At 36.8% G+C, this 57421-nt stretch carries 65 protein-coding genes and 2 other annotated features (1 of these 67 only partly in view); of the genes, 41 read left to right on the top strand and 24 right to left on the bottom strand.

The annotated features are described in order from the left end of the window. Together MHB40_RS23600 and MHB40_RS23595 are read right to left on the bottom strand one after the other, a co-directional pair. Positions 1 to 851, bottom strand: partial view of a HAMP domain-containing sensor histidine kinase gene (locus MHB40_RS23600; RefSeq protein WP_342533548.1) — the 5' portion only. 244 nt of this gene lie to the left of the window's left edge; 851 of the gene's 1095 nt are visible here — the first part of the coding sequence; its start codon is at positions 849 to 851; its stop codon lies off the left edge, out of view. After that, positions 842 to 1564, bottom strand: coding sequence for a response regulator transcription factor (locus tag MHB40_RS23595; protein ID WP_342533547.1), 723 nt, complete (start codon positions 1562 to 1564; stop codon positions 842 to 844). The genes MHB40_RS23600 and MHB40_RS23595 overlap by 10 nt, the downstream gene beginning before the upstream one ends. 156 nt (positions 1565 to 1720) lie before the next feature. Here MHB40_RS23595 and MHB40_RS23590 point away from each other — a divergent pair, with 156 nt between their 5' ends. The 3 genes from MHB40_RS23590 to MHB40_RS23580 are packed head-to-tail and all read left to right on the top strand — an operon-like array spanning position 1721 to position 4216. Then, positions 1721 to 2641, top strand: coding sequence for an ABC transporter ATP-binding protein (locus MHB40_RS23590; RefSeq protein ID WP_342533546.1), 921 nt, complete (start codon positions 1721 to 1723; stop codon positions 2639 to 2641). Next, on the top strand, positions 2634 to 3332 hold the full coding sequence (locus MHB40_RS23585; protein ID WP_342533545.1) for an ABC transporter permease: 699 nt from the start codon (positions 2634 to 2636) through the stop codon (positions 3330 to 3332). Before MHB40_RS23590 ends, MHB40_RS23585 begins: the two co-directional genes overlap by 8 nt. A gap of 14 nt (positions 3333 to 3346) precedes the next feature. Next, positions 3347 to 4216, top strand: coding sequence for a DUF4097 family beta strand repeat-containing protein (locus MHB40_RS23580; RefSeq protein WP_342533544.1), 870 nt, complete (start codon positions 3347 to 3349; stop codon positions 4214 to 4216). Between the two features lie 57 nt (positions 4217 to 4273). Here the strand turns inward: MHB40_RS23580 and MHB40_RS23575 are convergent, their stop codons facing one another. The 4 genes from MHB40_RS23575 to MHB40_RS23560 are packed head-to-tail and all read right to left on the bottom strand — an operon-like array spanning position 4274 to position 8605. Then, on the bottom strand, positions 4274 to 5728 hold the full coding sequence (locus MHB40_RS23575) for an MFS transporter (protein ID WP_342533543.1): 1455 nt from the start codon (positions 5726 to 5728) through the stop codon (positions 4274 to 4276). A gap of 46 nt (positions 5729 to 5774) precedes the next feature. Beyond that, positions 5775 to 6551, bottom strand: coding sequence for an ABC transporter ATP-binding protein (locus tag MHB40_RS23570; RefSeq protein WP_342533542.1), 777 nt, complete (start codon positions 6549 to 6551; stop codon positions 5775 to 5777). A 1-nt stretch (position 6552) separates the two neighbouring features. Beyond that, positions 6553 to 7611: an iron ABC transporter permease gene (locus tag MHB40_RS23565; protein WP_342533541.1), complete on the bottom strand. Its 1059-nt coding sequence runs from the start codon at positions 7609 to 7611 to the stop codon at positions 6553 to 6555. Continuing rightward, positions 7598 to 8605, bottom strand: coding sequence for an ABC transporter substrate-binding protein (locus MHB40_RS23560; protein ID WP_342533540.1), 1008 nt, complete (start codon positions 8603 to 8605; stop codon positions 7598 to 7600). The genes MHB40_RS23565 and MHB40_RS23560 overlap by 14 nt, the downstream gene beginning before the upstream one ends. A 130-nt stretch (positions 8606 to 8735) precedes the next feature. Here MHB40_RS23560 and MHB40_RS23555 point away from each other — a divergent pair, with 130 nt between their 5' ends. After that, positions 8736 to 9383 carry a TetR/AcrR family transcriptional regulator gene (locus MHB40_RS23555; protein WP_036128686.1) on the top strand — a complete coding sequence of 216 codons (648 nt, stop codon included), beginning with the start codon at positions 8736 to 8738 and terminating at the stop codon, positions 9381 to 9383. 239 nt (positions 9384 to 9622) lie between these two features. Further along, positions 9623 to 10270, top strand: coding sequence for a phosphoribulokinase (locus tag MHB40_RS23550; protein WP_342533539.1), 648 nt, complete (start codon positions 9623 to 9625; stop codon positions 10268 to 10270). 427 nt (positions 10271 to 10697) lie between these two features. Here MHB40_RS23550 and MHB40_RS23545 read toward each other — a convergent pair whose 3' ends face one another. From MHB40_RS23545 to MHB40_RS23530, 4 genes are all read right to left on the bottom strand, one after another. Next, positions 10698 to 11345, bottom strand: coding sequence for an SIMPL domain-containing protein (locus tag MHB40_RS23545; protein ID WP_342533538.1), 648 nt, complete (start codon positions 11343 to 11345; stop codon positions 10698 to 10700). Between the two features lie 47 nt (positions 11346 to 11392). Beyond that, complete coding sequence (locus tag MHB40_RS23540) at positions 11393 to 12019, bottom strand: DUF2238 domain-containing protein (RefSeq protein ID WP_205446025.1); 627 nt, start codon at positions 12017 to 12019, stop codon at positions 11393 to 11395. Between the two features lie 108 nt (positions 12020 to 12127). After that, entirely contained in the window at positions 12128 to 12430 is a 303-nt protein-coding gene (locus MHB40_RS23535; RefSeq protein ID WP_205446024.1) for a DUF1805 domain-containing protein, read from the bottom strand. A 200-nt stretch (positions 12431 to 12630) separates the two neighbouring features. Next, entirely contained in the window at positions 12631 to 12762 is a 132-nt protein-coding gene (locus tag MHB40_RS23530; RefSeq protein WP_342534820.1) for a hypothetical protein, read from the bottom strand. A gap of 261 nt (positions 12763 to 13023) precedes the next feature. On the opposite strand from MHB40_RS23530, the gene MHB40_RS23525 reads away from it, so the two are divergent. Then, entirely contained in the window at positions 13024 to 13758 is a 735-nt protein-coding gene (locus tag MHB40_RS23525; RefSeq protein ID WP_205446023.1) for a polysaccharide deacetylase family protein, read from the top strand. 65 nt (positions 13759 to 13823) lie between these two features. Here the strand turns inward: MHB40_RS23525 and MHB40_RS23520 are convergent, their stop codons facing one another. Then, entirely contained in the window at positions 13824 to 14084 is a 261-nt protein-coding gene (locus tag MHB40_RS23520) for a hypothetical protein (protein WP_205446022.1), read from the bottom strand. 105 nt (positions 14085 to 14189) lie between these two features. Between MHB40_RS23520 and MHB40_RS23515 the strand changes: the two genes are divergently transcribed. Beyond that, positions 14190 to 14984, top strand: coding sequence for a DUF2268 domain-containing putative Zn-dependent protease (locus MHB40_RS23515; RefSeq protein ID WP_342533537.1), 795 nt, complete (start codon positions 14190 to 14192; stop codon positions 14982 to 14984). Positions 14985 to 15002: 18 nt separating this feature from the next. Then, entirely contained in the window at positions 15003 to 15512 is a 510-nt protein-coding gene (locus MHB40_RS23510) for a DNA-deoxyinosine glycosylase (protein ID WP_342533536.1), read from the top strand. A gap of 14 nt (positions 15513 to 15526) precedes the next feature. Here the strand turns inward: MHB40_RS23510 and MHB40_RS23505 are convergent, their stop codons facing one another. From MHB40_RS23505 to MHB40_RS23495, 3 genes are all read right to left on the bottom strand, one after another. Beyond that, positions 15527 to 16327, bottom strand: coding sequence for a cytochrome c oxidase assembly protein (locus MHB40_RS23505; RefSeq protein ID WP_342533535.1), 801 nt, complete (start codon positions 16325 to 16327; stop codon positions 15527 to 15529). Positions 16328 to 16340: 13 nt separating this feature from the next. Beyond that, entirely contained in the window at positions 16341 to 16823 is a 483-nt protein-coding gene (locus MHB40_RS23500) for a DUF2243 domain-containing protein (RefSeq protein WP_342533534.1), read from the bottom strand. Positions 16824 to 16928: 105 nt separating this feature from the next. Then, a complete protein-coding gene (locus tag MHB40_RS23495; RefSeq protein ID WP_342533533.1) occupies positions 16929 to 17786 on the bottom strand; it encodes an endo alpha-1,4 polygalactosaminidase in 858 nt (285 codons plus the stop codon). 132 nt (positions 17787 to 17918) lie between these two features. On the opposite strand from MHB40_RS23495, the gene MHB40_RS23490 reads away from it, so the two are divergent. The 3 genes from MHB40_RS23490 to MHB40_RS23480 all read left to right on the top strand — a co-directional run bounded on the left by MHB40_RS23490 (position 17919) and on the right by MHB40_RS23480 (position 21060). Next, on the top strand, positions 17919 to 18281 hold the full coding sequence (locus tag MHB40_RS23490) for a hypothetical protein (protein ID WP_131520959.1): 363 nt from the start codon (positions 17919 to 17921) through the stop codon (positions 18279 to 18281). Positions 18282 to 18601: 320 nt separating this feature from the next. Beyond that, positions 18602 to 20233 carry an ABC-F type ribosomal protection protein gene (gene abc-f / locus MHB40_RS23485; RefSeq protein WP_342533532.1) on the top strand — a complete coding sequence of 544 codons (1632 nt, stop codon included), beginning with the start codon at positions 18602 to 18604 and terminating at the stop codon, positions 20231 to 20233. Between the two features lie 59 nt (positions 20234 to 20292). Then, entirely contained in the window at positions 20293 to 21060 is a 768-nt protein-coding gene (locus MHB40_RS23480) for a hypothetical protein (protein ID WP_342441896.1), read from the top strand. 44 nt (positions 21061 to 21104) lie between these two features. Here MHB40_RS23480 and MHB40_RS23475 read toward each other — a convergent pair whose 3' ends face one another. Then, on the bottom strand, positions 21105 to 21590 hold the full coding sequence (locus MHB40_RS23475) for an SRPBCC family protein (protein ID WP_342441895.1): 486 nt from the start codon (positions 21588 to 21590) through the stop codon (positions 21105 to 21107). 135 nt (positions 21591 to 21725) lie between these two features. Between MHB40_RS23475 and MHB40_RS23470 the strand changes: the two genes are divergently transcribed. Beyond that, positions 21726 to 22091: a nuclear transport factor 2 family protein gene (locus MHB40_RS23470; protein WP_342441894.1), complete on the top strand. Its 366-nt coding sequence runs from the start codon at positions 21726 to 21728 to the stop codon at positions 22089 to 22091. On the opposite strand, the gene MHB40_RS23465 is transcribed toward MHB40_RS23470, so the two are convergent. Then, positions 22088 to 22882 carry a sulfite exporter TauE/SafE family protein gene (locus MHB40_RS23465; protein WP_342441893.1) on the bottom strand — a complete coding sequence of 265 codons (795 nt, stop codon included), beginning with the start codon at positions 22880 to 22882 and terminating at the stop codon, positions 22088 to 22090. The two genes, MHB40_RS23470 and MHB40_RS23465, sit on opposite strands and share 4 nt — an antisense overlap. Before the next feature lie 110 nt (positions 22883 to 22992). On the opposite strand from MHB40_RS23465, the gene MHB40_RS23460 reads away from it, so the two are divergent. The 16 genes from MHB40_RS23460 (at position 22993) to MHB40_RS23385 (ending at position 36257) form a co-directional block, all read left to right on the top strand. Then, complete coding sequence (locus tag MHB40_RS23460; RefSeq protein WP_342441892.1) at positions 22993 to 23802, top strand: alpha/beta hydrolase; 810 nt, start codon at positions 22993 to 22995, stop codon at positions 23800 to 23802. A 15-nt stretch (positions 23803 to 23817) separates the two neighbouring features. After that, complete coding sequence (locus tag MHB40_RS23455) at positions 23818 to 24387, top strand: nucleotidyltransferase family protein (protein WP_342441891.1); 570 nt, start codon at positions 23818 to 23820, stop codon at positions 24385 to 24387. Between the two features lie 21 nt (positions 24388 to 24408). After that, on the top strand, positions 24409 to 24873 hold the full coding sequence (locus MHB40_RS23450) for a DinB family protein (protein WP_342441890.1): 465 nt from the start codon (positions 24409 to 24411) through the stop codon (positions 24871 to 24873). 10 nt (positions 24874 to 24883) lie between these two features. Continuing rightward, the gene (locus MHB40_RS23445; protein ID WP_205446009.1) at positions 24884 to 25714 is read left to right on the top strand and encodes an AraC family transcriptional regulator; all 831 of its coding nucleotides are present in this window, start codon (positions 24884 to 24886) and stop codon (positions 25712 to 25714) included. Between the two features lie 203 nt (positions 25715 to 25917). Next, positions 25918 to 26901, top strand: coding sequence for an ABC transporter substrate-binding protein (locus MHB40_RS23440; protein ID WP_205446008.1), 984 nt, complete (start codon positions 25918 to 25920; stop codon positions 26899 to 26901). A gap of 160 nt (positions 26902 to 27061) precedes the next feature. Further along, complete coding sequence (locus MHB40_RS23435; protein ID WP_205446007.1) at positions 27062 to 28069, top strand: iron ABC transporter permease; 1008 nt, start codon at positions 27062 to 27064, stop codon at positions 28067 to 28069. A gap of 28 nt (positions 28070 to 28097) precedes the next feature. Then, entirely contained in the window at positions 28098 to 29093 is a 996-nt protein-coding gene (locus MHB40_RS23430; protein ID WP_342443784.1) for an iron ABC transporter permease, read from the top strand. Between the two features lie 29 nt (positions 29094 to 29122). Beyond that, entirely contained in the window at positions 29123 to 29905 is a 783-nt protein-coding gene (locus tag MHB40_RS23425) for an ABC transporter ATP-binding protein (RefSeq protein WP_342443783.1), read from the top strand. Next, positions 29902 to 30672: an alpha/beta hydrolase-fold protein gene (locus tag MHB40_RS23420; protein WP_342441889.1), complete on the top strand. Its 771-nt coding sequence runs from the start codon at positions 29902 to 29904 to the stop codon at positions 30670 to 30672. The genes MHB40_RS23425 and MHB40_RS23420 overlap by 4 nt, the downstream gene beginning before the upstream one ends. 120 nt (positions 30673 to 30792) lie before the next feature. Beyond that, positions 30793 to 32358, top strand: a complete 1566-nt coding sequence (locus MHB40_RS23415; protein WP_342441888.1) for a BCCT family transporter — start codon at positions 30793 to 30795, stop codon at positions 32356 to 32358. Positions 32359 to 32444: 86 nt separating this feature from the next. Next, complete coding sequence (locus MHB40_RS23410) at positions 32445 to 32918, top strand: GNAT family N-acetyltransferase (RefSeq protein ID WP_342441887.1); 474 nt, start codon at positions 32445 to 32447, stop codon at positions 32916 to 32918. Between the two features lie 11 nt (positions 32919 to 32929). Then, positions 32930 to 33577, top strand: a complete 648-nt coding sequence (locus tag MHB40_RS23405) for a hypothetical protein (protein ID WP_342441886.1) — start codon at positions 32930 to 32932, stop codon at positions 33575 to 33577. Positions 33578 to 33649: 72 nt separating this feature from the next. Then, entirely contained in the window at positions 33650 to 34129 is a 480-nt protein-coding gene (locus MHB40_RS23400) for a hypothetical protein (protein WP_342533531.1), read from the top strand. A 119-nt stretch (positions 34130 to 34248) separates the two neighbouring features. After that, positions 34249 to 34779: a sigma-70 family RNA polymerase sigma factor gene (locus tag MHB40_RS23395; RefSeq protein WP_342441884.1), complete on the top strand. Its 531-nt coding sequence runs from the start codon at positions 34249 to 34251 to the stop codon at positions 34777 to 34779. Beyond that, positions 34769 to 35713 (top strand): hypothetical protein, encoded by a 945-nt coding sequence (locus tag MHB40_RS23390; RefSeq protein ID WP_342441883.1) that lies wholly within the window; start codon positions 34769 to 34771, stop codon positions 35711 to 35713. The genes MHB40_RS23395 and MHB40_RS23390 overlap by 11 nt, the downstream gene beginning before the upstream one ends. A 28-nt stretch (positions 35714 to 35741) precedes the next feature. Further along, positions 35742 to 36257: a YfiT family bacillithiol transferase gene (locus MHB40_RS23385; RefSeq protein WP_342441882.1), complete on the top strand. Its 516-nt coding sequence runs from the start codon at positions 35742 to 35744 to the stop codon at positions 36255 to 36257. 110 nt (positions 36258 to 36367) lie between these two features. On the opposite strand, the gene MHB40_RS23380 is transcribed toward MHB40_RS23385, so the two are convergent. Together MHB40_RS23380 and MHB40_RS23375 are read right to left on the bottom strand one after the other, a co-directional pair. Continuing rightward, complete coding sequence (locus MHB40_RS23380; protein ID WP_342441881.1) at positions 36368 to 36991, bottom strand: exosporium glycoprotein BclB-related protein; 624 nt, start codon at positions 36989 to 36991, stop codon at positions 36368 to 36370. A 170-nt stretch (positions 36992 to 37161) separates the two neighbouring features. Then, positions 37162 to 38346, bottom strand: coding sequence for a hypothetical protein (locus MHB40_RS23375; protein ID WP_342441880.1), 1185 nt, complete (start codon positions 38344 to 38346; stop codon positions 37162 to 37164). A gap of 236 nt (positions 38347 to 38582) precedes the next feature. On the opposite strand from MHB40_RS23375, the gene MHB40_RS23370 reads away from it, so the two are divergent. The 4 genes from MHB40_RS23370 (at position 38583) to MHB40_RS23355 (ending at position 40899) form a co-directional block, all read left to right on the top strand. After that, a complete protein-coding gene (locus MHB40_RS23370; protein WP_342441879.1) occupies positions 38583 to 39221 on the top strand; it encodes a hypothetical protein in 639 nt (212 codons plus the stop codon). An 85-nt stretch (positions 39222 to 39306) separates the two neighbouring features. Beyond that, positions 39307 to 39879: a hypothetical protein gene (locus MHB40_RS23365; protein ID WP_342441878.1), complete on the top strand. Its 573-nt coding sequence runs from the start codon at positions 39307 to 39309 to the stop codon at positions 39877 to 39879. Further along, complete coding sequence (locus MHB40_RS23360) at positions 39872 to 40153, top strand: hypothetical protein (RefSeq protein WP_342441877.1); 282 nt, start codon at positions 39872 to 39874, stop codon at positions 40151 to 40153. Before MHB40_RS23365 ends, MHB40_RS23360 begins: the two co-directional genes overlap by 8 nt. 8 nt (positions 40154 to 40161) lie before the next feature. Next, on the top strand, positions 40162 to 40899 hold the full coding sequence (locus MHB40_RS23355; protein ID WP_342533530.1) for a hypothetical protein: 738 nt from the start codon (positions 40162 to 40164) through the stop codon (positions 40897 to 40899). A gap of 572 nt (positions 40900 to 41471) precedes the next feature. On the opposite strand, the gene rpmG is transcribed toward MHB40_RS23355, so the two are convergent. Beyond that, positions 41472 to 41621 (bottom strand): 50S ribosomal protein L33, encoded by a 150-nt coding sequence (rpmG, locus tag MHB40_RS23350; protein ID WP_004231780.1) that lies wholly within the window; start codon positions 41619 to 41621, stop codon positions 41472 to 41474. A gap of 169 nt (positions 41622 to 41790) precedes the next feature. Here rpmG and MHB40_RS23345 point away from each other — a divergent pair, with 169 nt between their 5' ends. Beyond that, positions 41791 to 42984: a GTP-binding protein gene (locus MHB40_RS23345; protein ID WP_342441875.1), complete on the top strand. Its 1194-nt coding sequence runs from the start codon at positions 41791 to 41793 to the stop codon at positions 42982 to 42984. Positions 42985 to 43004: 20 nt separating this feature from the next. Here MHB40_RS23345 and MHB40_RS23340 read toward each other — a convergent pair whose 3' ends face one another. Next, entirely contained in the window at positions 43005 to 43547 is a 543-nt protein-coding gene (locus MHB40_RS23340) for an isoprenylcysteine carboxyl methyltransferase family protein (protein ID WP_205445995.1), read from the bottom strand. Between the two features lies 1 nt (position 43548). Next, on the bottom strand, positions 43549 to 44631 hold the full coding sequence (locus MHB40_RS23335; RefSeq protein ID WP_342441874.1) for a 3-oxoacyl-[acyl-carrier-protein] synthase III C-terminal domain-containing protein: 1083 nt from the start codon (positions 44629 to 44631) through the stop codon (positions 43549 to 43551). 404 nt (positions 44632 to 45035) lie between these two features. Between MHB40_RS23335 and rsgA the strand changes: the two genes are divergently transcribed. The 4 genes from rsgA to metG all read left to right on the top strand — a co-directional run bounded on the left by rsgA (position 45036) and on the right by metG (position 49254). Continuing rightward, on the top strand, positions 45036 to 46106 hold the full coding sequence (rsgA, locus tag MHB40_RS23330; protein ID WP_342441873.1) for a ribosome small subunit-dependent GTPase A: 1071 nt from the start codon (positions 45036 to 45038) through the stop codon (positions 46104 to 46106). Between the two features lie 17 nt (positions 46107 to 46123). Continuing rightward, complete coding sequence (gene fosM / locus MHB40_RS23325) at positions 46124 to 46549, top strand: FosM family fosfomycin resistance protein (protein WP_205445992.1); 426 nt, start codon at positions 46124 to 46126, stop codon at positions 46547 to 46549. A gap of 15 nt (positions 46550 to 46564) precedes the next feature. After that, a complete protein-coding gene (locus MHB40_RS23320; RefSeq protein ID WP_342441872.1) occupies positions 46565 to 47212 on the top strand; it encodes an HAD hydrolase-like protein in 648 nt (215 codons plus the stop codon). An 89-nt stretch (positions 47213 to 47301) separates the two neighbouring features. Further along, positions 47302 to 47563: a binding site (T-box leader), on the top strand. Between the two features lie 56 nt (positions 47564 to 47619). Continuing rightward, positions 47620 to 49254, top strand: coding sequence for a methionine--tRNA ligase (gene metG / locus MHB40_RS23315; protein ID WP_342441871.1), 1635 nt, complete (start codon positions 47620 to 47622; stop codon positions 49252 to 49254). Positions 49255 to 49304: 50 nt separating this feature from the next. On the opposite strand, the gene MHB40_RS23310 is transcribed toward metG, so the two are convergent. Further along, positions 49305 to 50876, bottom strand: a complete 1572-nt coding sequence (locus tag MHB40_RS23310) for a 2-isopropylmalate synthase (RefSeq protein ID WP_342441870.1) — start codon at positions 50874 to 50876, stop codon at positions 49305 to 49307. Between the two features lie 91 nt (positions 50877 to 50967). After that, positions 50968 to 51206, bottom strand: a binding site (T-box leader). Between the two features lie 196 nt (positions 51207 to 51402). Between MHB40_RS23310 and MHB40_RS23305 the strand changes: the two genes are divergently transcribed. Continuing rightward, the gene (locus MHB40_RS23305) at positions 51403 to 52176 is read left to right on the top strand and encodes an HAD-IIB family hydrolase (RefSeq protein WP_342441869.1); all 774 of its coding nucleotides are present in this window, start codon (positions 51403 to 51405) and stop codon (positions 52174 to 52176) included. Between the two features lie 59 nt (positions 52177 to 52235). Here the strand turns inward: MHB40_RS23305 and MHB40_RS23300 are convergent, their stop codons facing one another. Further along, on the bottom strand, positions 52236 to 53930 hold the full coding sequence (locus MHB40_RS23300) for a methyl-accepting chemotaxis protein (protein ID WP_342441868.1): 1695 nt from the start codon (positions 53928 to 53930) through the stop codon (positions 52236 to 52238). Positions 53931 to 54241: 311 nt separating this feature from the next. Here MHB40_RS23300 and MHB40_RS23295 point away from each other — a divergent pair, with 311 nt between their 5' ends. The 3 genes from MHB40_RS23295 to MHB40_RS23285 all read left to right on the top strand — a co-directional run bounded on the left by MHB40_RS23295 (position 54242) and on the right by MHB40_RS23285 (position 56695). Then, positions 54242 to 54736, top strand: a complete 495-nt coding sequence (locus MHB40_RS23295) for a DUF1648 domain-containing protein (RefSeq protein ID WP_342533529.1) — start codon at positions 54242 to 54244, stop codon at positions 54734 to 54736. Between the two features lie 254 nt (positions 54737 to 54990). Beyond that, the gene (locus MHB40_RS23290; protein ID WP_342441866.1) at positions 54991 to 55581 is read left to right on the top strand and encodes an RNA polymerase sigma factor; all 591 of its coding nucleotides are present in this window, start codon (positions 54991 to 54993) and stop codon (positions 55579 to 55581) included. Beyond that, complete coding sequence (locus MHB40_RS23285) at positions 55553 to 56695, top strand: DUF4179 domain-containing protein (protein ID WP_342441865.1); 1143 nt, start codon at positions 55553 to 55555, stop codon at positions 56693 to 56695. Before MHB40_RS23290 ends, MHB40_RS23285 begins: the two co-directional genes overlap by 29 nt. Before the next feature lie 54 nt (positions 56696 to 56749). On the opposite strand, the gene MHB40_RS23280 is transcribed toward MHB40_RS23285, so the two are convergent. Continuing rightward, positions 56750 to 56977: a hypothetical protein gene (locus tag MHB40_RS23280; protein ID WP_342533528.1), complete on the bottom strand. Its 228-nt coding sequence runs from the start codon at positions 56975 to 56977 to the stop codon at positions 56750 to 56752. Between the last annotated feature and the right edge of the window lie 444 nt (positions 56978 to 57421).

The following is a 57421-nucleotide window of genomic DNA, read 5'->3' as shown; positions in this document are numbered from 1 at the left end:
ATCTTTGTATAAACATCGGTGTTCGGCGGATTGTGGATAATCGAGTTCATTAAAATGTTTTGCAAGATCCGCTGCATATATTTTGTATCAAAATCAACGTTTATGAAAGCTTTATCTGTTTGGAAATGTAATTTATATCCATCTGCTTGTGGGTAATTGCTTATATTAGCAACAATTCTTTTTGTAAATTCCACAATATCCTGATTTATTTTGTGGATAGGCAATGTTCCGTCTGTACTATTTAGCTGAATAACGAGGCTTAAATCTTGAATTAGTTCTTCCATATGACTCCCTTTATCAGCAATCTCCTGAATAAAAGAATGGGCTTCTTCTTTAGACCATTCATATTGTTCATTTAATAATAGAGTTGAATAGCCTGTAATATAAGTTAACGGTGTTTTCAAGTCATGAGAGATGCCAGCAATCCACTCTTGTTTCGCTTGTTCAACTTGCGCTCTTTCTATTTCAGCAGCCTTGAGCTTTGTTGATAAAGATTGTAGGTATTGTAGCACTTCTTGATAGAGCATAAAGCGCATACGGAGTTTGCCTTTACGGTTATAGACCTTAGAAAATCCATTTGGTTGTGTGTAGCTTTCCTGTGAAAGCTGCTGAATCCAGTTCATTATAAAACCAAGTGGACCTCCAAAATACCATCCAAATACAGCAATGCATATGAGTGTACTAAAACCAAAAATCCATAGTACCAATAAATTCTCATAATCCTCACTAACAGATTTCTTAAAGAGAGGAAGAATGCATTCAAGACTAATCAAAATGCAAAGACCACTAAAAAGTATCCACAAAATTATCCCCAATGCGAGATGCAATGTAAACCGAGTATTTATTCGCATAATAATTCCTCTTTGGGTGGGATAAATTTATAACCGATCCCCCGTAGGTTAACGATAATTTTAGGCTTACGCGTGTCGTCCCCAAGTTTTTTCCGTAACTTCGATATATGGATTGTAACGGTTTTCTCTTCGCCATAAACATCATGTCCCCAGACAAATTCGTAGAGCTGAGAAGTTGTAAAAATACGATTTGGGTTTTTACAGAAGAAATGCAGAAGCTCCAGCTCTTTAGCGGTACATTCCACATATTGATTGTTAACCGTTAACGTCGCAGATTGTGGATTGTAGGAAAAATAGCCGAAATCGAACTTAGCGCTTGGTTGCTGCTGAGAAGCTTCATACATTTTTTGACGTCGAAGAATGACCTTTATCCTTGCGATAACCTCTAACGGATTAAAGGGTTTTGTTATATAATCATCGCCGCCAATGCCTAATCCAGTCAATTTATCGAAATCTGTGGAGCGTGCGCTCACAAAAATAATCGGTGTGTTTGTATGCTTACGTATTTCTGTACAAAGTTCAAAGCCACTAATATCGGGTAGCATGATATCCAGTAGAATAACATCGTAATGATGATCTTTTACAAGCTGTAGAGTTCCTTTACCCGTTGAGGAAGTATCAATATTTGTAAAGTGTTCTTTTCGAAGTGTAATATCTAATAATTTCAAAATGCCAATTTCATCGTCCACGATTAAGACATTTGCTGCTTCCATTTTTATCCCTCTTTTCTTTTTCATCATAACAGCTTCTAGTTTTGATATCCTCTTTCTTTTAAAATATTACTGGCTTTTTCCGTTGTGTTTACTTTGTTTTTACTTTCCTTTATTAAGCTTAGAGTAACGAAAACAAAATGGCGAGGAGCTAAAACTGTGGAATCTGTTATAGAAATTAATCAATTAAGCAAAAGCTTTAAAGGAGTAGGGATTGTCTTTGGCGTCAATATGAACATTCAACAGGGAGAGATTTATGGTTTTTTGGGTCCTAATGGAGCAGGGAAAACGACAATCATGAAGATGATTTTAAATTTAATAAAACCGACCTCGGGTGAAATTAAAGTCTTTAATCAACCAATTACGAAGACATCCTATCAATATTTAAGCAAAATAGGCAGCATTATTGAGTATCCCGAATTCTATGAAAGGCTGACAGCAAAGGAGAACCTAGAACTGCATTGCAAATATATGGGCATTCACGAAAAGGAGGCAGCTGAGGAAGCACTCAATATAGTTGGTCTTCAAGGTGTCGAAAATAAAAAAATTAATGAATTTTCCTTAGGGATGAAGCAACGATTAGGGATCGCGCGTGCCATTGTTACCAAGCCAGAGATTTTGATTTTAGATGAGCCCATTAATGGTCTAGACCCAATTGGCATTAAAGAGGTGCGTGAACTGTTAGTGCTACTTAAAGAAGAGTATGGCATCACCATCTTAATATCGAGTCATATTGTTTCAGAGATTGAATCAATAGCAGATACAATCGGTATTCTTCAGCATGGGAAATTACTAAAAGAAGTAAGAATGGACGATATTCGAAAGGAAACCATGGAATATCTAGAAGTTACGGTGGGTGATTTAAAGAAAACTACGAATGTCTTAGAGAATTTAAAGATTCGAAACTATGAAATTGTTAGTCAGCAGAGAGTACGCATTTTTGATCAAAATAATTCATCATCTCAAATAAATAAGGAGCTTATTGCTCATGGCATTGTGGTTCATAGTATTGAAAAGCAGCAACAGCATTTAGAAGAGTATTTTATAAAATTGATTAATGGGGGAGCTCAACATGCTTAAACTACTAAGACTCGAATGGAAAAAGAATCGAATGGCTGGCTATTTTAAGGGTTTAATCATTTGCATAATTGGTATTTTTGTAGCTGTGACATTAATGGCAATGGGTCCTGAAGGAGATAAGGTATTTCTAAATTACACGGACTTTATGTCCTTAACGAACATTTTAATTCGAATTGTTTTTATTATCTTTTCAAGTGTCATTCTTTCCCGATTAGTTATAGATGAATATAAAAATAAAACCATACAATTATTATTTTCATATCCGTTGAAAAGGAAAAAAATTATAGTATCTAAGTTACTACTAGTTTTCAGCTTTTGTTTTATGAGCATCATAAGTGCCACAATCATCATCAATTTACTAATTTATTTTTTAAATCCAACATTGGGTCTATTTGGAGAGCCTACTGACATACAAGAAATGATTGCTACCATTCCTTCGACTCTAATGGTTGCTTTTATGACAGCTGGTGTAAGCTTAATACCTTTGTACTTTGGTATGCGAAAAAAATCAACCGCTTCTACCATTACGTCAGCTGTATTAATTGGATTTGTCATTAACGCAACAGTTTCTGATGGCTCTACCTCTTCCAGTTTATTTCAAATTATGGCAGTGCCCATTATTTTATGTTTACTAGGATTTTTTATAGGTTATTTATCATACCGCAAAGTTGATAAAGTGGATTTAACGTGAAATGAGGAGATTAGATGAAAACAACGACGATGGTACTGCTGTTGTTTATTGCAATTGGAGGAATCTTAGTTGTCTTGAAACTAAGTGGAGAACAAAGCTTTGAAAGTCAAAAATCGTTTGATGTACAGCAAATTCAACTATTAGAAATAGACAATGAGTCATGGAATATTGTATTAGAAGATACAGATGAAGAGGAATTAGTTATTGATATTAGTGGAAAAAAACAAAAGAAGCAAAGTGATCCTGTAGAAATAAAAGAGGATGGTACAAAAATTAGTGTTCTTCAGCATGATAGAGAGGAAGGTATTTTTAAGAATGTAAGCTTGGGAGAGAAAGGGACCGTACACATTGCCATTCTAACGAACAAAGTGCCTACTATTCGAGTAAAGAATAGCTATGGAGATGTAAACATTAATCATTTAACAACAAAGGATATTACAATCTCCAGTGATTCTGGTTATAAGGTCATTAAAGAACTATCAGCTGATAAAGGTGAATTTACATCCAAAGATGGTGAATTAAAGATGACAGATAGTAACATAAGTGAATTAACAATAGCTTCTACGAATGGTGATTGCTATATTACTAGCGTTTCGAGTCCAAAAATGAAAATTTCCTCGACGAGCGGTGAAGTAATATTAAAAGAAATGAATGAGGAAAAATCTTTATTTGTAGAAACAAAATCAGGGGATATTTTAGTTTCATATCGTACTGCTCCGCAATCATTAATGCTGATAGCAAATAGTGAATCATCAGATATCACAGTTAAATTAAAGGGATTAAAGATAGAAAAAAATACTAAGGACTCAATAGAGGGGAGAATGGGGGAAGCAGAAAATAGGGTAGAGTTAAAAAATAAGGCAGGAATAATGAATGTGCAATAATAGAAATGTATGACAAGCTCGAAATAATTCAGAGTTTGTCATACAAAATAGTATATTTTAATGTTGCTTTATTTTTATTTTTAAAATCATTTTATGATAAAGCGACAAAATTATATAGGCTATCATAGAAAACAGTCCAATGACAATTAAACTTACAGTGAAAGCATGAATATAATTTAAGAAAGAAGCGCTCTCTAAACTTGTTCCTAAATAATAAGAAAATACTATACTAATACCTGCGACTGCTAAGGAATTTGCTAAATACATAAAGGTTGTAAATAGACCAGCAGCAACCCCCATATGAATCTTTGGAATGTTACCCAATATGGCATTTGCTAAAGGTGTTGTAGCAAGACCAAGTCCAAGACCATAGACGAATAAAAGGATTATTGCATCCGTTCTGAGTAAATTATATTGCTTCATCCATAAGAAAAGGACAAGTAAAAAAGTACACATACTCATACATAATGCACCCATTTTTAAAACAATAAAACCATATTTATTAATAATTTTTGAAGAAACAATGGACGTTAAAAAAAATCCAATTCCTATTGGTAGAAAAACTAAGCTCGTTTCTCCTGTATCATACGTTAGACCATATTGTAAAAAGTAACTAAGGATAAAGAAAAAGGCAAACATACTTAAGTAAATAGATAGCACAGAACAAATGCCAAATACAAAAGGGCGATGCTTAAATAAACTTAGGTCTACGAGAGGTGACTGTTGAAGTTTTTGCTTAAATCGCTCAAGATAAATGAACAAAATAAGTACAACAAATGAAAGCAGTAGACAGCTAAAAATCCAAGTTTGCCATCCCTGTTGTTGGACTTCGGATAAAGGATAAATAAGTAGAAATATACTAACCATTAATAAAATTGAACCCATCCAATCAATATGATTGGATTTCTTATCCGTTGACTCCGGTATAAAAGGGAGCAAAAGGAGTACTGGCATGCCAATTGGAACATTGAAAAAAAATACAGTTCGCCAACCGCCGTTAAATAGATTCCAATGAACTAATAATCCTCCTAATATTAAGCCAAAGGTAAAGGCTACTCCAATGACAGCACCATACAAGCCGAAAGCTAAATTTTTTTCTCTAGGCGGAAAAATTTCCTGGATTGTTGATAAAACTTGAGGCTGAATAAGGGCTGCGGCTAAGCCTTGAACAAATCGAATCCCAACTAATAGCAATGGGCTTGAAAGAATTCCCCCTAGGAAAGCAGTAAGGGTAAAGAACAATACGCCAATCCATAATATTTTTTTTCTACCGTAAATATCACCTAGTTTGCCTCCAATTATTAAAGCAGTTGCAAGGCCAACCGAATAGCCTGAAAATAGTAATTGAGCGTGAGAAAATGATATATGCAAGTCGTTTTGAATTGCAGGTAATGCAATTTGTATCATGTAAGTATTTAAGGAGATTAATAATGTTGGAAGTAATATCACAGCTAATGCCAACCATCTATATGAATAGAACGTGCTTGATTTTTCTGATGGAATTGGATTCATAGATACTCCCTCCTTTTAATTGATTGGTTGTCAGTCAAAAATAACTTTAGTGATTTGGTAAAGCTGGATGATACGCGACGACTATATTTTTCGTATCATTATTTTGATAGATACTACAGTCAACCTCATAAACTTCTTTTACTAATGCAGGTGTTAGTAGCTTTTCGGGCTTGCCATGTGTTAGTATTCGACCATTTTTTAATACATATAGATATTCGCAATACATAGCAGCAATAGATAGATCATGTAATGCGGCCAGTGTACCAATTTGTAATGATTGCACTAGTGATAAAATTTGAATTTGATATTTAATGTCTAGGTGATTTGTAGGTTCATCCAAAATTAAAAACTTTGGTTCTTGAGCTAAGGCACGTGCGAGAATGACACGTTGTTTTTCACCACCAGAAAGATAAGAAAAATGTTTTAAAGCATAATGCTCTAAGTTTACTTTTCGTAATATGTTATCCACAAGTTCAATATCATTTTTTGTATCTGATTCCAACATTTTTTTATGTGGTGTTCTACCCATCATCACCATATCACGTACAGTAAAGTCAAAATTAGAGTTGTTAAATTGCCCAACGACCCCCATTTTTTTCGCGATTTCTTTTGGAGAGGATTTAACAATATCTATATCATCTAAAAAAATCTTGCCACTAGTGGGTTTTATGACTTTATAAATGTTTTTTAATAGGGTGGATTTTCCACAACCATTCGGTCCAATAATGCCAACAAATTGTCCCTCTTTCACCTTTAGCGAAATACTTTTGATTATTTCAACATCAGATACTGTGAATGAAACGTTTTCCACATCTAATTCCATATTAGTTACCCCCAAAACCATATTTCTTTTTTATTAACATGTGCATAAATACTGGGGCACCTAATAATGAGGTCACGATGCCAATTGGTAATTCACTGTTAGGAATGATTGACCTTGCTAATAAATCTGTCCATATTAAAAAGATGGCCCCTACTAAAATAACAATAGGTAGTAGTTGGTGATGATTCGAACCTGTAAAGATGCGTACAATATGTGGGATAATAAGCCCAACAAAGCCAATGATTCCACAAGTTGAAACTATAATGCCTGTCAAAGCAGCAGAAATAACTAAAAATACTTTTCGATAAGTATTTATATTAATACCTAGTGTCATAGCAGCATCATCTCCCATAAGCATTGCATTCATAATCCGCCATTGAGAGAGGAAAAATACAGCTATAATAATAATAATAGTAGCAATTAAAGGCAGGTCATCCCAATCAGCAGTGGCCAAACTTCCCATTGTCCAAAATGATACTGAACGTACACCTTCCGCATCCTTCGCAAAATATATAAATAGATTAGATAGAGCTGTAAATAGTGCATTGACAACAGTTCCGGCTAGAATAAGTTTAATAACAGACATTTTTTCTCCAATGCTTGATAGCAGCAAGACTAGAAAAGTTGCCAATAAAGCACCTAGGAATGCCCAAATCATTAAATTTGATTCTCCAAAAAGGCTGAACTGATATCCTAATATGATAGAGAATGTTGCACCTAGTGAAGCACCTGAAGAGATACCAAGTAAATAAGGATCTGCAAGTGGATTCTGAATGGTTGCTTGCATCACACTACCACAAAGTGCCAAACCACTCCCAACGAATAGTGCTAATAAAACTCTAGGAAAACGAATTTGCCAAATGATTTCGAGTGTCATGTTAGAAATAGTTGTATCTATATGACCTATATTTATTCCTGTAATTTGATATAAAACAATTTTGCAAGAATCAAGAAAGGGTATACTGACTTGTCCTATGGAAACAGAAGCAATTATTGAAAGGAAAACTAGCACTATCAAAAATAGAAGTAGGGTAAAAAAAGAAAATTTACTTTTGAGCATTTTTTATCACCCCAGGGTGGATAAATTCAGCTACTTCTTCATATAATTCAGCAATCTCAATGCCACCATTTATAGCCCCTGTATATTCTACGGCCATAACTTCATTATTTTGAATGGCTTTTACAGTTCGAAGCTTTTTATCATTCATTAAATTATTTTTTGTCTTTTCTTGATTAGGCTCTTGGAATTCTGTGATGATAATTTTATCTGGATTTGCTGCAATAATTGCCTCTGTTGAAAGTTCAATATAGTCTTCTTTCGAAAGTTCTAAATATGTAGCTCCAGCACCTTCAATCATCTCGTCAATCATGGCCCATTTTGGTGAGAAGTAGAAATACTTTCCTCTAGCTCCACTTATCAATAGAACAGTAGGCTTTTCCTTAGAATCTTTAACTTTAGAAGTAATGGCATCTATGCGTGTTTGTTGTTCAGTCAAATATTTATTTGTTTTATCTTCTATATTAAAAACCTTCCCGAATGTTTGAATTTCCTCAAAGTAAATATCTATACTACGTCCTATTGTAAAGTTGGTAGAAGAAACAACAGGAAGTCCACGGTTGTTCCAAGATGGGATACTTCCAATTAATTCCTCACGAAATGCAGAAGCAATAGAGTAGATTAAATCAGGTTCTAAAGCCATGATAGCCTCTTTAGATGGCCACATTTCACTAACTAAAGGTAGTTTTTCAATCCCATTTTTGTAGTTTGAATTTGTTAAATCACTATATGCAAATCCAACGACTTTTTCTTGCTGTCCAAACTTAACTATTAACTCTGCGACAGCTGAACCGATGACCATCACTTTATCTGGAGCATTGGGGATAGTCTGAGAGATTTTCTGTCCTTCATATGTGTAAGTATCTAGTGTTACTGGATAGTTTCCACTAATAGTTGTATTGTCTTTTTTCTCAGAAATAGTTTCCTGTGATTGTGCACAACCTAGAATCAGCAATAGAAGTGTGAAACTTAATAGAGAAAGGGTCTTTTTTAACATTTAAATCCTCCTAAAAATTAGTATTTGACTGACAGTCACTCAATAATGTTTCACAATATTTCTTCTCACTCTGATAATTTGACTAGTTATTAGTCAAATGCTTAAATGAAAAAAGGGGGTAGTTCAGAAAATGATTAGAGTAACAAAAAGTGCATCAGAACGACGAAATGAGATTTTAGATACTGCAGAGTCTCTTTTTAGTGAAAAAGGTTATGAAAAAACCTCAACTACTGATATAACCAAAAAGATGGGAGTAGCACAGGGAACGCTGTACTATTACTTTAAATCCAAAGAAGCATTGGCAAATGCATTAATTGATAGGCAACTTAAAGGAATAAAGCAAGAATTTACAGAAGTCATCTATAATGAGACACTTACGGCGTATGAGAAAATTGCATGGATTTTTGTTTATGAGCTCGATGATCCAACAGGCCATGTCGAAATCTTTAAATATTTACAACATGATAGTAATGCTACTCTGCGTCAAATATTACATGTACAAACAATTTGTCAGTTTACGCCACTCCTAACAGATTTAAATATACAAGGCAATAAAGAGGGGCTCTTTCACATTGAAAATCCAACGCTAGTAGCAGAATTTTTTCTATCGACAATCCATCATTGGGTAGATTCATCGTTATTTAAATGGAATAAAGATGAGCGTATTGCTAGAATTAAAGCCATTCAATCTACATTCGAGCATTTATTCGGAGTCCCTCATGGAAAATTTGATTTATCCCTCCTAAGACAAACTGTGAAAGTTAAATTTAATTATTGAGTGAAAGCATCTTAAATGATAATCAATATCAATTAAGATGCTTTTATTATAATTATTGACTGACAACCTGTCAAATTGTTTTTATTAGATCGAATCTACAGATGATATGGAGTTAACGCATAAAAATTTGGAAATGGAAACTTCTAAGTATAGTAACTGTTTGTTATTATTTTTAAAGTACAGCAAGTATGATGCAAATTTTCTATCATACTTTTTTAATTAGGGAGGACAACAATACGATGGAGAAAATTTTCCAAGAAATATTAGAATTGATCAAATTTGCGGATAAAAGGATTATAATCGGTATTTCAGGTCATGGGGCTGCTGGAAAAACAACGTTTGCTCAAAAGCTTATACATGCTTTAGATCAAGATGAAGTGAATTATATGAATACTGATCCGTATATTGTGGATTCGGATATTCGCAAACAAACAATGCTTGATTATACATATCAAAATGAGCATCATCGTTTTAAAATGACGGCTTGTCATCCCGCTGCTCATCATCTGCCATCATTGGAGCGAGATGTTCAGATGATAAGAGCAGGACTCGATTTAATGACAATCGATACCCATTATATGAAAAGCACATTAATTTCTTCAAAAAAACAGATCACGATAGTAGAAGGAATGTGTGTAGCATTTATAGATCCGGAGTTATTCGATATAAAGATTTATTTTTATACGGATGGGGCTACAGAGCTTAAGAGAAGATCGGGTCGTGATGTGCTTGAAAGAGGGACAGATATAAATTATTTAAAACAATCACATGATGAGCGACGTATTCAATATGAATTATTTATGCATCCATATTGCCAATATTTTGATATGGTTATTAAAACACAGGATGATGAAATCTTTATTGAAAAAAATATACTTGTAAAATAAAAAAGAGCCTTCTGCTATTTGACTAGTGGAAGGCTCCATGTTGTTGCAAAAAGAGGTTGTCAACGGCAGAAAAAGCAACTTTGCAAGGTGAGAGGTGGATTTCCGTTCCGCCAGCGTCCTTTCCAGGGGGCGTCCGATGAGCCGCTTCACTCACTAGCGTTCGCTCCAGGGTCTCCTCTGTGACGCTAAATCCCCTTGGAGTGACGCTGGCTCCACTCCAATCAACCATTCTGCAAAATGTCTTTACTTTTTTCATACTAGCATAGCAATCAAATAGTCCAATATTTGTATTCTTAGGGAGATGGGATTTTTATTTTCAATGTGGAAAAGTGATGCGTGACAACACCCTCCATAAAGAGTAGTGAACACCTTTACTTTATTTGAAAACCTTTGCTAAGAAGTCGGTTGAAGTGGAAGGCTCCTAACTTTAGTATTGAAATTTTACACGAACAGTAGCATCAATAGCGATTTGTCCCTGTTCTATAGGCGTAACTCCCGAGGAAACAGCCATAGAGCGATAAAGTATCGGTGTGTTAGCCTGCTCTTCCACAATTTCTATAGGAAGTGGTTGCAAAGGCAGGTGCATCGTTTCTGCAATTGTTTTCGCCTTCAATTGAGCATTCTGTAGCGCTAAACTTAATGCTTGCTGATAATAAGCATCGGTATGGTCCATTTTGAACTGAATGTTGGCAATTCGATTGGCCCCATTTTCTACAGCTGTATCAATGATTAAGCCCAAATTATTGGTATTCGCTACGTTGACGGAAATCGCATTGACTACTTCATAGCCATTAAAAATTTGTTTGCCATCTTCAAAATTATATAGTGGTGTGATCCTATAACTAGCAGTTTGAATTTGATCTCTTGGAATACCAAGTGCAATGAGTGATTGTATAACTTGATTCATAATCGTCGCATTTTCCTGTTGCGGACCTTGCACATTGTTGCCCTGTGTTTGGACTTCAATTTGTATTTGTGTAGAGCTAGGAGTAGCCATTACCTGTCCATTCCCGGTTACAGTCATAGTACGTGATGGATGATGATGTGCTTGTTGATTGACCTGTGCATAGTACATCTAATACCACCTTTCATAGGTTATATAATCATGCTATGCAAAAATATTTATGACTTGTTTAGTTTCTTTAAAAATTTGTCATGGAGCTTTGTGAATAAAAGTAAAGTTAAAATAGTTCCGAGCAAGGCCAAAAACATGTCCCATTGTGCATCCCATCGATCTCCTTGCATTCCTAAAAAATCCTTTGCTCCTTTACTACCCTTCGAGATTCTTGTACTTAACCATTCAATAATTTCATAAAAAGCAGCAATTGCGAGCAGAATACTGATTGTAATACCTGTAAGCCAAGCTCCTTTTACAAGTGGTGTTTTCCTGATTAGTATTTCCCTTATTACGATGGCTAGTAAACCTTTTAAAAAATGGCCAAAGCGATCATAGTGATTACGTTGTAAATGAAATTCTTCTTTTATCCAATTAAAAAGAGGGACTTCCGAATAGGTATAATGCCCACCTATAAAAGTAAGGATCGACAATAGAGCAATGATGATATAAGAAAATGTGGTGAAACGGAACTTATGATAGATACAAACAACGACTGTTATTGCCACAATTCCTGGACTAACTTCAGCTAGCCAATCTAAATAGGAGGATGGTTTTATAACAGACCAGATGAAAACAATTAAAACGATAATAAGTAAAATGACGTGTATTTTAAAATGTTGCCTCGTAGTCATAACAACAACTCCCTTTGTTCCACAGTATGGGAGATGGGGAATTTGCTTATTCAATATCGGTTTGTGGACAAAAAGAAAAGCGTCTAGTTGACGCTTTTTTCTAGCCAATTAGATCATTTTTAAAAGCGCCTCTACGCCAGTCATTCCTTCAGTAATACCAAGCTGCTCTGCTTCATATGTTACGGATTCTAATGGAGCTGTTAATAGCTCATCAATCGTTTTTACGCCTACTGCACGACCAGCAATAATTCTACGATCAACTAAGCGACTATTTAATAGGCCTACATCTAAAGCGCCACACATAATGTAGCCTGTATCATTAGAAATGGTTAGTAATGTTGTTTTAGGTAATTGAACAACCACTGCTGTGAAGAAATGCCCTTTAATCATAATAGGTTCAATTGTCACCATTGAAATCACTCCTTTTCTCTATATAAATATGGTGATAACTAGCAAGGTGTTCGACATTTTTATGAAAAAAATCATTACTAACCATGTTGCTAGATGTATAAGGATGAAAGTGAATAGGATGGATGATTAGTGGAAGCATGGGAGGCACTTTATTTATAACAAAAAAGGAATCTACTCTGATGAATAGATTCCGTTATTCTTTATCTTGTATAAGAAAGCAAAGCTGTTTGCTTAAAATTGTTTAATGCATTTGTTGCCTCACTTTTAGAACTATACTCAAACATGCGATAAGTATTTTCTTCAAATACTGTAATAACCCACATATATGTCATCCCTTTCGTTGTGTTACATAACATTTTATTTTTTATAAAACTGTTATATATCAATATTGATTTTATTTTACATCAATAAAGAAAAAAATAAAGTACTATTCAATGATTTTCACATAATGTTCAAAATTATAAATAACGCTTAAAATTTTCTTGAAATAATTAAAAGGAGAAAACAGACAGTCCTGCACAAGTATATTTCATTGCAATTCGTAAATAGTAAGTTGACGGAGTTCTGTGATTACGGACTTGGGAGGTGATGCTATGACACGTATTTATGTATTCATTTTTATGGTTTTCTTTTTAATCATCTCGGGATTTTTAGTGCAGGAAGGATACGCAGATAAAGGTCGTCCTTATTATGAGGAGACAGGTGAAGTTGTTTGGGATATCAATACAGAGGATAAAATTGTTGCACTCACCTTTGATGATGGTCCACATCCTAAATACACAGCGGCTGTGCTTGATTTATTAGCAAAATATGATGCAAAAGCCACCTTTTTTATTATTGGAAAAAATGCAGAAAAATATCCAGAGCTTGTTTTACGTTCTTATACAGAAGGCCATGAATTAGCAAATCATACGTATACACATCCATTTAAAATTTCCATCAAAAAATTGCATGAGGAGCTTCAACAGACAAATGACACGATTTATAGTATTACTGGTTTTTCCCCAGTTTTATTCCGTCCCGTTGGTGGAAATTACACGGATGCTATGATTAATGCTGCTGTTAAGGACGGCTACAAGGTTGTGATGTGGTCTTGGCATCAGGATACGCAAGATTGGAAAGAGCCGGGTGTAAAGAAGATTGTGCAAAAGGTGATGAAGGGGACAAAGCCTGGAGATGTTATTTTATTTCATGATGGTGGTGGAAACCGTACACAAACAATTAAAGCACTAGAAGAAATAATCCCTGCATTAAAAAAACAAGGCTACACATTTGTTACAATATCCGAGTTGATTGAAAGCAAACAGCAACAAGAGCAAGTTCAATAATGAAAAATGAGCCATCTCAACAAGGTTTGAAATGGCTTCTTTTTCATTTAAATAAAAGGTTTGGGTTAGAAGAAAATAATTGGAGCTAGCGCAATACCTAAAATTGTTCCTAAAGCAATTCCATAGCCAAAACCTTCTCCTCCATACCCTCCAAATCCCCAAAATCCTAAACCGTAACCACTATATCTTCTATCAGGTAGAATCCATACCTGTCTTCTATCTACCCTTGTGATTTCTCCAACATGTACTTTACCAGATGAATCCGAGATTCGAACACGTTTACCATGATATTTACAGCAAAGACTATAAGCATCAGTTGGATTCACACATATCCCCCCTTTCGATGTCATTACAAGCTAATATATGCGATTTAATGCATTTATCACTAGCCGATTGTCTATTCAAGACATATGCTGTGAAGAGGTGATGATATGGCTGTTGTGTCAACAGATAAGTGGTTAAATGAATTTATAAGTGCCAGAAAATCCACTGGAAAGGATGAGCTAACAAGCTTACAATGCTCGATTCTTTGTGATCGTTTAGTCAATCTATTTCGAGATGGGCTTCCCGAAGAAATTCACTATACATTACAGCAACAGGGGCTTTTTTTACCGCATGAGGAAGTCGATGTTGAAAAATTAAAGAAGCACAATGTGTGGGACTGCGTACAGCAGGAGTTTCTATACTTACAGAGGAAATGGAATGGACCATCAATACCTATTTATATTTTTCCGATTACTCAGCAGCAAACGATGACCAATAAAAATGGTGTCGCTTATCCTCATTCGCTTTTTTTATTTGTTGGTGATTTAGAAAAGCAGGAACTTCAAGCTTTACTAGCTCATGAATATAACCATGTTTGCCGTATACACATATTAAGAAAAACTTTAGAGGATATGACTTTATTGGATTCTCTTATTTTAGAAGGATTAGCAGAAGATGTGGTGAAGGAATTATACGGAGAAAAGTGGATAGCTCCTTGGATACAATCCTACTCAGATAAAGAACTTTTAGCTTTATGGGAGACTCATTTTTTACCGAATTTACAACTTCAAGGAATCGAACAACATGGCCCATTTCTATACGGGGGGGACCTCCCACCTTGGATAGGCTACTGTATAGGCTACAAAATTGTGCAGTCATATAAAATAAATCATTCATACCACCATCCTTTGTTCATTTCAAGCCAAGATTTACTTGTTGGTTCGAATTTTCCGCTACAATAGAGAAAAGGAGTGATTGTTGTGTCCAATGAATTAAAAAATGTATTATTACCAATCGTAGATTCAGCAACAAAGGTGTTAATTGTTGGATCGATGCCAGGAAAACAATCGTTAGAGAAACAGCAATATTATGGCAATCCACGCAATCACTTTTGGCCCATTATTGGTGAGTTATTAGAGACAGCGATTCCAGATGATTATACAGAGAGAATAGCCTTATTAAAAAGCAATGCAATCGGTCTTTGGGACACGATTGCAACCTGTGAGCGTGAAGGAAGCTTAGATGCAGCGATTCGCAATGAAAAGCCTAATGATTTTCAAACTCTTTTTGAACAATACCCTACTATCCAATTAGTGCTTTTTAATGGAGCGAAAGCATTTGAGGTTTTTAAAAAGCATATCGGCTTTGAGCTTTTAGATGGACGAGCTTATAAAAAAATGCCATCAACAAGTCCAATACCAGGAAAAAACATTAAATCCTTCACTGAAAAGCTAGAGGATTGGCGGATTATCCAATCCTATTTATTCTAATCAACAGGGCGAGATTAGCGTGATGAAGTAGCTGCCTTGGGGTGAATAGCATTCCTTGTGCTTTTAAACCATTGATAGAAGAGAATATACACAAGTAGGATTTCAATAGCATCACCACCGTAGTACATGATCTTAGCACCTAGTTCTGCCTCTGAGGTTGGTACATGATGAGGCGGATTTGCAAAAATAAATTTTGCCAATATGGCATGAGCTGCTAATGCTATTACTAATGTAAGGGATCGAAAGACATAAGAGTATGGATGTGGGGCAGGATCAATATAAATAAAGGCAATAGTGAACAAATAACCCGCTAGAAAAATGTGAAGATGAATGAATACATACAGTAGTATATGTTCATGCATCAAGTTGAAGAGTGATGTTGTATAGAGTAACCATAAGCCACCTACATTTAAAATAGATGCAATAATTGGATGGCGAATAAAACAAACATACGGTTTTTTTAATATCCGAGAAAGAGTACGTGCGTTGTTCACTGGTAAGGTTCTTAACAGTAGTGTTATGGGTGCTGCTAATACTATAAGTAATGGGGCAAGCATGCCAAGCAATAAATGCCCTATCATATGTGCGTCAAAATGGATATGACTAAGAGAAGCCAATGGGCCAACGAATGTAATAAGAGCACAGACATTCCCAACAATCCAACAGATAGTACGAAAATGAGGCCATTGTTTTTTATGTTGATTCGAAATAATAACAGCGAGGATATACAATATAAGAGCGATAAAAAATGGCAAGGCGAGTAGTAGCTGAACCATGATAGGAAAGTTTTGAGCATGAGCTTCATGAGCATGCAAGATGCGTCACCTCCTATCGTCCTTTTTGATTTGTTTGTAGTAATAAGACAATACCGATAACAATTAAAAGAGCCGCTAGTATGTTCCAAATGATATCATAGGGAAGTATTTCAACGTTGTAACGAATTTGATGAAGGTTCATGAATTTATGTTGTATGATTCCGTCGTAAAGCTGAAATACTCCAGCTCCAAGAAAAATACCGCCTAGCCATCTTTTTAGCCAAAATCCATGTTTTCTATGTAGGTCAGCCAATAAAAAAGCAGATCCAATCGTAGCAAAAAAGCTGAATGCATGAAATAAACCATCTGAAACTAACCCAACAGCAGCTGTAGATTTATCATAGAAATGATGCCAATGTAATAATTGGTGAAAAATTACCTCATCTATAAATGCCACAATCCCAAGCCCGAATAAAATCCCTGTCCACATGTTACGCTGCTTATACTGAAAGCGGTTTTCATGCTTATGTTTTTGTTCTTCATACATTTTCGTCATATCCAATCCTATCACCTCAAGCTGAATTTCTTTTAGTCTACCCCTGGTGAGCTCTTAAACAAACATCCCCCAAAAAAACAGTTGTTTGTCAGGGGGAAGCTATGATTATTGCCAGCTATTATAGTAAGAACCAGCAGGACTGTAAAAGAATTTGAAGTGATGCTTCTCAGCTAAAGCACGGCTTTTTGATTCATCTTCAAAACCAATTGTCATCACCTGTGTACCAAATTTATTGCGTATTTGGACAAGCTTTTGCATCATATCGAGTGACCATTCATCTTTTCCTACCACAGGATAAGAAAAATCCTCCCACATAATAAAGTCAACATAGGGCGCTGTATAATCGGCAAGTGTTTGAAAGCCCCAATTTTGAGCAACAGATAAATCGGAATGACGTTTTTTGATTTGTTGGATAAAAGATAACATGGCTTCATTTTGCCACTTTTGCTCATCTTCAGGTAAATAAGAATTGATATTACCGACCGTATCTAAAAACACGCCGTCTAAGCCTTTCTGAACAATTTGCTTCTTGATTTCTGCTAGTAAAATGTCTTGATAGTGCGTAGAAGTCATATCCATTAAATAAGAGTCCCATTCGGCAAAATACATTTTTTCACCCTGTTTGTCTCGATAAAAGTCTTCTTCTTTCAATTGATGATAAAGTGCTGTATTCCATTTGTCTGCCTCCATCGCATTTATATAGCCGTACACTAAAGTACCGCTTTTTTGAGCATTGACGATACACTTCTGTTGCATTTCAATTGGTTCTACAATCACTAAATCTAACTTCATCATGCTCTTGCCAATGGCATCATTGCCTTTATCTAAGTAGTATTTGTAATCTTTCACATCAGCAAGTTTTGCTTGGATACTAGTGGAAGGAGATACTGGATTTTTAGCAAGCAGCATCCACATACCCCCTGCGATAAGCATGGCTAGTAAGGGTAACAATAATTTTTTCATAAGGACTCCTTTTTGAAAAATATCCCTTCCATTATACAGTAATAGGAAATGGATTACCTTCGATAAATGGGCAATGGCTCAACGGTTAATCGCCCTTTTACATATATTGAATAATGTAAAAGGAGGGTTTGTGTGTATAATAATCCATTTAGAGAAGATAATTTTAGAAGACCTGGTTGGGGAGATTATAATGATTTTGAAACAACGTCATTTGGGCCAAGTCATTTCGGACCCCCTCCAGCAGGACAAATGCCAATGAGCACACCGCCAGGTTTTTCGCCACCTATTCCAGCTTGGCGAGTAGGATCAAGTGGTATACGTTCCTGTTTGTTTAGAAATACGTATATTTGGATGAATAGTGGTAGAAGTTTTTGGTTTTTCCCAACAGCTGTAGGAAGGGAAATCATTGCTGGCTTCCGATGGAGTCGAAGATATGGCTGGTATTTCCGTACCATTTCAAGAAATCAAATTCGCTCCTATGAATGTTTTAGATAGACTAGGGAGTTTAATTTTTAAAAAAATGATGTTACAATGACGGTAACGATAAATGAAGGGAAGATGGGTGGCTAATGAATAACTAATCTTAATTTTTGTATAGGAAATTTTATATTTCACGAACAACAAAAATAGGATTAGTCTGCCCATTTTTCATAAGAATTGCTTTATATTAGCAAACAGCTGCTGATATTTAGCTACTCCAAAGATTGTTTTCATAAAGATTTTGGAGCTTATTTGAGTATGATATTGTAGCGACTAATCCTTCCAAATTAATTGGAGGGATTTTTTTGTCCCTCCAACTGGAGAGGATGGATAATATGAAGGAACTTTTAAAATTACAGGATATACGTTATGAAATAAAGGATACATTACTATTTGAGCATGTGACAGGCACAGTAAAACAAGGTGAGGTCATCGGCATTATAGGGAGAAATGGTGCTGGGAAATCAACATTATTACAATTGATTCGAGGTGCATTATTGCCCACTAAGGGAGCAATACAGGAGTCACAGGCTTTAAAAATTTCATTTGTTGAACAGGAGCTAGCTCATTTTGACAAACTAGAAATATCCGCAAGAGAGGCTGATCTGCTGGCTAAATGGCAGGTACCCAATGTGTCATTTGCAGCGTTAAGTGGGGGAGAAAAGCTGAAAATGCGTCTTGCAGAAGGTTTTTCTCAGAATGCGCAAATTTTATTACTTGATGAACCCACTAATCATTTAGATGAACAAAGTACCGCATTTCTCATGAAACAAGTACAAAACTATAAGGGGACGATCATTGTGGTATCACATGATCGCTATTTTTTAGATAAGGTTGCTACAAAAATCTGGTCTATTGAGGATAAGCGTCTTATTGAACATGAAGGCAATTATACAAGCTATATGACTGAAAGAGAGCACCGAAGATTAACACAACAGCGTGCCTACGAGAAGCAGCAAAAAAACATAGATCGGATTGAGGCTCAAATGTCGGAACTGACGTCTTGGTCACAAAAGGGCCACGCTCAGTCAACAAAACTGGAAGGCTTTAAGGAGTACCATCGTGTGAAAGCAAAGCGTTTAGATTCGCAGGTGAAATCTAAGAAAAAGCGATTAGAAGCAGAGCTTGCAAAGACAAGAGTGGAGGCGGTGGAGCCAGAAGCAGAGATTCGTTTTTCTTTAGGCACGAATCAACGAGTTGGCAAGCGCTTACTGGAAATCAAGCACGTATCGTTAAAATTTGGTGAACGCACGTTATTTAACGATGTTAATATTACTGCTCAATTTGGAGATAAGATAGCCATTACAGGAAAGAATGGCAGTGGAAAAACAAGTTTTTTAAAAGTACTTTTAGGCAAGCTAGAAGCTGAGGGTGAAGTATGGCTATCACCAGCTGCAAACATTGGTTACCTGACACAGGAAGTATTTGATTTACCACTTGATCAGACACCAGAGCAATATTTTTATCAAGACACATTTGAAGAGCGTGGAAAAGTCCGCAACTTGATGAAGAATCTAGGATTTACACAGGCGCATTGGACATCCGCCATAGGCAAAATGAGTATGGGAGAGCGCGTAAAGTGTAAGCTGATGGCCTATATTTTAGAGGATAAAAATGTTCTTATTTTAGATGAGCCGACAAATCATCTTGACCTACCTTCTCGTGAGCAGTTAGAGCACACACTTGCCCAATATAAGGGGACATTGCTTGTTGTCTCCCATGATCGATACTTTCTAGAAAAAGTTACGAGTAGTGTTTGGGAGCTTCACAGTCAGCACCTCGAGAAAAAATGGACAGAAGTTACACCTGAAAAAGTGGATGATACAGCGGCACTTCGTTTAAAGCTAGAAACGGAAAGGCAAGAGATTTTAGGCAAACTAAGCTTTCTAACAGCAAAAGATAAGGACTACGCAATGCTTGACCAGAAGTTTAACGAGCTGACGAAGCAGATCAATGAGCTTCGATAATTGAAACGTTTAAGTTAACCTTTTCCAGGGGAAAATATGGAGAGAAATGGGGGGTTAACATGATGAAAAAGGCAGTATTTCTCTTTTTATTGTTAAGCATTTGTAGCATAAGTGCTTGTGCTGAACGGGATAAGAATGATCAAGAACATGAGAATGAAACCGATACATCTGTAACACAGTCTAATATGGATGAAAGTGATATTGTTCAAGTACAAACTGAAGCTCTTCAACAAATAAAGGAGCAGATTCATTTTGATGTACCAATAAAAATGCCAACAACGTTACCTATTGCAGAGGGTGCATTTTTAACAGCTACAACAAGGACACAGGGCGACCAGGTTGAAGTTATCTTTTATGAGAGCAAAGAGAATATGCCAATTAATGATATTCGATTAAAGAAGTCAGCGACTGTTATTGGAAGATTGCTCGTCAAGCAATATAAAAGTATGGAAGGTGCAAGTACACAGATAGCATTTGATAATTTTAATCAAAATGGTGGGCAAGAGGTTGAGCTTGGTTACAATATAAAAGGTTATCAAGATGCAGGTGCCGGCTCATTATGGACTGGTTGGAATGAAGGGCGATGGGCAATTGCCACCCATACACGAACTGATAATCCTGATGCAGGTATTAAGCTAGCTAAGCAGGCAGTAAAGTATTTAGAAAGTCACATGCTGCCTATCCCAAGGCAATATGGTATGGCTCAGCTAGATGTCTATCAATCAGGTAATTTAATTGTGTGGCAGGATGAAAAGCTTGTTTACACACTCGATTCAATCAAAGACCCTTTAAAAGCACTAGCCATAGCTACAGCATTTTATCAATAGTCGAAATCCTAGAGTAATGGATGCTCTAGGATTTTTTGTAGTATTTACTTTACAGCATTCAGAAGTTTTTTGTATTCGCTGAAGCGTTGTTGCCACTCTTCCATTGGGAAATATTGATGTTCAACGCTATTTAATAAATCTGTTAACATATCAAGGCATATATGCCACCCTGCTAAATCCTTCGGTGTATGCTCTGTCAGCTCTTGAAGTGTCTCCACTACTACCAATAATGAACCATCGTCAGTAGAAGATAGTTCAAATCTCACCGTATCTGTTCCCCAATCAAATTCTAGTACTTCTTTCTCAGCATAATCTGTGATGGTTATTTCCTCAAAGGTACCTGTTCCATCATTCATATTAAAATGTATTTTCCCGTTCTTACGAAGATCAATGATTTCTAGATTACTCATCCACTTTTGTAGGCTTTCATTGTTAGTAAGCACTGCCCAAACGGCATCTACTGAATGTGTCAGTGGTCGTTTGAATGTTGCAACATGACGATTGGATTGTTTCTCAATAGTAGCTAACATAGACATCCTCCATCTTTATAGTTTTGACTTCATTATAGGTGTTCTTCATTAGCTGTCCAAGCAGAAGGTCATTCAACAATTTTTATTTCTAAGAAGCCAATTTTAGGATAATATTGTTAAACAGGGGGAGTGAAGATGACACATCAACAAGCATTAGAACGTTATATACAAGCTACAAATACACATGATTTTAATGAAGTTAAGGCTATTTTGCATCCACAAGCGGTTTATTGGTTCTCCGATAAAACTTGCACAACTACAGATGAGATTGAGGCTTATTTCAAGCATGCATGGAATGTCATTAAAGAAGAGGTTTATTCAGCTACTGATGTAAAATGGTTAACCGTTGATGAAAAGACGGCTACCTGTCTCTATACATATCACTATGAAGGCTATCATAACGAAAAGTTTGTATCAGGTAGCGGTAGAGCGACAAATATTTTTACGTTAGTCAACGATGAATGGAAGATCATTCATGAGCATTTGAGTAATGGTCATTAAATTATTTTCAATGTAACTTGGACAAGCAACAATGTAATAATCAGCGTTAGTAGTATTTTGGCTATTTTTAATGGAATGTATGGGAGCACTAGGAGACCTAATTGGGAACCTATAATGGAGCCAAGTGCCATAGCAATCGCATAGTGCCATTGAATAAAGCCAGTGTGATAAAACACAACAAATGCTCCTGTACAGCTCCCAAAAAGGAGTACTCGAGTGAGCTGTACAGCCTTTATGTAAGTGTGGTGAGAACGTAGATAATGCAAAATGCTAAATGTCGAAGAGCCAGGGCCGAAACCACCATCATACATGGCGATGAAAAATGGTTGCCAAAAACGAGGTGCTTGATGTTCTAGCGAATCAGGAATCTCAGTCCACGCCTTATTCTTCAAAGTAACGACTAAAGCCAAAAGAAGTAGTACACAGGCAGAGTAGTTCATAGTTTGCTCAGACAGCGAAACGGCTAGAAGTGCGCCACAAATTCCCCCAACAATAGCAAGAGCTATATATTTGATGATAGATATGGGATGTAGCTCCTTCTGGTAGAGAAGATAGAAAATACTGGTTAAAGCCGAAATACCTGTCGAAAATTTGTTTGTTGCAATACTTGTTTGAATTGGGATACCGACAAGCATCATAGCAGGAAGCGTAATCAGTCCGCCGCCTCCCGCAAGTGTACCGACAAAAGCAGCTACTATTCCGCCGCAGACGAGTGTTAAAGAAATATTTGTATAGAAAAGTCCAATTAAGCTAAGTAGTACAAAGAACAACAGCATGATCATTTTATTCATAAGCTTCTCCTTTCACTTTATTAGCTTTAGGGTAAATGGTGTTAATGTATAAATCTAATATATTATTTTTGATAATTCATAAAATAAATTTATATAAATAGGGGTATTAAATGAATCACCAAATATATCAATGGGGAAATCCTCATAATCCATCTTTAGTTTTTTTACATGGACTTGGAAGCTCAGGTTTAGCATTTGGGGAGCTAGCAACGTATTTATCGGAGTACCATGTTATTTCCTTTGACCTACCTGGACATGGTTATAGAACCGCGTTAGAAGAAGAGGAGGGTTATCTCCCTTCCAATTTAATTAAACTAATAGAAGAAATAATAGGTACAAATTTAAAGAGTAAGCCCTTTTATTTGATAGGGCATTCTTTTGGAGCAGATCTGGCTATCCATTTCGGATCTAAATACCCGCAGCAACTTAAAGGCATGGTATTGCTAGATGGGGGATATATGTCAGGGAAAGATTTAGGTATCACTTTAGAAAAGGAATTAAAGGACGTAGCAAGCTTTTGCGAAAATGTCCGCTTCCCATCATGGGAAGAATTCTTTAAATCTGAGAAAGAAGAGCTTGCTCGATGGTCAGAAGAGTTAGAAGTAGCTTCAAAAGCACAAGTAAAGGAACAAAATGGCGAGATTAGACTAACTCTATCTCCCTTCACGGCACAAGCAATGATAAAAGGTATGAATGTGGAGCCAGTTGACCAAGTAGTGGGTATGATAAAATGTCCTACACTATTATTGCATGCAACGGTACCGGCAGAGCTAGGAACGAAAAGAAAAAATTGTATTCAGAAATTACAAGTAAAAATAGAACATTTAGATGTTGAATCTATTGAAGGAGCAGGACACGATATCTTTCGAGATGTCCCTGAAATAGTGGCGGAAAGATTAAATTTTTGGTGTAAAGTTTAATTGGAGGCTGAATGAATGAGATTGCTTCAAACGGAGGAAGAGCTGAAGAATTTAATAGCATCTGATAACTGGATGATGAGCATTTTATCCACAGTAGAAACCTTGCAACTCCCGGATTGGTGGGTATGCGCAGGAGTCATTCGCTCAAAGGTATGGGATTACCTTCATGAAAAAGAAGATAGAACACCAATTGCTGATATTGATGTGATATATTTTGATAAAGCAAATTTAGCAGAAGAAATAGAAAAACAGTATGAGCAGGAACTGAGAAAGGTATCTCCAAACGAGCCTTGGTCTGTGAAAAATCAAGCACGAATGCATGTCCTAAATGGTAGTAAACCATACCAATCTGCTGTTGATGGAATCTCTCATTTCCCAGAAATCCCAACGGCCATTGGAGTAAAATTATCAGATGGGTTGCTAGAGATTGCAGCACCGTATGGGATTTATCTTTTAGGAGCAGGCATTGTAGAGCCAACACCATTTTACCTCGAAAATAAGGATAACTATGCGATTTATCGCCAAAGAATTCAGCAAAAACAATGGCATTTAAGTTGGTCAAAATTAGAAATTAATCTTCAGTAAAAAATGAAAGAGGGGGACCAATTGCAACGAGATAAAACCTATGTCATCAAACACTATGAAAAATCAGTGGATTGGATAAATCATTTGCGAGGATTATCTGAGGAGCAATGGCGTATGCCCATCGAACCTGGGAAATGGTCAGTTGCAGAGGTAATTGGACATCTTCCTCCATGGGATAAGTTTGTGCTAAATCACCGAATTCCTTTTCTTCTTACAGATGAGCGTCTGCCGAAAGGGCCAGATGTAGCACATTTGAATACGATGGCTGCTAAGAAAAGTCGTGAACAAGCAATGGAGGAAACATTGAATGAATTTATTTTCACAAGACGTCAATTATTACAGACCATTCAGCGATGGACAGATGAGCAATGGCAACAGTCGTTTAAAATTGGGCAGTCAGAGATGACCATAGTCGATTATTTTGTAGGATTAATCAATCATGATTTACATCATTTTTCACAGATTCAGAATGTTATACATGTATAGGAGTTAGCATATGGATATCAAATATTTAATTGATTACTTTGCACATGCTTCTGTAAAATTTACAGATGTTTTTATTAAAAAAATGAAGCCTGGTGAAGTGGATGTTGGTAGAACAACAGCGCCAGAAAAATGTGGTTTAGTGGTGCCACTTGCAGGTAGTGCAATCTTTAGCTTTAATGGAACGCCCTATATGATGGAGCTAGGAATGATCGTCCATGCAGGACCCCAAATGCCGATAGAAGTGAGAGCGACTGGTCACAAAGGGTGGGAGTATGCAGTTGTGCATTATCGACTACCTACAGAGGAAATAGCTCTTTTTCCACTAGCTGAGCAACATTTTCTCATCAATACAGGTTTTAACACACAAATTATTAGCCATGTTCAGCAATTAATAGAAAGCCATTCCTATCCCGGTAATATGGCTATATTTAAGTCTAAGACATTATTTATGAATTTGCTGGAAGATATTCTTGTAGCGGCAAAAATGAAGGTTTTGGATAGTGCCAGCGAATTAATGGAGCAGGCATTACAATATATACATGAACATTATGCAGAGCAAATCTCCGTATCAAATATCTCGATGGAATTTGGCATTGAGCGTCGTCGTTTTGCTTATTTATTTGAGCAGCATACGGGCATGAATCCAAGCACTTATATTACGGAATATCGTATACGACGCGCAAAAGACTTGCTAGAATATGATGTAATTCCAGTAGCTGAAGTAGCAGAATGTGTCGGATATGTAGATTGTTTTTATTTTAGTAGAGTATTTAAAAAATGTACAGGTTTGTCTCCTTCAGCCTATCGAAAGATGAAAATAGAGGAATCCAACTATATGTAAAAACTGTTTCTTACAAAAAAGAAGCAGTTTTTTTATTAGTAAAATCGGCAAAAATCCATGTCATTTTCGAAATCGTCCATTCACAATCTTTTTTCACTTTGTTAGGATAGTATCCGTAAATGATAATGAGTATCAATTATATATTGACATATATATGAAAACGATTATCATTATCAATATGAGCTCGTTAGGGGAGAATATCTATGAATAAATATTTTAAAATGTGTGCTCCAGCACTATTAGCATTATCACTGGCTGCATGTGGAACAGATAAAGCAGAGGAGTCTACGTCAACAGCTAATACAGCAGAGACAAGCGCAACAGAATCACAGACAGAGCAAGCTAAAACAACACAGACAATTACGTACTTAGGTGAGCAATATGAGCTACCAGCAGAAGTAAAGAACATTGTCGCTGCAAGTCTTGAATCAATGGAAGATGCTGCAATGCTTGGTATTAAGCCAGTAGGTGTTCTTGAAGTAGGTGGCAAAGTTCCTGCCTATCTAGCAACAGATTTTGAAGGAGCTACACTTGTAGGAAATAAAATGGAGCCAAATGCAGAAGCCATTCTTAATCTGGATCCTGATGTAATCGTGGGTACTTCGAAATTCCCTGAAGAAACGGCCGAAAAACTGAACAAAATTCAAACAATGATCCCATACTCACATATTTCAACAAACTGGAAAGAAAATTTAACATTGCTTGCACAATTAGCTGGTAAAGAAGAGGATGCAAAGAAAATCATCTCTGACTATGAAGCAAAAGTTGCTGATGCACAGGTGAAAACCAAGGAGCAATTAGCAGATAAGCAAGTATTAATCATTCGTGTTCGCGGTGGTGTGATGTACATCTATCCAGCAGGTGTTTATTTAAACCCTGTACTGTATGAAGATTTAGGAGCACCAGTTCCAGAAGTTTTAACAACAGCGAAAGCGCAAGCTGAATTATCACTTGAAACATTAGCACAAGTAAATCCAGATGCGATTTTCCTACAATTTGAGGAATCAGAAAATACGGATTCTCCAAAAGCGTTAGAGGAACTACAAAAGAATCCAATTTTCACTAGCTTAAAGGCAGCACAAAATAATCAAGTTTTCGTCAACACAATTGAGCCATTAGCACAAGGTGGTACTGCTTGGTCTAAGGTGAAATTCTTAGATGCCGCAGCTGAAAAATTACTTAAATAGTATAAACAGGCTGGTAGTAGATTTGGTGGTATCACCGGGCTATTACCGGCCTTTTGTAAGATACCGTATTTTTCATTGCAAGCAGTTGTTTTTAAAAGGGTATACACTTAAGTGTTTGATATTGTGTGCCACGAAATGGATAAAGAAAAAGGTGTGAAAGTTGAAAAAAACAAACATAGTGTCATTTTCAATATTAGCGGTATCTCCTTTCCTTATTGCCCTTGTGGCACTTATTTCTGTTATGTATGGAACAAAAGATATTAGTGCCCTTACAGTGTGGCAGTCGATGACAGCATTTGATCCGTCCAATGTTGATCATCAAATTATACGGACAGGCCGTATTCCAAGAGTTGCCGCAGTATTGCTAGTTGGAGCATTTTTAGCAGTAGCTGGTGCAGTCATGCAGGGGATTACACGAAATTATTTAGCCTCCCCTTCATTAATGGGTGTCAATGATGGCTCTGCATTTGTCATCACATTAGCCATTGTGTTTTTCCCAGGGCTTCCTAATTATCAAATGATTTTATTATCGATGCTAGGCTCGGCATTAGGGGCAGGAATTGTCTTTGGTTTTGGCTCGTTAATCCGCAATGGCTTATCACCAGTAAGGCTAGCCATAATTGGAACCGTCATTGGTACATTTTTAAGTAGTATTGCTACTGCGATTGCGATGTATTTCCAAGTATCGCAAACAGTAAGTGCTTGGTATAACACAAAGGTACATATGGTGGATATGGATATGCTTATCCTTTCGATTCCATTTGGTCTAACTGGATTGATCTTGGCTTTACTATCTGCAAAAGCGATTACCATTACTTCGCTAGGTGAAGATATTGCCATGGGACTTGGACAAAAAACAAAAGCGGTGCGAATTATTAGCATGCTAGCTGTTGTATGTTTGACAGGGACAGCGGTTGCACTTGTAGGGAAAATTGCCTTTGTAGGGTTAGTCATACCACATATTACACGCTTCCTTGTTGGTGTTGATTATCGCTATATTATTCCTTGTGCAGCTGTCATCGGTGCCTTCTTCTTAGCGCTTTGTGATGTCCTGAGTCGCGTCGTCAATTATCCATTTGAAACGCCAATTGGTGTCTTAACCGCATTGGTCGGTGTACCATTCTTCTTATATTTAGTTCGTAAACACGGAGGTGAAAAACGTGCGTAAAAAAACCTCAAGTGTATTCTTTTTAACCATGTCGATGCTTGTGTTATTGATTTTAGTTGCGAGCTATTTACATATTACAAATGGTGTTTTTGATATGTCTGTAATGGATGTCATCAAAACATTATTGCGTATTGAGTCAAATCCAAAATTTGATCTTGTTATTTTTGAATTTCGTTTACCTCGGATTGTCATTGCTGGACTTGTCGGCATTGGCTTAGGTATGGCGGGAGTTGTATTACAAGGTATTACACGTAATGGATTAGCAGATCCAGGTATTTTAGGGATTAATGCAGGGGCTGGTGCAGCAGTCGTCATATTCATGTTCTTCTTTCAATTAAAATTAGTGAGTGCCGATATGAGCAGCTGGCTGTCAATTTTAATGATGCCATTATTCGGTTTTATTGGTGGAACGATTGCAGCTGTCTTGATTTTTTCATTTGCTTTAAAAAATGGTCATCTGGATATGCAGCGATTAATCTTAACAGGTATTGCTATCAATAGTGGATTTGGAGCTTTGTCTTTGTTTCTATCCTTAAAAATGAGTGCACAAGATTTTGAATCAGCAGCCATTTGGATGGCAGGTTCTATTTATAATGCGAATTGGATTTTTGCACTTACGATGCTTCCTTGGCTCTTGATCTTAGGAATATACGTGCATAGAAAATCGTATTTACTCGATTATTTTCAGCTTGAAGAGGATAGCATCACGAGTTTAGGAATAGCGGTTGAAAAGGAGAAAATGAAGCTGTTATTAGCCAGTGTAGGTCTTGTCAGTGCTTGTGTGTCTGTATCAGGGAGTATTGGCTTCATAGGTTTAATGGCCCCACACATTGCCAAGCAACTTGTTGGTATTCAGCACCGTTATGTTATGCCAGTGAGTGCGTTAATTGGTGCCGGTCTGTTAATTTTAGCTGATTTTATTGGTAAAACCGTTTTTGCACCATCGGAACTGGCTGTAGGAATTGTCGTTTCAATTATTGGGATTCCATATTTCTTGTATTTACTGGTGAAATCTAAGGCATAGGAGGAAATGGTGTGCAAACTGCATTTAGAATGGAAAACTTGGCTTCTGGTTATGAGCAGGTACGTGTCTTTGAAGGGTTAAATTTAACGATAGAAGAGGGCAAAGTGACTACAATCATTGGCCCGAATGGTTGCGGTAAATCTACCCTCCTTAAAACAATAGGACGTATTTTAAAAAAACAACAAGGTACGGTTTATTTGCAGGAGCAAAATATGCAAAATTTATCGACGAAAGATATTGCCAAGAAGCTAGCCATATTATCTCAAACACCTGTTGCTCCTGGTCAATTGAAAGTGGAGGAGTTAATTGCGTATGGTCGCTACCCACATCGAAACAATGTCAATCGTTTAACGAATAAGGATGAGGAAATGATTGAATGGGCGTTAACGGTTACCAATACAATGGAATACCGAAATAGGGAGCTTGCACAGCTTTCTGGAGGTCAGCGTCAGCGTGTTTGGCTAGCTATGGCCTTAGCGCAGGAAACAAATATTTTGCTGTTGGATGAACCTACTACTTATTTAGATATGGCACATCAGCTAGAAGTATTGGATATTGTGAAAAGTTTAAATGAGCAGCACAACTGTACAATTGTGATGGTTTTACATGATATTAACCATGCTGCCAGATATTCAGATCATCTTATTGCAATGCGTAAGGGTATTATTATGCAAACCGGCACTCCACAGGAAATATTAAGTGCAGAGGTGATGCGTAAAGTATTTAATATTGATGCGCGTATTATGGAAGATCCTGTAACAAATACACCTGTATGCTATGGCTACGACATTTTGAAGGAGGATATTAAATGAATACAGCTAAAGTAGATTACGTTACACAACAAATGACTTCAAAATTGACGAATTATACGTACACAATTAACATCTATGTGCCAGAGGAGGAAGCACCACAAGATGGCTTCCCTGTTTTGTATGTACTAGATGGTTCATCTTATTTTCATCTTGTAAAGGAAGCGGTACGTCTACAAAGTCGTAATGCACCAAAAACAGGTGTCCTTCCGGCTATCGTTGTTGGAATTGGTCATGGCGATGATATGCGTGAAAGAAGATTTTATGATTTTACAGCGCCGTCAGAGACATATATTTATCCAGCACGATTTAAAGGAAAAGGTCATGAAAAGCTTGGAGGAGCAGTAGATTTTAGTGGCTTTATAGAAGAAGAGCTAAAGCCAACGATTGAGGCACAATATCCAGTAAATAAAGCCCAACAAGCTTTATTTGGACACTCCTTAGGAGGTTATTTTGCACTTTGGCAACTATTTCATCATCAATCCAGCTTCCAACGATACCTAGCTATTAGTCCTTCCATTTGGTGGAATGAACATGAACTAGTGCAATGTGCGTCAGTATTTCTGAACGAGCATCAAGATATGAACGAAACATTGTTTATGAGCGCAGGTGAACTTGAAACCTTTATGGTGGATGATGCGCGACAAATGGCGACAGTGTTAGAAAAAATAATGAATGTTGATTTTTATGAGGCTTTAAACGAAAATCATGCTTCGATCGTACCAACTGTTATGAGTAGGGCAATACGTTTTATGCATATATCACAATAATAGGTAAACCGCATTGTCTTTTGATAATGTGGTTTCTTTTTTATTTATTAATAAAATAGTTGAATCGTACGCATAATAAAGGAAATTTGGTCATCTGTCTGGGATAAATGGAGGCGCTGTATGCAAAATAAAATTTTAAAAAACCCAGTATTTCTTATTTCTAGTGGAGCAATTTCTCTCTTAGTTATTATCGGAGCAACGATACCGGAAAAATTTAAGAACGTAGCAAACAGCGTATTTCATATGACAACGGATTATTTTGGCTGGTTTTATTTAATGTCAGTCTTTATTATCGTTATTTTTTTATTTGGCTTGGCAATTAGCAAATATGGTACCATTCGCCTTGGATCAGAAGATGGTCGCCCTGAGTTTAGTTTTCTAACTTGGATTTCCATGCTCTTTTCAGCTGGACTTGGTGTCGGTTTGGTCTTCTGGGGAGTAGCTGAGCCAATGAGTCATTATTTTTCACCACCCTTCAGTGACACAAAACCGCTATCAACAGATGCAGCCCGACTGGCGATGGGTTATTCATTCTTTCATTGGGGATTAAGCCAATGGTCTGTTTATGCCATATTGGGGCTTGTAATGGCCTATGTACAATTTAACAAAAAAAGAAATATGCTCATCTCAACTGCCTTAGAGCCTGTCACTGGAACAAATCCAGTCGTTAAAGGAACGATCGATATTCTCGCAGTAATAGCTACCGTTATGGGGGTTGCCACATCGATAGGGCTAGGTGTATTACAAACAAATGGAGGTTTGACCTTTGTCTTTGGTTTGCCGGATACATTTATCTTGCAGGTAGCCATTATTTTTATCATGTTTATTGGCTATATGATATCGGCAACAACAGGACTTCAAAAGGGAATGAAGATCCTGAGTAATGTCAATATGACCTTAGCCATTGTTTTACTTTTATTCGTTTTTATAACGGGTCCAACAATCTTTATACTTGAAACCTTTACATTAGCTATTGGTGATTATATTTCAAATTTTATTCAATATAGTTTAAGGATGCAGCCATATGTCGGTGGGACTTGGGTGAAGGATTGGACAATTTTTTACTGGGCATGGGCGATTGCTTGGTCACCATTTGTAGGCTCCTTTATAGCCCGTGTATCCAAAGGCAGAACCATTCGAGAATTTATCATAGGGGTATTAATCATTCCACCTCTCATTGCCTGCTTTTGGATTGCGACCTTTGGTGGAACCGCGATGTGGTTTGATTTACATCAAGATGCACAAATCGCTCAATCTGTTCATAATGATGTTACCGTTGCCCTATTCCAGTTGTTAGAACATTTACCACTTTCAACGATTGCCTCGGCCATTGGAATACTTTTGATCGTTATATTTTTAATTACCTCTGCTGATTCCGCCACTTTTATTATGGCAAGTATGACGACAAAAGGTTCTTTAAATCCAACAATATTATCAAAGCTAGTATGGGGTATTCTGATGGCGGCTATTTCAGGCGTTTTATTGTATACAGGAGGACTTGAAGCATTGCAAACGGCCTCGTTAATCGCTGCATTACCCTTTACCGTGGTTTTACTTTTGTTAATGATTTCTTATATTAAAATGATGAAGGATGAGATTATTCCTCTTAAGAAAAAGGATATCCAACGTTTGAAAATAGCAAGAAAGCATATTGAAAAGGAAGCAAAAACGAAAGAGAAAAAATAAAGCAGTAGACCGTATTAGTAAATAATGCGGTTTCTTTTTGTTTTAATATGCATTATTATGAATAAAAAAACATTAAGGAGTATGCTATGAAAATTATTTTAGCAGAGAGCAAGGATGCGGCAATTATACATCAGGTGATGCTACAGGCGTTTCAAGAGTATGAAAAAGCTATTCCACCATCCAGTGCACTAAGTGAAACGGTGGATTCAATTGAACAGGCAATGCAGCAAAGTGAACAGGCGTTTATTGGCTATATCGAAAAACAGCCAGTTGCCATGGTAAGGTTTACCCTCAGCGCACAGGGAATTTATTTTTTTAGACTTTCGGTTATCCCTGAAAGACAAGGACAAGGTTTAGCAAAAGCACTGATCTCTAAGCTTGAACAATATGCATTATCGAATGGTATAAAAATTAGTCAGTGCAAAGTACGTATGAGTGTCCCTCGCAATATTGAGTTATATCGCTCGTTGGGTTATGTTGTAACGAAAGAGGAAATGGTGAAGAATCGTAATGGTAAATCTCTACCAATAGTAACCATGGAAAAAAGACTTTCCAATTAGGAGGAGTTTAATTGAGAAAAAAGCTCGGCTGCTTGCATGCTCATCATTCCAATATAGAGTACATAGAGCAGGCCTTTGGAAATAATGAAGATATTGAGCTAATGCATTTTGTAGACCCTGGCGTTATACAGCATGTGTCTAAAGGTAGTAATGGTTTAGCACTTAAGGTTAAGGAGCAAATTGAATGGATAATTAGCTGTGGTGTGGATGCCATTTTAATAACGTGTACAAATTATATTGCTTTATTAGAGGATGAAACTTTGTTCGATCCCTCGATCCCTATCATAAAGATTGATGAGCCCTATTTTGAAAGTATATGTAGTAAGCAACAGCCTCAATTTATTCTTTTTACAAATCCTGCGACTGTTGAAGGAACGATGGCAAGACTTCACCAATATGCTAAGCATCAAGGAATATCAGTAGATGTGGAGGCAAAAATTATTGAGCATACATTTGATCTCATTATGCAGGGGAAAAAGGAAGCCTATGATGATGCTATTATAAGGACTTTACATACTTTGTCAGCTGAACAAAAATCCATATCGGTTGCCCAGCTATCGATGGTGGGTGCAGCACAACGATTTGAAGATCACACGGCGATTACAATTCTCCATCCAGTAAAGTCATTAGTTGATATTGTAAAGAGTACGATAAAATGATCGCTTCATAATTTACAGAATTATCTGTAACAATCTGGTTAAAGCAAACGTTTCATAAGAAAGGGGGATGTTATGAAACGAGTTGTATTTTTATGTATACTGCTATTATTCTTAGTGGGTTGTACAGATAAAGCAAAGGTTACAATGCCAGAGGATCTACCTGATTTTGTACAAGAAAATGATTTTGCATCAGTTGATTGGAATCGTAAGGCAGTGGCATTTGGTGATAGAGGTATTATTGGCAATGCCAATAAGTCGGGTGTCATTGGTGCGAATATGCCAAGTTTAAGCACCCAAAAATGGATGTGGCATCTATGGGGTATAGATGAGGTACGGGATACAGAGTTAACGATTATTGGATATCATAAAGATTCTAAAGTTGTACAACCCATTTTAGTGGCTGGTTGGAGCATAGGACTCGGTGGACCTGTTAATGGGGCAGATGCTCATACACCTTCTCATGTGAAAATTCCTCAGTTAGGTGAATGGGCTATTTTACTGTATACAAATGAAAAATACTTTGATACGTTGATATACGATATCCAGGAATAATAATAAACCCTTGTTTTGTAAGGTTAGGTGCTTACAAAACAAGGGTTTTATACATTTATTGTCACATTTTTAGTTTGTTGATTGTCTTTATATGTAAGGGGCAAAGGAGGTTGTATAAAGTGCATACGAAAGTTTTCGAACATGCTCTCGAAAACACGAGAGATGAATTAATTAGCTACTTACTAAAGGAATATTATCATAAGGTCTATGTGTATTGCTTTCAAATTTTAAGGAATGCACATGATGCTGAAGATGCCGTTCAGGAAGTATTTATCAAAGCATTTCAATACAAAAAGCTGTTGAACATAGAAAATTACAGTGCATGGTTGCATAAAATTGCCTATCACTATTGTTTAAATAAAGCGAAGAGGCAATCATTAATAAAGTTTATTTCTTTTGAAGGAAGAGTAAATGTGCAGGATTTAGATTATTTTTATAACCCTGACATAGACCTTGAGTTAGATGAAATTATGTCTAAATTAAAGGCGAAAGAACGGGCGCTGCTTGCCTTAAGAATAATTGAAGATAGGGACTTTGCAGAAGTTGTCTTAATATTAAATATTACGCCTGCAACTGCACGTAAACGATTTGAAAGGGTTAAAGCGAAGGTTCAAAAAATCATTGAAAGGAACAATCAAAATGAAAAATAACATAAAATCATTTCAGGATTTTGAAAATCGTTTGAAAAAAGAAGTAGTCCCTAAATCCTCATGTGATTCTATTTCAATTAGTAAGGCTCTAAGCCGAAAGCGGCAACAACCTACTGTTATTAGAAAGTCCGTTATCATCGCGTTTTTTACTATTTTTATAACCGCCACTTTGGCAACAGCAAACGAGTTAACAGGTTGGCGACTATTTGACAATGAGGGGAAGCAGCTATTAACAGTTGATTCGATGATAGAAGATGAAGCAGAGATGTATAAAGACATGAGGGAAATAATTGCTCCATATGAGAAGACAATCAAGGATTTAAAGACCGCCTTACCAGAAGGAAAATTCTTTTATTTTTTAGCTGTAGAGGCCTATGAAAAGTACGGCATGACTTCAGTATATGCCTATCAGAATGATCAACCATTGAAAAATATTAATGAACTTCCAGCGGAAATAAGAGAAAGATTTCATTTAAGTGAGGATTTACTGGGCTTAAATAGTTTTTCTGGGGGAGTAATTATATACAAACAACCAGACATGAATTTGGAAGAGGCAATCAGTAGAAATGAAGCCATGTATGTAGACGCAAAAAAGAAAAAAGCACCTTACATTATAAGGGAGGAGAATTTGACAACAGATATAGCATCCTTGAATTTAACATACAATAATGGATTAGAGCATGTACAAATTGCTATTGTACCCTCGACTAATAATGGACTTGCTATTATGTCAGAAACGAAACAGGACTATACTAAACTGGTAGAAAAGGATATTGAATTTCTTTTCAATCAGAAAATTCAAGAACTTTATTTTGTGAAAGAAGAAGAGGGTCAAAAGTATATGATTCATATACTAGGCTCTAAATTCCTAAATGAAGAGAAAATAGGCCCCGAAAAATTAATGACAGTAGCAAGGAAAATATTAAATTGGTAATATAAAAAATAAAACGGAGGAGAGTAATATGACAGGTTTACGATATCCCATTGGACAATTTCAATTCCCAAAAGAAGTGAATTCACAGCAAGTACTAGAGTGGATTGATGAAATCCGTTTATTACCAAAACAACTTGCTGAGGCGTTAAGTGGTGCAAGCGAGCAGGACTTAGCAAAATCTTATCGCGAAAATGGCTGGACCGTGACACAGCTAGTCCATCATATTGCCGATAGCCATATGAATAGCTATATCCGTTTTAAACTAGCGTTAACAGAGGATGTGCCAACCATTAAGCCATACAATGAGGCAGAATGGGCACAACTACCAGATTCTGAAATGCCAGTAGCCACTTCCTTTCATTTAATTGAACATTTACATGAACGTTGGGTTTATTTGCTGACAAGCTTATCAGATGAACAATTACAAAGAGCCTTTAATCATCCTGATTCTGGGTTGACGACACTTGAACATGCAATTGGTCTATATGCATGGCATGGCAAGCATCATTTGGCACATATTCAGAATGCTTTGGTTAATTTATAACTAAGTTGACCTCTTGATTATTTATTATTGCAAGAGGTCAACTTTAATGTGACAGTAAAGATACTGTTGATTATATTATTAGTTAGTATTATATTTAAAAATAGTTAATTTTAGGAAATTGTAATACCTGCACTTGCTGATCCTGTAATAGTTTGTGCTACAGTAACCCCTGTTGTTGAAATAATTGAAAATACCATGATCAACTTGTCACCCGCTACAACTGAAACTGGAGCGACATTAGCTGAACCGAATGTAATTTCTCCAGCAGTTAAAGGTCCACTAAGTGGAGGAGATAAGTCTACAAATGCATTTGTTGCAGTATATGAGTTACTTCCTGCAGGTGCAAGATAGATCTGAGCTCTTAATGTTGTTGTGCCAACAATCGCAGCGCCTACAAAAGAAGAAAACGATGCAGAAATAGCTGTTATGTTACCAGTACGTGGCACAACAAATGCTTCATTTATAATACCTGCTAAAGTTATAGTATTATTTACAATAGCTAATCCTGGAACGGCAGTACCGAATCCAATAATGCTAGGTACACTAATTACTCCAGCTCCCACTGTAGCTAATGCAACAGTAGTAAGACCTGAAGAAAATGGGATAATCGTACCTGTGTTAACTGGCGGAGTAATGCATGCAGCATCAATAGCTACAAAAGGACCAAGTGCGTTACATTGACCATTGCCATGACCGTTACCTGAGCAACCACACATAGAATTATTTAAACACATTTTTACACCCCCTTTCCTCATTATTCTATTCATTTTTGATTAGGGGGTAAGGGCAATTATCTACTTCACATATAAATTCAATGATTTCATGAAGCCAGCTTTTATTTGATGCATAAAGACATCCACGGTGTATGAAAATAAAACGTGGATGTCTTTTTAGAATTATAAATTTAACTCCATCTTTTAAAGAAATCGAAAAATGAGTTTTTTCCCTTTTTATATTCTTCCTCAATCGGCTTGTTTACTGGTTCAAGTTGTATAATCTCTTCTTCAATGGATGGATAGACCTCATAGGCTGCTCCACCATTATACACTTCAACGTATTCTTCTGTTTCTAATGAAGGGGAATGAAATGTGTCAGCATGCTCTTCTACAGCTTCTAAAATGTTTTGATTGAGCGGCTCACTAGCTATTGCTGCAATGTCTTGATTAACAGACTTGCTAGGTAGCTCCGATATAACTTGTTCAAACGATTCTTTAGGTACGTTGGAAATCTCAAGATTGTTATGTCCATTTTCAGTAGGCATAACCTCGATAGGATCGTCTGATTTTTCGGTTTCCATGTTATCCATTTCAACAATAGAAGATGGTAAGGTATCAATCTCGATGTTTTCTTCACTTGAAGTAGGCTGTACAGCAGAGGGATCATAAACACTTACTGGAACTTCCTTCGCATCCGTGGCATTTTTAAAATGGAAGGTAGATTCAACTGTCGTGTTTCGGTATAAACCATTGTATATTTGGCTCGGGTGCGTGTTAATGGATTGAAAATATTGCTGATTAAAGTGCCGTTCTTCAGGTTTAGCTGCCTGTAGATCATTGTGAGGAGTTGGAGCGCTATTATTTACATTTAGTTGGTGATTTGTGGCTTTACCTGCCAAGCTTTGCAGTAGTCTATAAGATGGTTGTGCTGAAGTAATCGTAGTTTGGTCTGCTGTCTGTGTCATTCTAGGTTGTCTAGGTAAATGAGTAGCTGAAGTTTGAGAAGGCATTTCAATGGAGGGAGGAATGGTTGTTTTATCATTTCCTTCGACAGTTAAAAATCGGTTTAAAATCGCTAAAATTTCTTGGTTCATTCCTTCAATGGTTTGATTCAGAGATTTAATCTGTATGGAGAGAAGCTTTATTTGATCATCATAGCCTTTTTTATAAGAGTTTTGTTTAGTATCTAATGTCTCTGTGATCGAATCTAAATGGGCCATCTGTGTTTTCAGCCCATCGAACTCTTGCTTCATATAAAGGAAATCTTCAATTGACGTCCCCATTTTTAATGAAGTTAACGATCCTCTATAACTCTCGATTTTTTGTTTTAACTTTTCAATTTCTTGAGTGGTATACAATTTTGACTCTTCCATTGTAGTTCACCCCTTTCAGTCCATTATTAGTTTATTAAAAATATTGACTTTCTGTTACAAATATACCGGTCCTTTCAACATTTTAGTCATCCTCTAGAGAAGAAAGCATATGTAAAAATTGATTCTTTGCTGATTTTAACAAATATCATATGGAACTATTTGTTAGCCCATGCACTTAATGCTGAAAAACATATGCTACAAACGAAAGATAAAAAATTTATGGAGGTGTCAAAAGGATGCAAGAACATATGCCATCCCAGGCGCAGGAACTAATTTGTATAAATGTCGATAAGGTATATGACTGGATTGTAAAGGAAATGTCATTTGATATTTCACCTACAGGAGCAATTACATTCCCAGGCGTAACGGCAGGAACAGATTTAACAGGTGCTATTGTTACATGTAGAGTAATTCCAGCAGCTACAAATCCAATTGTGATTCTGAACCGTGAGAATCGCCAATTCTCCATCGATGGATCAACTGTTTGTCTGCAACATCTAAACATTCAAAAGAACTTCATTCTAACGATTGTCGTTACTTTACCTACTGGTACTGTTTACACAAGTACGGAAATTCCAGTTTCTCGCTGTGAGCAAGTGACATTATGTGCTCCTAAAGGTACAGATGTTGAAATCTTATACACAGATTTAGATTGCTTCGTATGTACAACAGGAACACTTACGGCTGCAGCAGGCGCAATTACGTTTTCTGCGTTAACAATTACTGTTGCTGTTTGTCAAAGTATTCAATCTACATTCCCAGTTACAGTTGAATTTTTAGCAACTTTCTGCGAACCAAGAGCAGATTTACCATTCTCATGCCCAACTGCGGTTCGTCCACAGCAATGCCCTGTTATTTTCCCTACTTTAGGTTAATGGTGCTAATAAATAGAGGAAAGTCATATCATGAAGAGAGGGTAATCCTCTCTTTTTTTGATGGAAAATAACAAGGAGGTATGAAGTGACAGATCACATTGAAGACAAGATACAGGCACTAAAGGAACAAACAAATGCCTATGTTCATGAAATTAAAAGACTAGTTGAGGAGTTGTCGATTCCGAATAGGGTCAATCTCATTAGTTATTTTACAACCTCGTTTAATATTTCCTATGATCCTGAGCAAGAGAGTTTATGTTTAGGCTCCTATCATATTCATAATATTGGGAGTACAGCTGTCACGAACCCATCTCTATGTATAACAATACCTAAGGATTCACCGTTTTACTTCTCTGGGAGATATGTTCATGAAAATTTCACCCCCAACTTTAAGACACAGGGGCAGAGTCAGTGGGAGCGTTTTAATGACAAATCAAGCAAAGAGGAGTATTGGCTAAGACCAGTTGGAAAATCAATAATCGAACCGAATGAAACCATTTCATTTACCAATTTTCAAATAAAATGGTCCCATAATTTATCATATTCAGGCACGATTATGGGTTTTACATATTGCGATCAGCTCACAGATGGTGTTGTTGTTTTAAATCCAATTAATCTAAATGGAATGGGCCAAACACAGGAGGAAGACAATGGGTGATAATGAAAAACAAGAGTTTGGTAGTGTAATTCAGCAATTAGTGAAGGAACAGCTAAGTCGTCGTAATGAACAAGATAATAGCTTTGCCTTTCTTGAAAAAAGTACATTACAGCTTTTAATTGCCTACCTTGTTTCAGGTGAAAAGAGCCAAGTTGAACAAATAAAAAATCCACAATTAGAAGGAAAGTGGATGAAGCAGCTAGATGAATTACTAGAGGAAACCAAAGAGCAGTTTGAAGAGGTGGTCGATTTACTAAAAAGATATTCAGGTTAGGAGGTGTGATGATGGACAATGATATTGTGAAAAACAATGATCCAATACAGCTCCAACAAATGATTATTTTTTTACGGGCTGAATTAGCTAAGTATAAAAACGAAGTAAAAAAACTGAGAGATAGTGATTATTACGCTTTAGTACTCCGACTTGAACGAGAGAATGTACAATTAACAAGGCTTAAAAAAGATCTTTCTATGGAGCTATTAAAGTTGAAGAGAGACTTTGACAAGGACTTGCAAGCTTACGATGAAGAAATTCAGAGGAGAGAAGCGCAAAGAAAAAAACAAATTGCATCCATTGAGGCATTATTAAAGGAATTGGCAGAATTGCGAGCTGAAAATAAGTCGTTAAAGGACAAAATTCAAGCGTCGAATGATGCTTCAATCGATACAAATCATTGGTCGATTATTGAAGACATAGATAAAAAATTAAGTAACTATACAGCTACAGCAGATAAACATATGGAGAATATTATAGAGACACTAGAAAAATATCATTGTGAGAAAGTAGAATCGGACAGCCTTCATCAACATTTATTAAGTGAGTTAGAGACGAAAAATTTGGAAATAGAGAGGTTGTCAAATGAATTAGATGTATTGAAAAATCAATCTGATGGTAGCGGCACATCAATGAAACAAGGAGTTCATATTGATGAGCAAATAGATTTTAGATTACGCATGCTCGATGAATTAGATCAGAAATTGAATGAACTAGCGTTAGAAATCAATAGAAAACAGCTTTAACTGTGAAAATTTGATAATGACTGTTTCAAAAGTATCCTTTGAAACAGTCATTTTTTTATTGATTCGAATGGGAAGCTTCTAAGAAGGGTCCAACCGCTCGTAAAAGGGCCACAACCGCTCAAGAAATAGAGGAAGGTGCTCTAAGGCAGACCGAACCCGCTCCAAAAGAAAAGGAAGGCGCTCCAAAGCAGACCGAACCCGCTCCAAAAGAAGAGGAACCCGCTCCAAAACAGGTCGAACCCGCTCCCAAAGTAGAAGACAGCGCTCCAAAACAGGTCAGGCCCGCTCCAAAAGAAGAGGAACCGGTTCCAAAGCAGACCGAACCCGCTCCAAAAGAAGAGGAACCCGCTCCAAAACAGGTCGAACCCGCTCACAAAGAAGAGGACACCGCTCTAAAACAGGCCGAACCCGCTCCAAAAGAAGAGGAACCCGCTCTAAAACAGGTCAGGCCCGCTCCAAAAGAAGAGGAATCCGCTCCAAAGCAGACCAACCCCGCTCCTAAAGAAGAAGACAGCGCTCTAAAACAGGTCAGACCCGCTCCAGAAGATCTTATCTTGACCCCTATTCCAGCATTACTTTGTCTCTCTATGCAGGGTTACACGTTTCAGGCGAGGGGAGTATTTTTTCAGCTCCAATCTTTCAGGATTATTGCGTTTATTTTTAGTCGTAATATAGTTTTTATCACCTGTTTCAGTGCAGGCTAGTGTTACTTGTACACGCATAAAAGGACCTCCTTTTAAATAGTAATTATTACGATTTAAACATTATATTTCTCACAGGATATTGTCAAGTTTATTTTTACAAGTAATAAAAAGCTTTGCATTTTCAAAAGTTATATGATTTAATTACAAATTGTAAATAGTAATGATTACGATTTGAGGAGTTGTAGTAATGACAAAGAGAATTCCTGTTACGGTATTGAGTGGATATTTGGGTTCTGGTAAGACAACAATGATGAATCATGTATTGCAAAACAAAAAGGATTTACGTGTCGCTGTTATTGTGAATGATATGAGTGAAATTAATATTGATGCTGAGCTTATCGCAAATGGTAGTGGTATATCGCGTACAGAAGAGAAATTTGTGGAGCTTTCCAATGGTTGTATTTGCTGTACATTACGAGAGGATTTATTGCAGGAGGTGGAACGCCTTGCGAAGCTAGGTAATATTGATTATATTTTGATTGAATCGACGGGGATTAGCGAGCCGATTCCAGTTGCACAAACATTTAGTTATTTAGATGAGGAGCTCGGCATTGATTTAACAAAGTTTTGTCAATTAGATACGATGGTCACTGTCGTAGATGCACACCGCTTTTGGCATGATTTTCAGTCAGGAGAAAGCTTATTGGAACGGAAGGAAGCGGTTGGTGAATTAGATGAGCGCGATGTTGCGGACCTGCTCATTGATCAAATTGAATTTTGTGATGTCCTTATTTTAAATAAGTGTGATTTAGTATCAGCAGAGGAGCTTGAGCGATTAGAGCGTATTTTACGTGCATTACAGCCTGAGGCGAAGCTAATACGTACAACAAATGGTGTTATCGACCCACTTGAAATTTTAAATACAGGACGCTTTGACTTTGAACGTGTCTCCGAATCAGCTGGTTGGTTAAAGGAGTTGGAGCTTGGTCATGAAAATCATACCCCAGAGACAGAGGAGTACGGGATCTCTTCCTTTACCTATAAACGTAAAAGACCGTTCCATCCGATGCGCTTTGTAGAGTGGTGTGATAATATGCCAGATTCAATAGTGCGAGCGAAGGGGATTGTTTGGAGTGCAAGACATCAGGATGTTGCGCTATTATTATCACAAGCGGGGGCATCTGCAAAAATTGAACCTGTGTCTTATTGGGTAGCAGCTCTACCACAAGCACAGCAGCAGGATGTATTCCAGCAAAGCTCTGAAGTATTGGAAGATTGGGATGAAGAGTACGGAGATCGAATGACACAACTTGTTATTATTGGCATTGATCTAGATCGAGAAAGCATCACCAAACAGTTGGACAGCTGTTTGTTAACAGAGGAAGAGTTTCATGCCCCTTGGGAGCGACTACAAGACCCATTTAACTGGGAATGGCATTAAAGAGGAAAAGAAGATTTCGGTTAAGACTCCGAAATCTTCTTTTGAAATACACGATTATAATTAGTAGCATCTCGTAATGCTTTTTCTTCTATAGGTATTCGTACAGAAAGCATTGTAATATTTAATAATGTAAAACAAAATGCCGTAAAGTAAGCCTGAAACATGAGAGGTAGTAAAAGGATTTCCAAACAAACTACCGCATAATTAGGGTGGCGCATATATTCATATGGCCCTTTACGAACAACTTGTGCATCAGGTAAAATGAGAATTTTTGTATTCCAAAAAGTTCCTAAAGAACGAATACACCAGATCCGTAATGCCTGCACGGCTATAAATAATATAAAAAATAATGGAAATAAGGGCGAGATTCCGTTGTTATTTGTAGTGATTTCCACCATTAAAAACAGAAAAAAGCTAATATGCATGGCAACCATATAAGGATAGTGTGAAGCACCTACTTCATAGGCTCCTTGTGAAAGCATCCATTTTTCATTGCGCTTAGCAATGACAACCTCTGTCAATCTTTGTAGAACGACAAGGGTAAAAATAAGATAGAAGATCATGTTACTCCCTCCAGTTTAATAATACAGCTTCTGCACAAAAACCAGGGCCAAGAGCTACGAGCAAGCCTGTATCCTCCACTTGTCCTTCATGTAACATAAATTGCTCTAATACATATAACACTGTTGGTGACGACATATTGCCACGTTGCCGCAATATTTCCCGAGAAATGTCGGTTTTTTGGGGAGATAAATAAAGTGTATCTTCATAAGCTTTTAATACCTTTTTTCCTCCAGGATGCGCAATGAAATGAGTAAGTTGTTCGCTATACAGTCCTTGATCCATTAAAAATTGTTCAATGAAAGGTCCGAGCCAATTGGTAATAATGGAAGGAATACTTTTTTGAAAAATAACATGAAGCCCGTTATTTTTTACATCCCAACCCATCACATTTTCTGAATCTGGCATCCATTTAGAACCTGTAGCTAGAATATCAGGGATTGGTCTTTTTGTTTCGATAGCGACTTCATCTCCACAAACAAGTATACATGCCGCACCATCTGCAAAAAGGGAAGCACCGATTAAATTGCTTTTAGAAAAATCATTTGGCTGAAAAGTGAGGCTACATAACTCGACACAAACGACAAGTACCTTTGCTTGTGGATGGGCTTTACAAAAATCATAGGCTCTACTTACACCAGCAGCTCCTCCTGCACAACCAAGTCCCCATAAAGGAATACGTTTCAGTCGATCTGAAAAAGAAAGCTTGTTCATAACACGTGCATCAATGCTAGGTGTTGAAATTCCTGTACTACTAACAAAAATGATGGCATCAATTTCTTCAGAAGAAATAGGTGTGAATAAAAAGGAGTTATTTTCCAAACAAGATTGGATGACACTTACACTATATTGTGTAGCTAACTCAATATATAAATTATTACGTTCTTCAAAGGAGTGATTCGTACGATGCCATTCGGGTGGCACACAAAAATGACGTGTGTCGATGCCACCATTTTCAAAAACCTTTAAGTAGCGCTCTAGTTTTGGAATTTTTGCATAGAAAAGCTCTTTCGTTAGTTTCTCTGCGTTTTCTTGCTGTAATGTGAAAGGTGGTTGATATGTGCTAATTGAAATGATTTTAGGCAACTCAACATCTCCTCGCATTTAGTGGTTTTTTCATTGTATGCGTGGATGATTGGAATAAATGCTTATAATATTATAATTGACAATTTATGAAAATTTAGCTATATTGATAACAACTAAATGGAAAGTAGGTGATGTGACATGATGAATAGATCTGTAATTAGCGAACTGCAATTCGGTTTGTTCAATTTCACACGCCTAAAATATACAAAATGACGCCGTGCTATAACTCGGGGTATTTGTGTATCTTTTAAACGTGCCTGTGAAACCTTGTAACTGCCGAATTGCAGCTACAAGGTTTTTTTATCGTAGTTTAAAAAATGCTAAATTGCGATATGGCCTCTTGCGGATGACATAGAATTTTTCGCTGAGGCATCATTGATATGCACGTTTAGGAGGAAAATAAATTGAAATTAACAACATTAGGTTTTACAACATATTTTCAAGAGCAAATGATAGAAATGAAAGAACAGGCTAAATTAAAAAATTGTGTGCCTGCAAGGGTTACTTTAGAGCATAAGCATTCTTATCGCGTGTTAGCTGAGGAGGGAGAATGGCTGGCGACAATTGCTGGTCATTATGCGTATACGTCTTTAGCTCGAGAGGACTATCCAGCAGTTGGTGATTGGGTGCTAGTAGAGAAAATGCCCGGTGAGGAACGCGCAATTATTCATCAGCTATTGCAACGAAAATCTGTATTTTCACGTAAAGTTGCAGGAACGGAAATTCAAGAACAGATTGTCGCATCAAATGTCGATATCGTGTTACTTGTTATGAGCTTGAACGCTGATTTTAATATTCGACGTTTGGAGAGATATTTAGTGGCCGCTTGGGATTCAGGTGCAAAGCCTATTATTGTCCTGACAAAAGCAGATTTGTGCGAGGATGTTTCGAGCTTAGTGCAAGAAGTGGAGTCTGTAGCCTTTGGTGTAGATATTTTTGTAACGAGTGCTCTATCCGGCGAAGGTCTAAAGGAAATTCAGTCGTTATTCACAGAGGGAGTCACTGGAGCATTATTGGGGTCTTCAGGAGCAGGAAAATCCACATTAACAAATGCCTTATGTGGTGAGGTACTGATGAAAGTAGCAGGTATTCGTGAGGATGATGCTAAGGGACGTCATACAACGACCCATCGAGAGCTAGTAGTATTGCCTGCTGGTGGCTGTTTAATCGATACGCCAGGGATGCGTGAGTTTCAATTGTGGGATCAAGGTGATAGTTTAGCTTCAAGCTTTCAAGATATTGAGGAACTAGCAACAGCTTGTCGTTATCGTGATTGTACGCATCAAAAAGAGCCTTATTGTGCTGTCCAGCAAGCTATTGTAGATGGGGACTTAGATCAATATCGTCTACAAAGTTATTTTAAGCTGCAAAGAGAATTGGCTTACATGGAGCGCAAAGCAAATACCCAGGCAAAACTTGAGGAGCAACGCAAGTGGAAGCAAATAGCTAAGGGAATGAAAAAGGGAAAAAAATAAACATTGGGAGTACAGCTATGACAATTCAAAACATCAATCATTTACTGTTTTCAGTATCTAATCTAGAGGAATCCATCACATTTTATGAAAAAGTATTCGATGCCAAGTTGCTAGTAAAGGGGAACAGCACAGCCTATTTTGATGTAAATGGGCTGTGGCTCGCTCTTAATGTTGAGAAGGATATACCGCGCAATGACATCCATCAGTCCTATACGCATATTGCCTTCACAATCGCGGAAGATGACTTTGATAAGATGTATGACAAATTGGTGCAACTAAAGGTCAATATTTTAGCAGGTCGACAAAGAGATGAGAAGGACAAAAAATCGATTTACTTTACGGACCCAGATGGTCATAAATTTGAGTTTCATACAGGAACTTTGCAAGATCGTTTGGATTATTATAAGCAAGAAAAGCCGCATATGGCGTTTTTTGATAATTAATGAAGGAGTGATTCTATGAATAAAGCGTTTATTTTTGATATGGATGGCACACTATTTCAAACCAATCTTATTTTAGAGCCTGCGCTCGATGCAACATTTGATGTGCTGCGGACAAGTGGCTTATGGCAGGGCGAAACGCCGATAGAAAAATATCGAGAAATAATGGGTGTTCCTTTACCTGTTGTGTGGGAAACATTATGCCCTATGCATACGCTGGAGATACGAGAAGAGAGCAATGTATTATTCCATGTAAAGCTGATTGAGCAAATACGTGGACATAAGGGTGCATTGTATCCACATGCTGAACAAACCCTTGCAACATTGTCAGAGAATTATCCGTTATACATAGCGAGCAATGGACAGGTCGACTATTTACAAGCAATCGTTGAAACCTATCAGTTAGAGCGTTTTATAAAGGGAATCTATAGCATTCAAGCTATTGCAAGTGGGCATAAATCAGATCTGGTTAAAAGAGTTGTAGATGAAAACAAAATTGAGTACGGAGCAGTGGTAGGAGATCGTTCTTCGGATATCCAAGCTGCAAAGGATAATCAGTTACTATCGATAGGCGTTCGCTTTGACTTTGCACAAGACAGGGAATTAGAAAAAGCAGATATAGTGATCGATGATTTAACTGCATTGGTAAATGTTACTTTAGATTAACGCACGAAAGTGTATCAAAAAAAAGGGACGATTTAACGACAATCATTGCATTTCCTCACAAGAAGGCGTAAAATAGTGCCAATCCTATAGACAAAGCATTGAAAAGGAAAAGTAAATTGGATTAACATTTTGTAGAGAGCCTCTGTTGGTGGAAATGAGGTAAATGAACCCTTTTGAAAATGACCTTTGAGCTTCGTACCGAAAGCTTTTTAGCCAGTAGATTACGACGAGATGGGCACTCGTTACAACAGCGGCAGTATCTCTCTTTTTGAATGGAGACGTACTGATAGAGGCAAATAGTGTGAGCTATTTGTAAATATAGGTGGTAACACGGGTATACTCGTCCTAATCAGATTTGATTAGGGCGATTTTTTTTACCATTTTTTCTGTGAGGGGAGCAATTTAGAATGACGATTGTTATTGGAGGCGCTTGGCCGTATGCAAATGGCTCTTTGCATTTAGGGCATGTTGCCGCATTATTACCAGGTGATATTTTGGCTAGATATTACCGACAAAAGGGTGAGCAGGTTTTATATGTATCAGGCAGTGATTGTAATGGTACACCTATTTCTATTCGTGCCGCGCAAGAGAATACAACGACAGAGGCTATTGCCAATCACTATCATGATGAATTTACTAGATGCTTTCATGATTTAGGATTTACCTATGATTTGTACACAAGAACGGATGCGGAGCACCACCATGAATCCGTTAAGGCCCTTTTTTTACAGCTACTGGCTAACAATTTTTTATACAAAAAGAAAATTGAACAGGCTTACTGTGAGACGGATAAGCAATTCCTACCAGATCGATTTGTTGAGGGGCTCTGTCCAAATTGTGGAGCGAAAGCAAGAGGAGATCAATGTGATAACTGCTCAGAAATTTTAGACCCATTGGATTTAATTGATAAGCGCTGCAAAATTTGTGGGAATGAACCTGTTATTCGGGAAACGGAGCACTTTTATTTTACCTTTAGTCAATTTCAAGGAAGATTGGAGTCCTATTTAGCTCAAGCGAAAGCCGAGAAACGCTGGCGAGACAATGCTTTAGGGTTAACGGAGCGATACTTGGCAGAAGGAGTTCCTGACCGAGCAGTAACAAGAGATTTACCGAATGGCATAGATGTTCCAGTGCCAGGTTTTGAAGGGAAAAAAATATATGTATGGATTGAAGCTGTAGCAGGGTACTTAACAGCAAGTTTAGAATGGGCAAAAGAGCATCAAATAGCCATTGAAGATTTATGGAATGAAGAGACCATTTCATACTATGTACATGGAAAGGATAATATTCCATTCCATACAGTTATTTGGCCAGCCATTTTAATGGGAATTGGATCTAAGGCATTACCTACCCATATTGTATCAAATGAGTATTTAACATTAGAAAAACGCAAATTATCTACTAGTCAGAATTGGGCTGTATGGGTTCCTTATATTTTAAGTCGTTATGATGCGGATTCTATTCGTTACTTCCTAACGATGAATGCGCCAGAAAATCGTGATACTGATTTTTCATGGCGGGAATTTATTTATAGCCATAATGGTGAACTACTCGGAGCCTATGGTAATTTTGTAAACCGTACATTGAAGTTTATTGAGAAATCATTTGCTTGTCGGGTTCCACAAGCTGAGGTGGATAGCGACATTCGAAAACAAACCGTACAATTGTTTAATGAAGCGGGTATTCTTATCGAAGGTGGCCATTTCAAACAGGCGTTAGAGTCCATTTTTGAGTATATTCGCGGAGCTAATCGTTATTTTGATGAACAACAGCCATGGCTACAGGTAAAAGAAAACGTAGAGGCATGTAATCGTACATTAGCAACTTGCGTCTATATCATTGCGAATTTAGGACAGCTGCTGCATCCCTTCTTACCGTTTTCAGCAAAGAAAGTAAGAAACATGGTAGGTATAAATGAAATGATGTGGCATGAGCAAGTAGAGCTGCCTCAATTAATTCAAGAGGTGACGCCATTGTTTGAACGTCTTGATATTGAACGAATTGATGAGGAATATCAAAAATTAGTTAGGGATAGTCACTAGGATTGAAAAAGCAGTATGACTCATGGGCCATACTGCTTTGCTATTTTCATTTAATTCATAACAGGTGTTAATTTTGTCACTACAATGCTATTGATCGCATTAATATAGGCTAGAGCACTTGCCTTAAGAATATCTGTATCCGCTGCTTTTGCAATATACTTTTCGCCTTCGTGTTCAATCGTAATTTTTACTTTACCTAAAGCCTCTTTGCCTCGTGAAACACTATTGATATTATATTCCACTAGTTTTACATCCATATTTGTAATTTCTGCAATGGCTGAATACAGGGCATCGATTGGGCCAGAGCCTACTGCACTAGCTTTAAATATTTCGCCGCCTTTACGAACCTTAACACTTGCAGAAGGGAAGCTTGTATTGCTGACGACTTGTAGATCATCGAAATCAAAGAATTGTTCACTATAATGTGTAGCATTTTTATTATTGGTATCATGTTTTTCATAATAGCTTTCAACAATAACGTATAAGTCGTGATCGTATACTTCTTTCTTCGCATCGGCAAGCTTTAAGAATCCTTCAAAAATACCCTCAAATTCCTCTGTAGAAAGATTAGTAAACCCTAATTTTTCAAGAGCATTTTTCACTGCATGGCGACCAGAGCGAGCTGTTAGTACTAGCTCCATATCATCAAGACCAACATCCTCAGGATGGACGATTTCATAAGCATCACGAGATTTTAACAAACCATCCTGATGAATACCAGAAGAATGGGCAAATGCATTATCTCCTGTAATGGCTTTATTGACCTGTACATCTAAGCCCATAAAGCTAGAAACAAGACGTGAAGTATTTATAATTTCTTTTGTATTAATACGCGTTTCGGCATTGTAGACGGAGCTGCGAGTTTTAAGTGCCATGACAACTTCTTCTAATGCAGCATTACCTGCGCGTTCACCGATACCATTGATTGTACACTCTACCTTATCTGCACCATTTTTAATAGCAGCTAGCGTATTAGCTGTTGCCATTCCAAGATCATTGTGACAATGAACACTTAAAAGAACGCTATCGTCTAAGTTTTTCATACGGTCATTTAATTTAAAAATCATCTCTCCAAATTCCTCTGGCTCTGCAAAGCCTACCGTATCAGGAACGTTAATCATGGTTGCGCCAGCTCTCATAACAGCCTCAATTGTTTTCCAAAGATATTCAAAGTCAGAACGAGATGCATCCTCTGTGGAATATTGAACTTGTGGTAATAATGTTTTAGCGTATTTCACAGCATCCACGCCAATTTGTAAAATTTGGTCTTTTGACTTGCTGAATTTTTTCTCCACATGAATATCAGATGTTCCTAGTACCATGTGAATCATCGGGTTTTGAGCGTATTTCACAGCATTATAGACAGCATCGATGTCAGCTTTTACAGCACGTGCTAATGCTGTAATCATAATGTCGTTTGTGTTGCCAACCTTTTCAGCTACAGCTTTGACGGCATCAAAATCACCTTGTGAAGAAGCAGGGAATCCAGCTTCGATAATATCAACACCCAATTTTTTCAGCTGCTGTGCAATTTCTACTTTTTCATAAAGATTTAGCTTTGCTCCAGGCACCTGTTCGCCATCACGTAAAGTTGTATCAAACACCCAAATTTTTCTTCCCATTTTCAAACACTCCTTTTTAGTGATTAGTATCTAAAATTTACACGTAGGCCAATAAGTCATTAAAAAATAAAAAAACCCGTCTCTATGTAAAAATAGAGACGAGTTTATGCTCGCGGTACCACTCTAATTGACCTTCTCTTTATAGAAAAAGTCCCCTTATCGACAGCTATCACTGTCTATCCTGTTAACGGGGGAAACCGACATCCCTTACTAAAAAGTTCAGGGAGTAGCTCATGGACGAGTTCAAAATGTGTGCCTACCGATTTACACCAACCATCGGCTCTCTACAAGTACACAACCACTTTTACTATTTCCAATCTTGGCCTGCAATGTGTTGTTGAAAGCAATATTACTTGGATATTAACTTCCTGTCAATAATATTCTAAAAATTTATTTAATTCTGTCTTAAGTAATGTCTATTTTATTAAATATTTGATATTTAGTGAAGTGTAGAACAAAGCACTAAAAAATGTATTTTCTGTGAGATAATAATGAAGTGAGTTAGCATATGAAAGGTAGGAAAATCATGAAATTTGTCTTTGATTTAGATGGTACTATTTGTTTTAAAGGTAAGCCATTAAGTGAAGAGATCACTAATGCATTGGAGGCATGTAGACGGCTTGGACATGAAGTCATTTTTGCCTCAGCCAGACCGATACGTGATCTACTACCTGTATTACCGGAATCGATGCGAAAATATCCAATGGTAGGTGGGAATGGCGCATTTATTGCTCGTGATGGTGAAACAATTGAGGTAACAGCATTTACTACAGAAGTAGCTGACGCAATTCGCCAGGTTATCACAGCTTTTCAATTACCATACCTAGTAGATAGTCATTGGGATTATGCTTATACAGGTAGTGAGGATCATCCGATTTACCAAAATATAGATCCTTTAAAAGCAGCTAAAAAGGTAGCCTTGCAGGATATTAGAGACATAGTAAAAGTTGTTTTATTTCCTGGTGAGAATGTTGATGCTGTATTATCTGAGCTACAAAAGCTTCCTGTTTGTCTATATGAGCATACATCAGAAAATATAGTGGATATAAGCCCTTATGGCATTGACAAGTGGAATGGCTTATCTAAATTGGGTGTTGAGGCAGGAGAGTTTATCGCCTTTGGCAATGATGCAAACGATGCTTCTATGTTTTTGAAAGCTAAGGAAAGTGTTTGTGTAGGAGGGCATCAGGTACGTGAAAAGGCCTCTTTACAAGTTGCGAGTGAGGAAGCTGCTGTTATTGAGATGCTTGAGATGTTAGGCGAAAAGTATAGCGGAAACATAGCAAATAGAAATACATAAAACATGAAAAAACTGCTCATTTTCTAGAGGCTATAAACCTAAAGAAAACGAGCAGTTTTTTATTCTACCTTAAAACGAGAGACTTGCGTGTGAAGCTCTTCTGCCATATTTGAAAGTGTTGCTGCTGAAGCTGCTACTTCTTCGATAGTAGCTAATTGTTCTTCGGAAGCAGAGGCAACATTTTGTAAATTAGATGAGGACATTTGGGCAATAGTTGCGATTTCATCAAAGGAAGCATAAATTTGCTCTGCACTGGAGGACATCTCCTCAGACACTGTCGTTGCTTCTTGAATTTGCATGGATACTTGCTCAATAAGCTCAACAATCTTAGAGAAACCTTCTTCTGCTACCTTCACTACTTGCATACCAATTTGAACCTCTTGAGTACCAGTATCCATCACCGTTACAGCACGGTTTGTATCCTGCTGTATTTCAGAAATCAAGGTAGCGATTTGCTCAGCGGATTTTTTTGATTGCTCTGCTAGCTTTTTCACTTCATCTGCAACGACTGCAAAGCCACGTCCGTGATCGCCTGCACGGGCTGCTTCAATTGCTGCATTAAGTGCTAATAAATTTGTTTGTTCTGCAATATCTGTAATAATGCCAATGATATTACCAATTTCAATGGAATGTCCGTCTAAATTTTTAACAACACTTGCTGACTCTAAGACAGCCGTATTGATTGTAGTCATCTGAGATATTACACGATGTAAAGAATCATTCCCTTTCTTAGCCTCTGAATTTGTCTCAATTGCTAGTTCAGAAACAGCCGCAGTAGTAGAAGCTAGTTGTTGTATACCTTTGGTCATGTTTTTCATGGCTTCTGAGCTTTCAGTTGCATTTTTCCCTTGAGCCTCTGAGCCACTAGCAACCTCTTGAATAGAAGAAGTGATTTGCTCTGTAGCCTGTATAGTTTGATCTGCACTGGCTGTTAACTCAGCAGCAGAACCACTTACTTGTACAGTGTTTTGGCGTACATTCGTAATTAAATCCTTTAAATTTGCAGCCATTTGATTAAAAGCAAGCGCTAAATCACCCACTTCATCACGATTCTTTATACGAATTTGTTCAGCTGTTAAGTCACCCTCAGCTATTTTTTTCGCAGCCTTGGCCATGCCGTTAATTGGGCGAGACATTAGACTACCAACCACCATAGCAATTATCAGACTTATGATAACAGCAAAGCCCCCAAGAAGCATCATTTGGAGTTTGATATCTTGAATTTGGCTTGATGTAGCAGCCATTTTTCCTTCAACATACTCATTTTGATAATTAGAAAGGTTTTCAACACGCTCGTCGAATTGTTTAATAATTAAGCGTCCTTGAGTGCTGTCCAATTTTTCGTACTTTTCTGTTTCTCCAGCAGCTTTTAAGTCAAACATACGATCTGCAAATTGTTGAACACTTTGCTCACTTTTATTAATAGCTTCAAGTAGCTTAATTGATTTTTCTGAATCCAAAGTAGCCATTAATTCTTCTGATTTTTGTTTAAATTCCTCGCGTGAGGCTTGATTGCTTTGAAAATTTTGTTTGTCTCCAAGTAGTAGGTAACCACGCATGCTGACAATTTCCTGTTTTGCAATCACCCGTAATTCCTGAATACTTATAGATTTAGTAGTTTGTTCCTCCAGTAATGTACGATAGGTCTTATTCACAGAATCAAGCTGTTTTATATTTAAGCCGATTGTTGTAACGAGTACTAAAATAACTATAAAAAAACCGAGTAATAATTTCTTGTAGATAGTAAATCGCATAGTTGAAATATCCTTTCTCAGTAATTAGTAGAAATGTTACAAAATAATGAAATATGTATATATATCATTTATATCAGATTATATGGATTTTACAAAGTATTATGAGTATTTCTACTGTAATTAGTAGTTTGAAAATGGGTATTATTAATATATGAAGTAATAAAAAAAGTAGATTTTATAGCTATAATGCTACTAATAATAGGGATAGTTAATGGTGAATGTTGAATATTAAGTCAATTTTCATAAATTTTGAAACTTTAATAGTAGTCATAACGTAGAAGCAGTAAAGGAAAAAAACAGGGGTGGAGAAAATGTTTAGGCCAATTTTAAAGTTACCTAAAACAAGATCAGAAAAGATATGGGACTATATTGGTGGTAGTATATTTATTTTATCCATCTTTTATATTATATTGGCATGGGGGAAGTTGCCTGACGAAATACCTGGTCATTTCAATGGGATGGGTGAGGTTGATCGCTGGGGTTCAAAAATTGAATTATTTATTCTTCCATTCATCGGTTTATTTTTATGGATTGTAATGGGCCTGCTAGAAAAAGCACCTCATATGCATAATTATCCAGCACGTTTAAATGAAAGTAATGTAAAAGCATTTTATTTGAATAGCAGAAAAATACTAAATGAAGTGAAGAATATCTGTCTCATTTTATTTGCTTTTATATCGGTTCAGATGGTTCGTATTGGTCTTGGTGAGGTAAATTCATTAGGCTGGTGGTTCCTACCCATTGTATTGATAGGTGTATTGATCCCAATCATTAAAGGGTTTATAACAAGCTACAAAATAAAATAGTGAGCCTTAAACGCTTAGGATACCCTTAAGCGTTTTATTTTTGTGAAAAAATTTTTTTAATGTGTCACAAATGGCTGTTGATTTCAGTTATATAGGCGAGGAAGGGAAGAAACAGCTTTAATGGTACGAAATAAAAGATTTCTCTAAGTAACCCGATGACATTCAGGATCTAAATAATAATTTTAAAATTTCTTTTCTAGTGTCACAAACTTCTATTAATTTCAGTTATATAGATTGGAAAGGGGGGAACAACTTTGACTGCACTAAATCAATCAAAAGAGCGGGCTGATATAGATATTCAATCCATTGTGGAGCAAGTTCAATCAGGTGACACACGTGCCTATGCAGAAATCATTCGTTGTTTTCAAAAGCAAATTTATATTTATTGTTACTATATGCTAGGAACCAAAGAGGAGGCGGAGGATGCTTCACAAGATATTTTTATTAAAGGATTAGAAAATATTCATAAATTTTCTTATACGGTTTCCTTGTCAGCATGGCTTTATAAAATTGCCCACCATCATTGTATTGATGTCATAAAAGCCAAAAATAAGGGCTATAAATTTTGGCTAAATCTGAAGCAAGAACAGGTGAAGCAGACGCAAGCTCCGATACCTGAATATGATGAAATGGTACATAGGCTATTGGAAAACTTACATGTAGATGAAAAAAGGATTTTATTACTTCGTTCTATTGAGGAGTATAGCTTTGATGAAATTGCTGCCATTATGGATATGAAAGCAGCCACAGTAAGAAAAAAGTATGAACGATTACGTAAAAAATTGATGAAGGAAAATATGTTAGGAGGGGATATTTATGGACACTCGTTCAAAACTGGAGGATAAGGAGTTAACTCAGATAGAAAGGTTTATTCGGGAAACACCTCTGGAAGTGGATTTGGTAAATCAGACAATGGACAAATATGAAAATAAACGTAACTCAAAGCAGCCAGAAAGTTTTAGAACCCATAAGAAAATGCGCCAAAGAGTGATGATGATGACAGCCTCTGCAGCAATGATTTTAAGTCTGTTATTTATCACTAGCTTAATTTCACCAACGATGGCTGCCACTATAAAAGAAGTTCCTTTACTATCATCTATTTTTAAACTTACGGGTGATCTTGGCCTGAAAGCTGCTGATGAAAAAGGGCTCTCAACGAAACTCCATACAAGTGTTACTAAAGATGGCTTTACATTAAGTGTATCTGAAGTAGTGTATGACGGTACACGTGTTTCAATTGCTATTGAACGTCTTCAAACAGAAGGTGAATTTTCAAAAAGAAATTTAATAGAACAAATCAGTGATATCGAATTGTTTATAAATGGTAATTCTGTTGATTCTTTTGCTGCGAATGATTCTAATTCTGTTCATCCTATGATACACAATGGTAAAGATAAAGATTCTGCTATTATTGAGTTTTCAGATTTGAATAATCAGGGAGGAGCTTCTTTCCCCGAGCAATTTGATTTGACGTTATCTACTTCAATAAATGGCATAGAAGATCCTTTGAAAATTGATATTCCTGTGAAAAATAAAGTTGAAGACTATGTGACCTTACAACCTAATGTAAGTAGGAAATACGATAATATACATTTTACTGTTGAACAGATTCAACTGACACCAATAACAACAGGAATAACTACAAGACTCGTTTTAATGGATAACTCAACTTTCACACTACCTTTACTAACGATGGGTATAGATGTTTTTGATGATCAAGGTCGCAAACTCAAATTAATTGGTGGTAATGGTTGGCATGCTACGAATGGAAGCGATAAGATTACGGATTCTCGGTACAACCCGTTTGAATCTGTTCCAAAAACAATAACCCTTAAGCCGTATATATACCTCTTTGATGAAAATGAAATGGGTGCATTTCAAATGGATGAAAATGGTGAACCAAAGATTCAATATATTCCTGAACTAGAGGTTACACTACCTATTAATTCACAAAAATAAAATAGTAGAGAAAGTGAGACAAAGCTCACTTTCTCTACTATCTAGTATTTCAAATTATCTAATTACTACAAAAGTATAAACGCCAAGGACAGATCCATCTGATTTAAAAGCTTTAACTTGAGCTGTACCTACATTTTTACCAATAGCCAGATTCCCTTTAAGTTCGATAGCATTCATTCCGTATAAAAGTAGATGGTGGGTACCCTGCATTTTGAATGGTTGACCAACAAATATTTCATGTGTAGCATCTCGAGGTTGGAAACCTATCTCTTCTCCATCCACAGGTACAAAAGTAACTGTAACTTTAAATTCATCTGTTGAGTTAATTGATTCTTCTAAAGCTGGTGCAGGAACCTCGTATGTATTTCCTATTGCATTTGTTTCTAATTCAGAAGCACTAGCATTGATACTGAATCCACCACCGACAATAGTTGTAGCTTAGGCTACAGAAGCTAACTTACCAAAATACTTCTTCAGTTTACTTCTTAATTTTGAATTAAATTCCAACAAGTGATAACATTACAAAAATACCATGTCAAAAATTTTGTGGAAAAAATTATATATTTTACAATAAGTGTTTTATAATGAAATGTTGCAAAGCGAGTAATGCATAAAATACAGTTGATCTTTTTATAGAAAGGAATAATGAATGCATTAATAAAGTAAACTTTTTTATAACTCGTTTGGTTGTAGTTTTTGTTGCCCTTATTTAAAGTAGTTTGTAAG

The organism is Lysinibacillus sp. FSL K6-0057 (assembly GCF_038630885.1).
GTDB classification, from domain to species: Bacteria; Bacillota; Bacilli; order Bacillales_A; family Planococcaceae; genus Lysinibacillus; species Lysinibacillus fusiformis_F.
Note: the sequence above shows the minus strand (reverse complement) of the source record. Positions and strands in the feature narration are given on the sequence as shown.

Bases quoted from the DNA above. Each gene is read 5' to 3' on its own strand.
- MHB40_RS23475 (WP_342441895.1), bottom strand. From the start codon at position 21,590: ATGTTAGCTACTATTGAGAAACAATCCAATCGTCATGTTGCAACATTC.
- MHB40_RS23385 (WP_342441882.1), top strand. From the start codon at position 35,742: ATGACAGGTTTACGATATCCCATTGGACAATTTCAATTCCCAAAAGAA.
- MHB40_RS23440 (WP_205446008.1), top strand. From the start codon at position 25,918: ATGAATAAATATTTTAAAATGTGTGCTCCAGCACTATTAGCATTATCA.
- MHB40_RS23340 (WP_205445995.1), bottom strand. From the start codon at position 43,547: ATGATCTTCTATCTTATTTTTACCCTTGTCGTTCTACAAAGATTGACA.
- MHB40_RS23375 (WP_342441880.1), bottom strand. From the start codon at position 38,346: ATGGAAGAGTCAAAATTGTATACCACTCAAGAAATTGAAAAGTTAAAA.
- MHB40_RS23455 (WP_342441891.1), top strand. From the start codon at position 23,818: ATGAGATTGCTTCAAACGGAGGAAGAGCTGAAGAATTTAATAGCATCT.
- MHB40_RS23300 (WP_342441868.1), bottom strand. From the start codon at position 53,930: ATGCGATTTACTATCTACAAGAAATTATTACTCGGTTTTTTTATAGTT.
- MHB40_RS23500 (WP_342533534.1), bottom strand. From the start codon at position 16,823: ATGACGAAAATGTATGAAGAACAAAAACATAAGCATGAAAACCGCTTT.
- MHB40_RS23295 (WP_342533529.1), top strand. From the start codon at position 54,242: ATGTTTAGGCCAATTTTAAAGTTACCTAAAACAAGATCAGAAAAGATA.
- MHB40_RS23415 (WP_342441888.1), top strand. From the start codon at position 30,793: ATGCAAAATAAAATTTTAAAAAACCCAGTATTTCTTATTTCTAGTGGA.
- MHB40_RS23580 (WP_342533544.1), top strand. From the start codon at position 3,347: ATGAAAACAACGACGATGGTACTGCTGTTGTTTATTGCAATTGGAGGA.
- MHB40_RS23465 (WP_342441893.1), bottom strand. From the start codon at position 22,882: ATGAATAAAATGATCATGCTGTTGTTCTTTGTACTACTTAGCTTAATT.
- MHB40_RS23345 (WP_342441875.1), top strand. From the start codon at position 41,791: ATGACAAAGAGAATTCCTGTTACGGTATTGAGTGGATATTTGGGTTCT.
- MHB40_RS23575 (WP_342533543.1), bottom strand. From the start codon at position 5,728: ATGAATCCAATTCCATCAGAAAAATCAAGCACGTTCTATTCATATAGA.
- abc-f (WP_342533532.1), top strand. From the start codon at position 18,602: ATGAAGGAACTTTTAAAATTACAGGATATACGTTATGAAATAAAGGAT.
- MHB40_RS23570 (WP_342533542.1), bottom strand. From the start codon at position 6,551: ATGGAATTAGATGTGGAAAACGTTTCATTCACAGTATCTGATGTTGAA.
- MHB40_RS23495 (WP_342533533.1), bottom strand. From the start codon at position 17,786: ATGAAAAAATTATTGTTACCCTTACTAGCCATGCTTATCGCAGGGGGT.
- MHB40_RS23445 (WP_205446009.1), top strand. From the start codon at position 24,884: ATGGATATCAAATATTTAATTGATTACTTTGCACATGCTTCTGTAAAA.
- MHB40_RS23555 (WP_036128686.1), top strand. From the start codon at position 8,736: ATGATTAGAGTAACAAAAAGTGCATCAGAACGACGAAATGAGATTTTA.
- MHB40_RS23525 (WP_205446023.1), top strand. From the start codon at position 13,024: ATGACACGTATTTATGTATTCATTTTTATGGTTTTCTTTTTAATCATC.
- MHB40_RS23430 (WP_342443784.1), top strand. From the start codon at position 28,098: ATGTCGATGCTTGTGTTATTGATTTTAGTTGCGAGCTATTTACATATT.
- MHB40_RS23305 (WP_342441869.1), top strand. From the start codon at position 51,403: ATGAAATTTGTCTTTGATTTAGATGGTACTATTTGTTTTAAAGGTAAG.
- MHB40_RS23540 (WP_205446025.1), bottom strand. From the start codon at position 12,019: ATGACTACGAGGCAACATTTTAAAATACACGTCATTTTACTTATTATC.
- MHB40_RS23400 (WP_342533531.1), top strand. From the start codon at position 33,650: ATGAAACGAGTTGTATTTTTATGTATACTGCTATTATTCTTAGTGGGT.
- MHB40_RS23550 (WP_342533539.1), top strand. From the start codon at position 9,623: ATGGAGAAAATTTTCCAAGAAATATTAGAATTGATCAAATTTGCGGAT.
- MHB40_RS23355 (WP_342533530.1), top strand. From the start codon at position 40,162: ATGATGGACAATGATATTGTGAAAAACAATGATCCAATACAGCTCCAA.
- MHB40_RS23285 (WP_342441865.1), top strand. From the start codon at position 55,553: ATGGACACTCGTTCAAAACTGGAGGATAAGGAGTTAACTCAGATAGAA.
- rpmG (WP_004231780.1), bottom strand. From the start codon at position 41,621: ATGCGTGTACAAGTAACACTAGCCTGCACTGAAACAGGTGATAAAAAC.
- MHB40_RS23410 (WP_342441887.1), top strand. From the start codon at position 32,445: ATGAAAATTATTTTAGCAGAGAGCAAGGATGCGGCAATTATACATCAG.
- MHB40_RS23565 (WP_342533541.1), bottom strand. From the start codon at position 7,611: ATGCTCAAAAGTAAATTTTCTTTTTTTACCCTACTTCTATTTTTGATA.
- MHB40_RS23545 (WP_342533538.1), bottom strand. From the start codon at position 11,345: ATGTACTATGCACAGGTCAATCAACAAGCACATCATCATCCATCACGT.
- MHB40_RS23420 (WP_342441889.1), top strand. From the start codon at position 29,902: ATGAATACAGCTAAAGTAGATTACGTTACACAACAAATGACTTCAAAA.
- MHB40_RS23320 (WP_342441872.1), top strand. From the start codon at position 46,565: ATGAATAAAGCGTTTATTTTTGATATGGATGGCACACTATTTCAAACC.
- MHB40_RS23515 (WP_342533537.1), top strand. From the start codon at position 14,190: ATGGCTGTTGTGTCAACAGATAAGTGGTTAAATGAATTTATAAGTGCC.
- MHB40_RS23360 (WP_342441877.1), top strand. From the start codon at position 39,872: ATGGGTGATAATGAAAAACAAGAGTTTGGTAGTGTAATTCAGCAATTA.
- metG (WP_342441871.1), top strand. From the start codon at position 47,620: ATGACGATTGTTATTGGAGGCGCTTGGCCGTATGCAAATGGCTCTTTG.
- MHB40_RS23470 (WP_342441894.1), top strand. From the start codon at position 21,726: ATGACACATCAACAAGCATTAGAACGTTATATACAAGCTACAAATACA.
- MHB40_RS23530 (WP_342534820.1), bottom strand. From the start codon at position 12,762: ATGACATATATGTGGGTTATTACAGTATTTGAAGAAAATACTTATCGC.
- MHB40_RS23460 (WP_342441892.1), top strand. From the start codon at position 22,993: ATGAATCACCAAATATATCAATGGGGAAATCCTCATAATCCATCTTTA.
- MHB40_RS23425 (WP_342443783.1), top strand. From the start codon at position 29,123: ATGGAAAACTTGGCTTCTGGTTATGAGCAGGTACGTGTCTTTGAAGGG.
- MHB40_RS23310 (WP_342441870.1), bottom strand. From the start codon at position 50,876: ATGGGAAGAAAAATTTGGGTGTTTGATACAACTTTACGTGATGGCGAA.
- MHB40_RS23480 (WP_342441896.1), top strand. From the start codon at position 20,293: ATGATGAAAAAGGCAGTATTTCTCTTTTTATTGTTAAGCATTTGTAGC.
- MHB40_RS23535 (WP_205446024.1), bottom strand. From the start codon at position 12,430: ATGGTGACAATTGAACCTATTATGATTAAAGGGCATTTCTTCACAGCA.
- MHB40_RS23370 (WP_342441879.1), top strand. From the start codon at position 38,583: ATGCAAGAACATATGCCATCCCAGGCGCAGGAACTAATTTGTATAAAT.
- MHB40_RS23380 (WP_342441881.1), bottom strand. From the start codon at position 36,991: ATGTGTTTAAATAATTCTATGTGTGGTTGCTCAGGTAACGGTCATGGC.
- MHB40_RS23595 (WP_342533547.1), bottom strand. From the start codon at position 1,564: ATGGAAGCAGCAAATGTCTTAATCGTGGACGATGAAATTGGCATTTTG.
- MHB40_RS23585 (WP_342533545.1), top strand. From the start codon at position 2,634: ATGCTTAAACTACTAAGACTCGAATGGAAAAAGAATCGAATGGCTGGC.
- MHB40_RS23390 (WP_342441883.1), top strand. From the start codon at position 34,769: ATGAAAAATAACATAAAATCATTTCAGGATTTTGAAAATCGTTTGAAA.
- MHB40_RS23560 (WP_342533540.1), bottom strand. From the start codon at position 8,605: ATGTTAAAAAAGACCCTTTCTCTATTAAGTTTCACACTTCTATTGCTG.
- fosM (WP_205445992.1), top strand. From the start codon at position 46,124: ATGACAATTCAAAACATCAATCATTTACTGTTTTCAGTATCTAATCTA.